The sequence below is a fragment of the Mucilaginibacter sp. P5_A6 genome, assembly GCF_056400585.1.
On sequence record NZ_JBFUKZ010000010.1, the window covers coordinates 1 to 57,671 of the forward strand.

56 protein-coding genes (1 of these 56 running past the window's edge) are annotated in these 57,671 nt (G+C 41.0%); 26 read left to right on the forward strand and 30 right to left on the reverse strand.

All coding sequences use genetic code 11. The features are described from left to right. Window positions 1-429: 429 nt before the first annotated feature. Window positions 430-759, forward strand: coding sequence for a hypothetical protein (locus AC1DO4_RS12765; protein ID WP_477416318.1), 330 nt, complete (start codon window positions 430-432; stop codon window positions 757-759). 113 nt (window positions 760-872) lie between these two features. Here the strand turns inward: AC1DO4_RS12765 and AC1DO4_RS12770 are convergent, their stop codons facing one another. The 6 genes from AC1DO4_RS12770 to AC1DO4_RS12795 all read right to left on the reverse strand — a co-directional run bounded on the left by AC1DO4_RS12770 (window position 873) and on the right by AC1DO4_RS12795 (window position 7,685). Further along, window positions 873-1,022, reverse strand: coding sequence for a hypothetical protein (locus AC1DO4_RS12770; RefSeq protein WP_477416319.1), 150 nt, complete (start codon window positions 1,020-1,022; stop codon window positions 873-875). A 75-nt stretch (window positions 1,023-1,097) separates the two neighbouring features. After that, window positions 1,098-1,502, reverse strand: coding sequence for a DUF983 domain-containing protein (locus tag AC1DO4_RS12775; protein WP_477416321.1), 405 nt, complete (start codon window positions 1,500-1,502; stop codon window positions 1,098-1,100). A 13-nt stretch (window positions 1,503-1,515) separates the two neighbouring features. After that, window positions 1,516-2,391 (reverse strand): AraC family transcriptional regulator, encoded by an 876-nt coding sequence (locus tag AC1DO4_RS12780; protein WP_477416323.1) that lies wholly within the window; start codon window positions 2,389-2,391, stop codon window positions 1,516-1,518. 88 nt (window positions 2,392-2,479) lie between these two features. Continuing rightward, the gene (locus AC1DO4_RS12785) at window positions 2,480-4,243 is read right to left on the reverse strand and encodes an ATP-binding protein (protein ID WP_477416325.1); all 1,764 of its coding nucleotides are present in this window, start codon (window positions 4,241-4,243) and stop codon (window positions 2,480-2,482) included. A gap of 252 nt (window positions 4,244-4,495) precedes the next feature. Beyond that, window positions 4,496-5,446 carry an aldo/keto reductase gene (locus AC1DO4_RS12790; protein ID WP_477416327.1) on the reverse strand — a complete coding sequence of 317 codons (951 nt, stop codon included), beginning with the start codon at window positions 5,444-5,446 and terminating at the stop codon, window positions 4,496-4,498. 94 nt (window positions 5,447-5,540) lie between these two features. After that, on the reverse strand, window positions 5,541-7,685 hold the full coding sequence (locus AC1DO4_RS12795; protein WP_477416329.1) for an FUSC family membrane protein: 2,145 nt from the start codon (window positions 7,683-7,685) through the stop codon (window positions 5,541-5,543). Between the two features lie 290 nt (window positions 7,686-7,975). Between AC1DO4_RS12795 and AC1DO4_RS12800 the strand changes: the two genes are divergently transcribed. After that, window positions 7,976-10,549, forward strand: a complete 2,574-nt coding sequence (locus tag AC1DO4_RS12800; RefSeq protein ID WP_477416331.1) for a phosphoenolpyruvate carboxylase — start codon at window positions 7,976-7,978, stop codon at window positions 10,547-10,549. A gap of 399 nt (window positions 10,550-10,948) precedes the next feature. Here the strand turns inward: AC1DO4_RS12800 and AC1DO4_RS12805 are convergent, their stop codons facing one another. The 7 genes from AC1DO4_RS12805 to AC1DO4_RS12835 all read right to left on the reverse strand — a co-directional run bounded on the left by AC1DO4_RS12805 (window position 10,949) and on the right by AC1DO4_RS12835 (window position 16,033). Further along, complete coding sequence (locus AC1DO4_RS12805) at window positions 10,949-11,386, reverse strand: carboxymuconolactone decarboxylase family protein (protein ID WP_477416333.1); 438 nt, start codon at window positions 11,384-11,386, stop codon at window positions 10,949-10,951. An 81-nt stretch (window positions 11,387-11,467) separates the two neighbouring features. Further along, window positions 11,468-12,040 carry a Crp/Fnr family transcriptional regulator gene (locus AC1DO4_RS12810; RefSeq protein WP_477416335.1) on the reverse strand — a complete coding sequence of 191 codons (573 nt, stop codon included), beginning with the start codon at window positions 12,038-12,040 and terminating at the stop codon, window positions 11,468-11,470. Window positions 12,041-12,399: 359 nt separating this feature from the next. Next, window positions 12,400-12,822, reverse strand: a complete 423-nt coding sequence (locus AC1DO4_RS12815; protein WP_477416337.1) for an SRPBCC family protein — start codon at window positions 12,820-12,822, stop codon at window positions 12,400-12,402. Further along, window positions 12,819-13,163, reverse strand: a complete 345-nt coding sequence (locus tag AC1DO4_RS12820) for an ArsR/SmtB family transcription factor (RefSeq protein ID WP_477416339.1) — start codon at window positions 13,161-13,163, stop codon at window positions 12,819-12,821. The genes AC1DO4_RS12815 and AC1DO4_RS12820 overlap by 4 nt, the downstream gene beginning before the upstream one ends. A gap of 265 nt (window positions 13,164-13,428) precedes the next feature. Continuing rightward, window positions 13,429-14,088, reverse strand: coding sequence for a YdeI/OmpD-associated family protein (locus AC1DO4_RS12825; RefSeq protein WP_477416341.1), 660 nt, complete (start codon window positions 14,086-14,088; stop codon window positions 13,429-13,431). Between the two features lie 188 nt (window positions 14,089-14,276). Beyond that, on the reverse strand, window positions 14,277-14,810 hold the full coding sequence (locus tag AC1DO4_RS12830) for an RNA methyltransferase (protein WP_477416343.1): 534 nt from the start codon (window positions 14,808-14,810) through the stop codon (window positions 14,277-14,279). 56 nt (window positions 14,811-14,866) lie between these two features. Next, window positions 14,867-16,033 carry a galactokinase gene (locus AC1DO4_RS12835; RefSeq protein ID WP_477416345.1) on the reverse strand — a complete coding sequence of 389 codons (1,167 nt, stop codon included), beginning with the start codon at window positions 16,031-16,033 and terminating at the stop codon, window positions 14,867-14,869. A gap of 205 nt (window positions 16,034-16,238) precedes the next feature. On the opposite strand from AC1DO4_RS12835, the gene AC1DO4_RS12840 reads away from it, so the two are divergent. Then, entirely contained in the window at window positions 16,239-16,529 is a 291-nt protein-coding gene (locus tag AC1DO4_RS12840) for a YciI family protein (protein WP_477416347.1), read from the forward strand. 149 nt (window positions 16,530-16,678) lie between these two features. On the opposite strand, the gene AC1DO4_RS12845 is transcribed toward AC1DO4_RS12840, so the two are convergent. Both AC1DO4_RS12845 and AC1DO4_RS12850 read right to left on the reverse strand, forming a co-directional pair. Further along, window positions 16,679-17,155, reverse strand: a complete 477-nt coding sequence (locus AC1DO4_RS12845; protein WP_477416349.1) for a hypothetical protein — start codon at window positions 17,153-17,155, stop codon at window positions 16,679-16,681. A gap of 33 nt (window positions 17,156-17,188) precedes the next feature. After that, window positions 17,189-18,052, reverse strand: a complete 864-nt coding sequence (locus AC1DO4_RS12850; RefSeq protein ID WP_477416351.1) for an aldo/keto reductase — start codon at window positions 18,050-18,052, stop codon at window positions 17,189-17,191. 182 nt (window positions 18,053-18,234) lie between these two features. Between AC1DO4_RS12850 and AC1DO4_RS12855 the strand changes: the two genes are divergently transcribed. Continuing rightward, window positions 18,235-18,666: a DUF6526 family protein gene (locus tag AC1DO4_RS12855; protein WP_477416353.1), complete on the forward strand. Its 432-nt coding sequence runs from the start codon at window positions 18,235-18,237 to the stop codon at window positions 18,664-18,666. A gap of 91 nt (window positions 18,667-18,757) precedes the next feature. Here the strand turns inward: AC1DO4_RS12855 and AC1DO4_RS12860 are convergent, their stop codons facing one another. The 5 genes from AC1DO4_RS12860 to AC1DO4_RS12880 form a co-directional block, all read right to left on the reverse strand. Further along, on the reverse strand, window positions 18,758-19,162 hold the full coding sequence (locus tag AC1DO4_RS12860; protein ID WP_477416355.1) for a DUF1761 domain-containing protein: 405 nt from the start codon (window positions 19,160-19,162) through the stop codon (window positions 18,758-18,760). Window positions 19,163-19,375: 213 nt separating this feature from the next. Next, the gene (locus tag AC1DO4_RS12865) at window positions 19,376-22,099 is read right to left on the reverse strand and encodes a carboxypeptidase regulatory-like domain-containing protein (RefSeq protein WP_477416357.1); all 2,724 of its coding nucleotides are present in this window, start codon (window positions 22,097-22,099) and stop codon (window positions 19,376-19,378) included. Window positions 22,100-22,366: 267 nt separating this feature from the next. Next, window positions 22,367-23,323, reverse strand: a complete 957-nt coding sequence (locus AC1DO4_RS12870; RefSeq protein WP_477416359.1) for a hypothetical protein — start codon at window positions 23,321-23,323, stop codon at window positions 22,367-22,369. Window positions 23,324-23,508: 185 nt separating this feature from the next. Beyond that, a complete protein-coding gene (locus AC1DO4_RS12875; RefSeq protein WP_477416361.1) occupies window positions 23,509-25,974 on the reverse strand; it encodes an ABC transporter permease in 2,466 nt (821 codons plus the stop codon). 75 nt (window positions 25,975-26,049) lie between these two features. Further along, the gene (locus tag AC1DO4_RS12880; protein ID WP_477416363.1) at window positions 26,050-26,994 is read right to left on the reverse strand and encodes a hypothetical protein; all 945 of its coding nucleotides are present in this window, start codon (window positions 26,992-26,994) and stop codon (window positions 26,050-26,052) included. 170 nt (window positions 26,995-27,164) lie between these two features. On the opposite strand from AC1DO4_RS12880, the gene AC1DO4_RS12885 reads away from it, so the two are divergent. Beyond that, window positions 27,165-27,632 (forward strand): CYTH domain-containing protein, encoded by a 468-nt coding sequence (locus tag AC1DO4_RS12885; RefSeq protein WP_477416365.1) that lies wholly within the window; start codon window positions 27,165-27,167, stop codon window positions 27,630-27,632. Between the two features lie 15 nt (window positions 27,633-27,647). Here AC1DO4_RS12885 and AC1DO4_RS12890 read toward each other — a convergent pair whose 3' ends face one another. The 4 genes from AC1DO4_RS12890 to AC1DO4_RS12905 form a co-directional block, all read right to left on the reverse strand. Further along, the gene (locus AC1DO4_RS12890; RefSeq protein WP_477416367.1) at window positions 27,648-27,941 is read right to left on the reverse strand and encodes a hypothetical protein; all 294 of its coding nucleotides are present in this window, start codon (window positions 27,939-27,941) and stop codon (window positions 27,648-27,650) included. Window positions 27,942-28,360: 419 nt separating this feature from the next. Next, window positions 28,361-28,579, reverse strand: a complete 219-nt coding sequence (locus AC1DO4_RS12895; protein ID WP_477406104.1) for a hypothetical protein — start codon at window positions 28,577-28,579, stop codon at window positions 28,361-28,363. Window positions 28,580-28,722: 143 nt separating this feature from the next. Further along, the gene (locus AC1DO4_RS12900) at window positions 28,723-29,271 is read right to left on the reverse strand and encodes a GNAT family N-acetyltransferase (protein ID WP_477416369.1); all 549 of its coding nucleotides are present in this window, start codon (window positions 29,269-29,271) and stop codon (window positions 28,723-28,725) included. Window positions 29,272-29,277: 6 nt separating this feature from the next. Further along, window positions 29,278-30,435, reverse strand: a complete 1,158-nt coding sequence (locus AC1DO4_RS12905; protein WP_477416371.1) for a M28 family metallopeptidase — start codon at window positions 30,433-30,435, stop codon at window positions 29,278-29,280. A gap of 52 nt (window positions 30,436-30,487) precedes the next feature. Between AC1DO4_RS12905 and AC1DO4_RS12910 the strand changes: the two genes are divergently transcribed. Beyond that, window positions 30,488-31,408 carry a hypothetical protein gene (locus AC1DO4_RS12910; protein ID WP_477416373.1) on the forward strand — a complete coding sequence of 307 codons (921 nt, stop codon included), beginning with the start codon at window positions 30,488-30,490 and terminating at the stop codon, window positions 31,406-31,408. On the opposite strand, the gene AC1DO4_RS12915 is transcribed toward AC1DO4_RS12910, so the two are convergent. Then, window positions 31,401-32,342 carry a hydroxypyruvate isomerase family protein gene (locus tag AC1DO4_RS12915; RefSeq protein ID WP_477416375.1) on the reverse strand — a complete coding sequence of 314 codons (942 nt, stop codon included), beginning with the start codon at window positions 32,340-32,342 and terminating at the stop codon, window positions 31,401-31,403. The genes AC1DO4_RS12910 and AC1DO4_RS12915 overlap by 8 nt on opposite strands. Before the next feature lie 356 nt (window positions 32,343-32,698). Here AC1DO4_RS12915 and AC1DO4_RS12920 point away from each other — a divergent pair, with 356 nt between their 5' ends. Both AC1DO4_RS12920 and AC1DO4_RS12925 read left to right on the forward strand, forming a co-directional pair. Continuing rightward, complete coding sequence (locus AC1DO4_RS12920; RefSeq protein WP_477416377.1) at window positions 32,699-33,289, forward strand: TetR/AcrR family transcriptional regulator; 591 nt, start codon at window positions 32,699-32,701, stop codon at window positions 33,287-33,289. Between the two features lie 126 nt (window positions 33,290-33,415). Beyond that, on the forward strand, window positions 33,416-34,153 hold the full coding sequence (locus AC1DO4_RS12925) for an SDR family oxidoreductase (RefSeq protein ID WP_477406118.1): 738 nt from the start codon (window positions 33,416-33,418) through the stop codon (window positions 34,151-34,153). A 94-nt stretch (window positions 34,154-34,247) separates the two neighbouring features. Here AC1DO4_RS12925 and AC1DO4_RS12930 read toward each other — a convergent pair whose 3' ends face one another. Further along, the gene (locus AC1DO4_RS12930; protein ID WP_477416379.1) at window positions 34,248-34,760 is read right to left on the reverse strand and encodes a hypothetical protein; all 513 of its coding nucleotides are present in this window, start codon (window positions 34,758-34,760) and stop codon (window positions 34,248-34,250) included. A 374-nt stretch (window positions 34,761-35,134) separates the two neighbouring features. Between AC1DO4_RS12930 and AC1DO4_RS12935 the strand changes: the two genes are divergently transcribed. The 11 genes from AC1DO4_RS12935 (at window position 35,135) to AC1DO4_RS12985 (ending at window position 45,795) form a co-directional block, all read left to right on the forward strand. After that, a complete protein-coding gene (locus AC1DO4_RS12935; RefSeq protein WP_477416381.1) occupies window positions 35,135-35,659 on the forward strand; it encodes a hypothetical protein in 525 nt (174 codons plus the stop codon). A 303-nt stretch (window positions 35,660-35,962) separates the two neighbouring features. Beyond that, on the forward strand, window positions 35,963-36,568 hold the full coding sequence (locus tag AC1DO4_RS12940) for a GIN domain-containing protein (protein WP_477416383.1): 606 nt from the start codon (window positions 35,963-35,965) through the stop codon (window positions 36,566-36,568). Window positions 36,569-36,692: 124 nt separating this feature from the next. Further along, complete coding sequence (locus tag AC1DO4_RS12945; RefSeq protein WP_477416385.1) at window positions 36,693-37,415, forward strand: head GIN domain-containing protein; 723 nt, start codon at window positions 36,693-36,695, stop codon at window positions 37,413-37,415. 40 nt (window positions 37,416-37,455) lie between these two features. Then, the gene (locus tag AC1DO4_RS12950; protein ID WP_477416387.1) at window positions 37,456-38,433 is read left to right on the forward strand and encodes a c-type cytochrome; all 978 of its coding nucleotides are present in this window, start codon (window positions 37,456-37,458) and stop codon (window positions 38,431-38,433) included. Window positions 38,434-38,548: 115 nt separating this feature from the next. Then, the gene (gene tig, locus AC1DO4_RS12955) at window positions 38,549-39,904 is read left to right on the forward strand and encodes a trigger factor (RefSeq protein ID WP_477416389.1); all 1,356 of its coding nucleotides are present in this window, start codon (window positions 38,549-38,551) and stop codon (window positions 39,902-39,904) included. A gap of 407 nt (window positions 39,905-40,311) precedes the next feature. Next, the gene (locus AC1DO4_RS12960; protein WP_477416391.1) at window positions 40,312-41,043 is read left to right on the forward strand and encodes an ATP-dependent Clp protease proteolytic subunit; all 732 of its coding nucleotides are present in this window, start codon (window positions 40,312-40,314) and stop codon (window positions 41,041-41,043) included. Window positions 41,044-41,186: 143 nt separating this feature from the next. Then, window positions 41,187-42,425, forward strand: coding sequence for an ATP-dependent Clp protease ATP-binding subunit ClpX (clpX, locus tag AC1DO4_RS12965; protein WP_477416393.1), 1,239 nt, complete (start codon window positions 41,187-41,189; stop codon window positions 42,423-42,425). 142 nt (window positions 42,426-42,567) lie between these two features. Beyond that, window positions 42,568-43,422 (forward strand): AMP nucleosidase, encoded by an 855-nt coding sequence (locus AC1DO4_RS12970; RefSeq protein ID WP_477407711.1) that lies wholly within the window; start codon window positions 42,568-42,570, stop codon window positions 43,420-43,422. Window positions 43,423-43,538: 116 nt separating this feature from the next. After that, window positions 43,539-44,156 carry a recombination mediator RecR gene (gene recR, locus AC1DO4_RS12975; RefSeq protein ID WP_477416395.1) on the forward strand — a complete coding sequence of 206 codons (618 nt, stop codon included), beginning with the start codon at window positions 43,539-43,541 and terminating at the stop codon, window positions 44,154-44,156. Between the two features lie 3 nt (window positions 44,157-44,159). Then, window positions 44,160-44,993, forward strand: coding sequence for a glycosyltransferase family 2 protein (locus AC1DO4_RS12980; protein ID WP_477416397.1), 834 nt, complete (start codon window positions 44,160-44,162; stop codon window positions 44,991-44,993). Next, window positions 44,980-45,795: an SDR family oxidoreductase gene (locus tag AC1DO4_RS12985; protein ID WP_477416399.1), complete on the forward strand. Its 816-nt coding sequence runs from the start codon at window positions 44,980-44,982 to the stop codon at window positions 45,793-45,795. Before AC1DO4_RS12980 ends, AC1DO4_RS12985 begins: the two co-directional genes overlap by 14 nt. Window positions 45,796-45,840: 45 nt before the next feature. On the opposite strand, the gene AC1DO4_RS12990 is transcribed toward AC1DO4_RS12985, so the two are convergent. Further along, a complete protein-coding gene (locus tag AC1DO4_RS12990; protein ID WP_477416401.1) occupies window positions 45,841-46,785 on the reverse strand; it encodes an ion channel in 945 nt (314 codons plus the stop codon). A 307-nt stretch (window positions 46,786-47,092) separates the two neighbouring features. Between AC1DO4_RS12990 and trpD the strand changes: the two genes are divergently transcribed. From trpD to trpA, 4 genes are all read left to right on the forward strand, one after another. Next, window positions 47,093-48,082 (forward strand): anthranilate phosphoribosyltransferase, encoded by a 990-nt coding sequence (trpD, locus tag AC1DO4_RS12995; RefSeq protein ID WP_477416403.1) that lies wholly within the window; start codon window positions 47,093-47,095, stop codon window positions 48,080-48,082. 2 nt (window positions 48,083-48,084) lie between these two features. Then, the gene (locus AC1DO4_RS13000; protein ID WP_477416405.1) at window positions 48,085-48,729 is read left to right on the forward strand and encodes a phosphoribosylanthranilate isomerase; all 645 of its coding nucleotides are present in this window, start codon (window positions 48,085-48,087) and stop codon (window positions 48,727-48,729) included. After that, entirely contained in the window at window positions 48,713-49,894 is a 1,182-nt protein-coding gene (gene trpB / locus AC1DO4_RS13005) for a tryptophan synthase subunit beta (RefSeq protein WP_477416407.1), read from the forward strand. Before AC1DO4_RS13000 ends, trpB begins: the two co-directional genes overlap by 17 nt. A gap of 105 nt (window positions 49,895-49,999) precedes the next feature. Further along, a complete protein-coding gene (gene trpA, locus AC1DO4_RS13010; protein WP_477416409.1) occupies window positions 50,000-50,770 on the forward strand; it encodes a tryptophan synthase subunit alpha in 771 nt (256 codons plus the stop codon). Between the two features lie 294 nt (window positions 50,771-51,064). Here the strand turns inward: trpA and AC1DO4_RS13015 are convergent, their stop codons facing one another. Further along, window positions 51,065-51,685 carry an L-threonylcarbamoyladenylate synthase gene (locus AC1DO4_RS13015; RefSeq protein ID WP_477416411.1) on the reverse strand — a complete coding sequence of 207 codons (621 nt, stop codon included), beginning with the start codon at window positions 51,683-51,685 and terminating at the stop codon, window positions 51,065-51,067. 120 nt (window positions 51,686-51,805) lie between these two features. Here AC1DO4_RS13015 and AC1DO4_RS13020 point away from each other — a divergent pair, with 120 nt between their 5' ends. Next, window positions 51,806-52,069 (forward strand): DUF1905 domain-containing protein, encoded by a 264-nt coding sequence (locus tag AC1DO4_RS13020; protein WP_477416413.1) that lies wholly within the window; start codon window positions 51,806-51,808, stop codon window positions 52,067-52,069. Between the two features lie 40 nt (window positions 52,070-52,109). Here the strand turns inward: AC1DO4_RS13020 and AC1DO4_RS13025 are convergent, their stop codons facing one another. Together AC1DO4_RS13025 and AC1DO4_RS13030 are read right to left on the reverse strand one after the other, a co-directional pair. After that, a complete protein-coding gene (locus AC1DO4_RS13025) occupies window positions 52,110-52,463 on the reverse strand; it encodes a hypothetical protein (RefSeq protein ID WP_477416415.1) in 354 nt (117 codons plus the stop codon). Window positions 52,464-52,955: 492 nt separating this feature from the next. Next, window positions 52,956-53,393: a hypothetical protein gene (locus AC1DO4_RS13030; RefSeq protein ID WP_477416417.1), complete on the reverse strand. Its 438-nt coding sequence runs from the start codon at window positions 53,391-53,393 to the stop codon at window positions 52,956-52,958. Between the two features lie 424 nt (window positions 53,394-53,817). Between AC1DO4_RS13030 and AC1DO4_RS13035 the strand changes: the two genes are divergently transcribed. After that, window positions 53,818-55,830, forward strand: coding sequence for a glycoside hydrolase family 127 protein (locus tag AC1DO4_RS13035; protein ID WP_477416419.1), 2,013 nt, complete (start codon window positions 53,818-53,820; stop codon window positions 55,828-55,830). 329 nt (window positions 55,831-56,159) lie between these two features. Further along, window positions 56,160-57,671, forward strand: partial view of a putative Ig domain-containing protein gene (locus AC1DO4_RS13040; RefSeq protein ID WP_477416421.1) — the 5' portion only. The gene runs 717 nt beyond the window's last position; 1,512 of the gene's 2,229 nt are visible here — the first part of the coding sequence; its start codon is at window positions 56,160-56,162; the stop codon falls past the right edge of the window.

Below are 57,671 nucleotides of genomic sequence, written 5' to 3' on the forward strand. Positions count from 1 at the left end.
GTGAGTGGTGAGTGGTGAGTTGTGAGTGGTGAGTGGTGAGTGGTGAGTGGTGAGTGGTGAGTGGTGAGTGGTGAGTGGTGAGTGGTGAGTGGTGAGTGGTGAGTGGTTAATAAAATTGCCATACAATTTAGTCAAAAATTGTGGCAATCCTTTTAATCTGTTTGATCCGTGATTCACACAAAACTCTAAAAATTCGTTAATCCGATAGGCAGGTTCAGAGAGACTGTATTGTAATAGGTTTGTTACAAAAAATCCAATTTCCGCTATGTTTCCTATAAATAATGCCAATAAAACGCAATTTTCCTTAAAAATTGCGTAAAACTACGTATGCATTTTCAGTGAAATCCCTGTATGTTTTTTGTAGGTCAAACCTTATCTTTGATAGAACGTTATTGATTACCTAAGTCTACATTTAATACACCTATCGCTATGAAATTATTTTACCACTTTTTATTTTTTGTGTTTACAACACTCATATTGCTTGTCTGTGCTAATATGTTTGCTTCAGATCCTCAAAGTAAATCACAAGCAGATGAATTTCCTTCACCAGAATCCAATAATTATGAATCGAAAGATGATTCAACATTTGCAGCCAATCAGAGTGGTTCGGTTGTACTTGCCAATTTAAAAGATAATACGCTGGTATATTCAGGTTTAATGCTGCAGAGTGCAGAAGATTTTGCACGCCAAAAAACCATCTATTCGAATAACTTTCAAATAGCACTCAATTATTTCGGCACACTTAAAAAAATTAAATAAGTAGTTTAGTTAATAGTTTAATATAATTTAGTTAGGGAAACAGTTGCAAGCAGCCATTACAGAAATGTAATGGCTGTCTTGTTTTTTATGACCAGGATAAAAACCTGCGGGGATTAATATTCAAAATGCCCCAAAGTAAAAATTACTGTTAAAAGAGGGATAGCTAATAAAAAGTATGCTTTGGCTAATTGTACGTTATCGGCATTACCCAATATAAATACCCTGTACATGTCGTTTTTTATGGTGCTTAATTTCGCTTTCATTGTTCAAAAGTTTGGAGTCCGGTAAATGTGAACTGTTGTAGTTTTGACAGAAAGCGGGGAGGAGGGTTTAACCATTTATAATTTATCCTTACTCATTTCGGGGTGATAATGCAGACCAGGGGTAAGCCAGTGAAGCAAAACAACCCTTGAATATCTGAAATTAAAGGGTGATAACAATACAGCTACACTTAGTATAATGGCACAATACAACCAGGGATTGCTGCTGCCGGTTAACACATGTATGGCCACGGCAATGGTAACCATTTCGGCAACGTTTAAGGCATAGCTCACAAACATGGCTACATAAAAATAACCAGGTTCGCGTTCATAGGTTAAGCCGCAATGCGGGCAGGTTTTATTCATTACCTGTCCTTTAAAACCATACATGCTGTTAGCAAACAAATCGCCCCTGCGGCAGCGCGGGCATCTGGCATGTACTATTGCAGGCCAGGCAGCTAATTTATATTGGGTATTTTCCATGATCGTATAATTATTAATTTTTCAATATTTGTTTGCGAAATTCCTCGGGGGTAATGTTTTCTGTTTTTTTAAAAAACTTGGTGAAATACGAGTTGTCGCTGAAGTTTAGTTTAAATGCAATATCGCTGATGCTAAGCTGCGGATTGGTTAACAATCGCTTGGCTTCCAATAAGGTACGGTTACGGATCAATTCGCCGGCCGAAAGGCCCAGTAAATCTTTACAAACCGCGTTAAGGTGGTTTGGGGTGATATACAGCAATTCGGCATAATCCTTCGGTAATTTGATATTGGTATAATGCAGCTCAATTAAATTCTGATAGTTTTTGAGCAGGGTTTGGTTGTAGGTTAATTTACCCGTGATATCCTGTTTTGCGTTTAGTCTGTTGATATGGATAAACATCTGCAACATCAACAGCCTCACCATATCACTGCCCGATTGGGCCGGTTTAATGATCTCTGAGAGTATACCCTCTAATAAAGCTTTAACTATATCAAAACTATCGGCTGGCAGATTAATCACCGCATCTTTTAAACTTCCGCTGAAGAACGAAAAGTTATTCAGATAACCAGGTTGCAATACAAACGACTGGATAAATGATTCGGAAAAATTAATGATATATCCATCTGTAAAGCCATCAAAATGCCAGGAGTGTACCTGCCCGGGAATCATAAAATAAATTTGACCAGGTTTTACCTCGAAGCTTTCAAAATCGATGGTATGTGATCCGGCACCATCAGTAAACAATACAAGGTGATAAAAAGAATGCCGGTGGGGGAAAAACAGGTTTTTATGTATATTCAGGTAAGCAGCAAAACGGCTCACCAGCAGGTCATCCTGCCTTACGTCAGACAGGGAGCAAATATCATATACCGGGATGCTTTGTATCATGAATCAAAATTACATACAATGCCATAATTTTAATGGTACTATACTTATTTTGAATGGTACTATTTACTGATTTTGGGTTTTCAGCCAATTAAGCCCCCGTCCATTTCTGGATTACGTTTTCTAAACGTTCAAATGTAAATGGCTTGCTGACAAAATCTTTCATACCGGCCATGGTGCATTCGTTTTCATCTTCGCTTAATACATTGGCTGTCATGGCTATAATGGGCGGCGCACTCTTGCCGTGCTTTTTAATAATGCTCCTGGTGGCCTGCAAGCCGTCCATTTCGGGCATCTGGATATCCATGAAGATAAGGTCGTATTGCTGGCTGTCATTCATCCTGATGGCATCTAAACCGTTTTCGGCAATGTCGATATTGTAACCAACTTTTTTAAAAATCTTACTTGCTATAAGCTGGTTCATTTTGTTATCCTCGGCCAATAAGATCCGTAAGGGACGGTAATGAAAAATTTCTTTATCGGCTGGTTTTAGTTCGGCAACTACCTCTTCGCCGGTTACCTGCAGCGGCAAACTAAAAATAAACATAGACCCTTCTGCTTCTTTACTGATGACCCATATTTTACCATGCATCAATTCAACCAGCTTTTTACAAATAGAAAGACCAAGCCCGGTACCGCCATATTTGCGGAGCGCGGTGGTATTTACCTGGGTAAATGGCTTAAACAGCTGCGTTAACGATTCCTGGCTGATACCAATGCCATCATCTTTTACATGGAAGCTTATGTCCTGTACGCCGTCTTTTATTTCAGATCCTTTTACCGTTACCGTAACCGCGCCTTCATCCGTAAATTTGATGGCGTTACCTATCAGGTTAACTAAAATTTGCTGCAGGCGGCCTTCATCAACTTTAACAAATTGTGCCACATTATCATCAACTATATAGCTAAGTACAATAGGTTTATGCTGATTGGTAATTCCGGGCTGGCTAATATCAATTACAGTTTTAACACAATGCCTTATGTTGGTTGTAACAGGAGCGATGATTAATTTATCGGCCTCTATTTTAGAGATATCCAGGATATCGCTGATAATGTTGATAAGCAAATTGCCGCTTGTTTGCAGCGTTTGTAAAAGTTCCTGTTGATCGGGCAATAATGCCGACCTCGACAGTAATTGTGAAGCCCCTATGATGCCGTTAAGTGGTGTGCGTATTTCGTGGCTCATGTTGGCCAAAAAATTCGATTTGGCAAATGTAGCGGCTTCTGCCTCTTCCTTCGAAGCCTGTAATGCAATTTGCGATTTTTGAAGCTCTTCGCTTTTGTGAACAAGGTCGCGCTTATCGGCTTCGTGACTTTTTTTGATAAATCCTATCAATAAGCCCACCAGTACAATGTTTGTAACTGCCGATGATATAAGGTCAAATTGGTTTGCCGATTCGTCAGAAGCTGCCGAAATCCATTGTGGGTGCGCTTTTTCGAGCAGATAACAGGCAATAAATACACCCGAGAGGATACTTATAAAAATATAGTGGTAACGCTGTTTCACCAGCAAGGTTATCAGTACAATTAAAAAAACAGCTATTTGGGTGGTTGAGCCGTGTATGCCCCCGTTATAAAACCAGCCAGGGAAAACCACAGCTATACCCATGCCTATGAAAATATATACATGGGTTTCTTTATAGCCTTTAAAACGGCTTTGGTAATAGGTAAATGCCGAAAATAGAAATACAAAACAATTTGCCAGGATTAAACCCAGCCCAAACCCTAATAAAATGTTTATTATCAGCGATATAATATTAATCAGGCAAACGAATAAAGTAATAGCATTAAAGAGTTTATTCTCAAGAGACAAACGAGAATCGCCATAACCAATAATTTGTTTTAGCTTCTCCATTTAAGTTAAAAAATTAATTATAGGGGTTTTTACGTAAAATCCATCAAAAAGGATAGGCTAATTAAGGGAGATTTTTTGAAAAAATGCTTTTATTATTAAAATAGTAAAATGCCTGCATAAAATTGTTTAACAAGTAAATTATTATATATTACTGATTATTAGTAAGTTAACTCAATTAAAAATTTAATGTTAAAAAAGGTAGGAAGAGATTAAAAAGGCAGGCGTTGCTTAAAACATGCAGTTTAAGAAACATCAATATGAACTTGCATTGGTTAGCTTGTCAATTGCTTCATTATTTAACTGTAAAGTAGCTGCCAGGGTAAGCTCGTTCAATTGAGGTATGCTTGTGGCGCTTGCAATTGGTGCTGTAATGGTTGGCCGGGCAATTAACCAGGCTAAGGCAACAGCGGCGGGTTTGGTATTATACTGTGCCGATACTTCATCAAGAGCTTTTAAAATGCGCATGCCTCTGTCGGTTAAATATTTTTTTACCAAAGAAGGGCGATTACTGCCTTCCAGATCAGCGCCGGAGCGGTATTTACCAGTTAAAAAGCCGCTTGCTAATGAAAAATAACTGATAACACCTATATTTTGTTCTTTAATGAATGGCTCAATACTGGTCTCGTATTTTTCCCTATCAAACAGGTTATACTCGGGCTGCAGGCTCTGGTAGCTGGCCAGGCCTTTTTCACGACTTGCTTTAAATGATTCATGCAGCCTTTCAACAGAAAAATTAGATGCGCCTATTGCCCTTACTTTGCCACTATTTATTAATTGGTCAAAGGCCTCAAGCGTTTCTTCAACGGGTGTATATGGATCGTCATAGTGCGCTTGGTAAAGGTCTATATAATCGGTTTGCAGCCTTGTCAACGAATCTTCAGCTGCTTTTATAATATAATCCTTTTTAAGCCCCTTTTTACCGGCAGCAAATTCGGCGCCTACCTTGGTTGCTATAACAACTTTATTGCGCTTACCGCTTTGCTTAAGCCATTTGCCAATTTCCAATTCTGATTCGCCGCCTTTATTGCCGGGTACCCAGCGGGTGTATACATCGGCTGTATCAATGGCGTTAAAACCTGCATCTAAAAATGCATCCAATAATAAAGCTATATCGTTGCCTTTAACTGTCCATCCAAAAACATTTCCTCCCAAAACCAGGGGAGCGGTTTTTATACCCGATGTACCCAATTCGCGCTGTTCCATAATAAAATTTATTAAAAAAAACGTTTGATGATAAAAACGCTGCAGGGCGCAAGTTGTTTGTTAGTGCAATATAACAAACAATACGGCAACAAACCTACTTCAAAATGCTATCGGTAACCTTGGCTATATCGTAGCTTATCTTATTTATAAATCCCAGTTGCTCTTTCAATAAACTTTCATCTGCCGTAAGCACAGGTTTTTCAACTTCGGGTACAGAATTGGCTTTACCAATATTAAACTCAATACTTTGTCCGTGAAGTTTTTTATTAGTTTCGTTTAGTACCGCAATGTTTTTTTTAATGAGCTTTAATGCTTCGGGATGTTGCCGGTGCGTGTTTTTTAGAAGGCCGGCAGCAATGGTGGTGATATATGACGACAGAATATGGTTGAGTACAACAAATTTATGTATTTCCTTTACATTGCGCTGCTTGCTTTTGGGCTCGGATGTCATCCTTTCAAACGTTGCCGATAAATTGGCCGATTTTACATATACATCTTTGCGGGCCAGCTTATACGCTGTTGTGCCAACAATCTTGTCTGAAATACTTTCGGCAATGGTAATAAGGTAATTGATATTGGCTGTTACAACCTCGCGCAGGGTTTCCTCTATCATTTCAAATTCCCAGGTTGGGAATATAAGGTAACTGGCAACAAACGCTATAGACGAGCCAATAGCGGTATCCAATATTCGTTCCTGGGCCACATTAAGCAATCCTACGCCCAAAAATTTGAACAGGATGAGCACGTATGGCGTCATGAAAATTACACTCACAACATAGTTAAGCCGCTGAAAGCTGTAAGCACCGATCATAAAAATCATCAGGAAAATGAACTGAACGATTGTATTGGGTATAAAGCTCAATATCAGGATCCCTATAGCTCCGCCGCCGATGGTGCCTATAAGTCTTTGGTAATTACGCTGTTTGGATAGGCTGAAGCCGGGTTTTAGTATCACAATGATGGTTAGCAATACCCAATAGCTATGATGCCCCTGCGCTATGGTTTTGGCGGTAATAAAGCCCGCCAAACAAACCAGGGCCACCCTAAGCGCATGCTTAAATGCACCGGAGCCTAAAGTTAAATTATCGAAAAATATGTGGGGCGCGTAATCCTGGTGGGTTACAAACTGCGAGTATTCTATTTCGCCCTTTATTTCGGTTGATTTTTGGGCGGTTTTGGAGTTATAATAGTTGTAAATGTTATTAATGCCTTCGCTGAGGTTACGCAGGTTGATCAGGATTTTTTTTAGCACCAGGTTACTGGTTTCCTGCTGGTCTTTACCAATAGAATCTATCTTTAGCTTTAGTTTCTCCAGTTCTACATTAAAATCCATCACATGACGGTGCCTGGTGTTTGATAGCACGATATAGGCAATATCCTCCAGTTCATCGGCCATATGGTGCAAAATGCGGGCAATCTCATTTAATACCCCGGTATCTTTAAACTTTTCGCGAATGGAGCTGTAATCATAATGGGTTGCCATTATCTGCTCAAACATATCCACCAGGTCAACAAATGTTAATACCAGGATCCTGCTTGCCCCGGTTGATTCCCGTACCATCAGCCTGCTTTTAAACAACAGCTCGCGTACGGCATCCTGGTGCTGACTCACCTGTATCTGCTGCGACACCAGCTTGCGGTAATTTTCGTCGATATCGCTTTCTGTATTATAAAACTCGGCTTTGATTCGTAAAAATTTAGCTATATCGGCTACGTTTTCGCCCAGGGTTTGCTGTGCGGCACGGTAAGGGCGGATACCAAAAAATACCAGGCTGAATACCATATACCATATCCCTCCCAGCAATATGGTGGCGCTATACATCAGTACCTCTGACGGGGCAAGGGCCTTATCCATCATAAATATCATAATAAGTAATGATGAGGTACCTACTGATGCTGCACGGTTACCATAAACGGTAAACATGCTGAACAGGAACGAGAACAGGGTGATCTCTAAACCAAGGGTATAAACATTTAACCTGGCGAAGCCTGTTGTAACCGCCACCAGGAATAAGCATAAATTACCCACGGCCATAGCATTACGCTTATGTGTAAGCGGACCGGGATTATCTATGACACAAATACAAAGGGCGCCTAATGACAACGTTAGTCCAAGATCGAACTGGCCAAACTCCAGCAGCACCAGGGATGGAAGCAATATTCCCGCAGAAATACGCAAGCCATCAGAAAAATACTGACTGTAGAAGAAGCTGTTGATCTCCCGGGTATTAAATTTCATCAATTTGTATTTTTAACCGAGATAAAGCTATGATGTTTATACGGTTCATTGCAAATTTTTAGCAATGGGTATCCTCATTTCATTTAACACTTTTTTTGTACCAAAAACGGTTTCCAAATTTACAAAAATTAAATATTTTAGGCTTATTTTAATAAATATGGCATTAATAGCTAATAATTGTTATAAATTATTTACTTTTTGCTGAAATTAAATTTTAGATAATTAAATTCACCCCCGGTATTGTGCCATGCTCATTGCCCGTCAATTTTAACCTTCAATTTATTTGTGCTATGTCGTTAACCTTAAAACTCAGTCAAAGAGAAACAACTTTTAATAACGAAGTTGTAACCCGGTTTGAGTTGTATAACAGTTTATTTCAAACTCTTCCTTTTTACCAGGTAAAAGATACCGGTATTTTGTTGCCTTTTTTTAGCTCACATTGCGAAAAGGGGGCTGCAATGAACGCATCGCCTACAGATATTATTGAAACTTTTTTTAAGAAATACGTTCCCGATATTGATCATCGCGAGCAGATAAACCGAATGTTTCGGTTTATACAATATATTGAGCGCCAGGTTGTTTTATTTGATGCAATTGAAGATTCTTCTTTTAATAAAATAGGCAAGTTTGACGATACCGGTACACTGCAAAGCCTGTTGCAACAAGCGGCTGTTAGTGATGAAACCCGCAAAAACATCAGCGAAAAGTTAAAAGATTTTTCACTGAGGCTGGTACTTACCGCGCATCCTACCCAGTTTTACCCGGGCACGGTGCTTGGCATCATGACCGATCTTATTGAAGCCGTAAAGGTTAATGATATTCCAACTATTGATGTATTGCTGCAGCAATTGGGTAAAACCCCATTCTTTAACAAAACTTCGCCTACGCCGGTTGATGAGGCTATTAGCCTATCGTGGTTTTTGGAGAATATATTTTACCATGCCGTATCGGGCATACAGGCCAAGCTTGAAGATGAGTTTGATATTGATGCCAGCAATCAACTGCTTGAAATGGGCTTTTGGCCAGGTGGCGACAGGGATGGTAACCCTAACGTAACAACCGAAAGCACAAAGGCTGTTGCCTCTTATTTAAGGCTGCGCCTTTTCAGATGCTATTACCGCGATTACCGCGTGCTTAAACGCCGCATCACCTTTCGCGGGGTTGAAAAACCGATGGCCAAGCTGGAAAAACTGATCTACAAAAATGCGAATGAGCAGCATAGTGAGCCAAAAGATCTGCAACCCGAGTTGTTAGACCTGCTGCAAGCCATCAAGCAAACGTTAATAACAGATCACGATGCTCTATTTGTGGATGTTGTGGATAACCTGATCCAGAAAGTTCGTTTATTTGGCTGTTATTTTGCTACGCTGGATATCAGGCAGGATAGCCGCGTATTGCGCAGCGTATTTAATTTTGTGACTTCAAAAACTGATACCGGTGTTGCCAGAGGATATGCGGAATGGGGGGAGAACGAAAAGCTTGAAAAGTTAACTTTTAACGAGGTTGATTACCATCGCCCCCAAGATGCCGATGCCATGACCTGCGATACGCTGGATACCATCAGGCTGATGAAGCAAATTCAGCATAACAATGGCGAAAAAGCCTGCCAGCGCTTTATCATTAGCAACTGCCAGCAGGCATCGGATATTTTACAACTTATAGATTTGTTTTTATGGAGCGGATGGCAAAAAGACAGCCTGACTGTTGATTTTATGCCGCTGTTTGAGACTGTTAATGATCTTACCCGCGCCGGTGAGATCATGGAACAATTATATACACATCCATACTATGCCCAACATTTAAAAATGCGCGGCAACAGGCAAACCATTATGCTTGGTTTTTCTGACAGTACCAAGGATGGAGGCTACCTGATGGCCAACTGGAGCATTTATAAAGCTAAGGTTGAACTAACAGCCATGGCCCGTAAATATGGAGTAAGCCTGGCGTTTTTTGATGGCAGGGGAGGTCCACCGGCACGTGGCGGTGGTAAAACACATCGCTTTTATGCATCAATGGGCAACGAGATAGCCAACGAGCATATTCAGCTAACTATACAGGGGCAAACAGTAAGCTCGCAATACGGATCAATTGAAACTGCGAGGTTTAACATGGAGCAACTGGTTAACGCGGGTGTTATATCGGCATTGCACCCTAATCGTAATGATCTTTTGGATAGCAGGCATAAATCCCTGATATCGCAAATGGCCGACGAGAGCTATGGACTGTTTATGGCGCTGCGCGCACATCCTTTATTTGTAGAGTATTTGGAAAAATTTAGCCCGCTTAAATTATTGTCCCGCATTAATATCAGCAGCCGCCCCACCAAACGTGGCGTGGGTGGTCCGTTAAAACTGGAAGATTTGCGTGCTATCAGCTTTGTGACTTCATGGAGTCAGCTTAAACAAAGCATCCCCGGTTTTTATGGCGTAGGTACAGCATTGAAAAAAATGAAGGACGATGGCAACTGGCGCGAGATCCAGGAATTGTATCAAACATCGGGTTTCTTTAAAACGATGCTGGATAATTGTATGATGTCTATGTCGAAATCAGATTTCAGGGTTACGGCTTACCTCGAAAAAGATGAGACATTCGGCGATTTCTGGAAAATGCTGAAGGATGAATTTGATCTTACGCGTGTTATGCTGCTTGAGTTAACCGGCAGTACGGTATTGATGGAAGAATACCCGGTTGAGCGTCGTTCTATCGCTATCCGCGAAAAAATAGTACTGCCCCTGGTGATCATTCAGCATTATGCCCTGCAATGCCTGAACAATTGCAAGGATAACGAACTTGTTGATATTTATGATAAGCTGGTGATTCGTACGGTTTATGGTATTGTGAATGCCGGGAGGAATTTGGCGTAGGCCCCCTCTAAATCTCCCCCTGAAGGGGGAGACTTTTTAATATATAGCAGAAGAGCCATACAAAATCCCGTTGCGGAAATAAAATGCGTAGGCTCTGAAGTGGAAATTGCAAATCGGCAAAAGACTTACGAAGTTTCTAAAACTTCGTAAGTCTGGGATTCTCACGATTGCCGCGCTGCGCTTATAATGACGTAATTGTAAAGGGTTGATTGTCAATATATATGTCATTGCGAGGCACGAAGCAATCGCAGGCTGTACAGAGCGGATCTGCATAGTTCGGGATTGCTTCGTGCCTCGCAATGACGTGATTGTTGTTGGGTTTTAAAACCCCTGAGTCATTACTGTTTTTTCAGGATTTTTCTGGTGGGGCACCTCGCAATTACATAATGTATAATCCCCTTACAAAGCTGGCTGCATCCCTGTTGAAATAGCAAACCTGTTCCATGCATTAATTGTTATAATGGCCAGTATTACCTGTGCAATATAAGTTTCGGGCAACACTTTGGCCACGGCTTCATAGGTAGCGTCAGAAACGTGGTTTTGTATCAACGTAACCTCTTCTGTAAGGGTTAGTATTGCTCTTTCCTCTTCGGTAAAAAATGGTGTTTCTCTCCAGGCGTTAAGGGCATAAATGCGTTGCTCGGTTTCGCCGGCTTTGCGGGCGTCTTTGGTATGCATATCTATACAAAAAGCACAGCCATTTATCTGCGAAGCGCGAATCTTGATCAATTCGCGGTGGGTTTTACTTACGCTGCTTTTTACGATATACTGATCAAGGTTTAATAATATCTTGTAGGCTTCCGGATCTGTTTTACCGATGTTTACTCTTGTTTTCATTTTCTTGTTTGTTTTAATACCCAAAGATGGTAACAAAACATGTTTCAAAAAATGAATCAGGATTAAGAAAACACAAGTTGATTAGCTTTTTTTAGCCCGTATTTTGCTCATAAATTGCGGGGTAAACCCAAGATATGATGCCAGCATATATTGAGGTACCCGCTGCATAAAAGCCGGGAATAAACTGCTGAAATGCCTGTATCGTTCCTCGTCGCTCATGCCGTAAATATATTTAATACGGTTTTGGAACGCAGCAAAGGCCCGTTGCTGTATTATCCTGAAATAGCGCTCCAGTTTAGGTATCGTCACAAAAAGCTCTTCGAGTTTGCTTTTTGTTATGCTGGTAACTTCTGTATTTTCAATCGCCTGGATATAGTAAAAAGAGGGGCGGCCGCTTTCCAGGCCATCATAATCTGTTATCCACCAGTTTTCTATTGCAAACTGGGTTATCTGCTCATTTAGTTTTTTGTTGATGAAATACAGGCGCAAACACCCCGTGTTTATAAAGTAAAGCTCCTTGCAAACATGATCCGGCTGCAGCAGAAAAGCTTTTTTTTTAATGGTTTTTATTACTACAGCTGCATTGATCARTTGTTCATCAGCTTCTGTAAGCTCAATGAACTTCTTAATATGATCTGTAAGATTGGAGTGCATAATTGTAGATAGAATTAAGAAGCTGTTTAAATTTTATTCAATAATGTTTTATACGTTTTTGAAGCATATAACCCACCGTCATTGCTTCGTACTTACCCCTGACGTTTTTGCAATTAAAGCTTTTTGTCATGCTGAACGCAGTGAAGCATCTATTATTCGCTATGCTTCTTCGCCCTGTACAGTCTGCGAATAGATCCTTCACTGCGTTACCCATGACGTATTCGATTTTCAAGGCGTGAAGGCCTGTCAGTCTGAGTCTGTCGAAGACTCGTGCGTATAGGCCTTTGCCCACTATGCTTCGACAGGCTCAGCATGACAGCCCGTTTAGCAACTTCTTAGTTCTCGCAATAGCAATCTATTTATTTTTCAAGGTATTCTTTTAATGATCTGCCAGTAATATCGGTCCAGCCGGCAACAAAATTCTCCTTTTTGAAGGCATCTACGCGAGGGAAGGTTTCCAGGCCAGAATGGGTAAGTTTAAGGCGGGTTTGCTCCCCCTCAGAGAACAACTCCCATGTAACTTCCGAATCGCCTTCATGGCCGTCGTAACGCCAGGTATAGGCAATTTTACTGCCCTCAACAACCTGGGTTACCCTGCACAGGTGGCGATACTTTACGTTATCATCACCAGCGGTGAATTCAAACTCAAAGCCTACCTCCGGTTTAAATTCTGCCAGGTCAAAGTACCATTCCTTCATTTTGTTCTTGTCGGTAATAGCTTCCCAAACTTTGCTGATGGGGGCGTTGTAAGTACGTTCAATTTCAAAAGGTTGTGCGCTCATAATTTTTCATTTTTAGAATTTATAGTTTCTGTATTTTGTTCATTGGTAAGGAATTCATCCAATGCATCCAGTTTTTGTGTCCAGAATTTGCTGTACTGTTCGGCCCAATCAGTAACTTCTTTAAGTTGTTTTAAATCGGCCCTGCAAAAACGCTCCCGCCCTTGTTGTTTAATAACCAGCAGGCCACATTCGGTTAATATTTTGATGTGTTTAGATACAGCCGGTCTGCTGATATCAAAATTATCGGCCACGGCATTAAGGTTCATGCTTTGGTGCGCAATCAGGTTAATGATTTCGCGGCGGGTAGGGTCGGCAATGGCTTTAAAAACGTCTCGGTGCATAACATAATGGCAATATGAAACCATATGGTTACAAATATATATGAACCCTTTTGGTTACGCAATAAGGAAGTAAAAAAAGTTAAACACGTGATTATAAGAGCTAAAATCATGACGTTGCTAAAAGGGCGGGTAGCCTGTCGAAGCATAGCGGGCAAAGGCCTCTACGCACGAGTCTTCGAAGGCTCAGACTGACAGCCCTTACCTTACCTTGAAAATCTAATACGTCACGGTAGTAATCACAGCGTGTCGAGTGGAGCTCAAACACTTACTTATCCGAAGGATTCTTTTTTTTATCTAACAGCATGTTCACCATTTTAATTAAACGGTCTTCACGCGTTTTTTCCTGTTTGGCGGTTAATATCCATAATACATATTCTTTTTTATTGCTGTAGGAGAGTTGCTGAAACCAGGCGAGGGCAGCAGGTTGCTGTTCAAGAGCATATTTGATATAATCCGGGAGGGTTATGATCTTATTATCAACATCAACATAAGCACTATACTCGTTATTACGGATACCTTCATTGCGGCCTTCGGAGGTTTTAACCTGTTCTATTGGTCGAAAGCGTAACGCTGTCCAGGTTTCATTCACAGCAGCAGAAGCAACGGGGCGTAGGCCGTATACCGTTGGTTCATCCCAACTGCTCATCATCTCCAGGTCGGATTTTATGCCTGAACTTTTTTTAGGGTAGATGATCCAAAAAGTAGTGTTATCTTTTAATAAAGAAACAATTACTTTAAGCTCGGTTGTTAGCTCTGCTCTATTAGTAACAAATAACAGGATACCGTTGAAATCGCCAACAGTATTAAATGCCACCTGGGCGCCATCGGGCAGGGGCGTTAAGCTGTCCAAAAAATTAACAGGGGCGTTATGGAGCAGCCAGCGTGATTCGGGTTTTATTTGTAGTTTTTTAGCTAAGGCGTTCATCGGTTTATTTTAATGGCGATAGCTAATTTAGGAAATATGTTTTGCATATGTAATTACAAGTGATAACATTCGAAGACGCCGGGGTAAATTGAACTAATAAGTTTAACCCGATAATGTTATTGGGGGCTTCAGTGAGGGCTTCGCGGTTTTAAAACTTTGTAAGTAGTTGATCACATGCAAACTACCAACTACTTCACCACCAACTTTGCAAAAAAATCCCAAAGTACAATGCCTGCAGAAACTACAATGTTGAATGAATGTTTAGTACCAAACTGGGGGATCTCTATACAGGCATCTATGTTTTGCATCACTTCGTCGCTTACACCGTTTACTTCGTTGCCAAATATAAGTGCGTATTTTTTTGCAGTATCAGGGATGAATTCATTGAGCATCGTACTGTTTTCGGCCTGCTCCACGGCGATGATCTGGTAACCATCGCGGCGCAGTTGTTCAACGGCCTGCAATGGGGTTTCATAATAGATCCAGTTTACAGATTGGGTGGCGCCAAGCGCGGTTTTCTCAATTTCACGATGGGGAGGTTGAGCGGTGATACCGCAAAGGCAGATTTGCGTTACGGCAAATCCATCCGAAGTGCGAAAGATAGAGCCAATATTGTGCATACTGCGTACATTATCCAGCACTACGGTAACCGGCAGCTTATCCTGCTGTTTAAACTCATCAACCGAAGCACGGTTCAGCTCATCTAACTTTAATTTGCGCATATAATTTGTCCATGGTCTGTAATCCACAAACCACGGACAAAAGTATTAAAAAGTGCTTAACTAACCACTGCGTTTAACAAGCCTACGCCGTTACCAATCAGCGAGCTGTAAACAGATGGCGCGTAACCTATTTTATTGGTATAATATTCGGTAACGCCTTTGCTGTAATCTTCAAATGCATCACCTTTTACCAAAGCTATGGCACAGCCGCCAAAACCGGCACCTGTCATACGGGCGCCAGCAACGTTGGGATTGGTTTTACTGTATTCGGCCACAGTATCAAGTTCGATTCCACTTACTTCGTACAAATCACGCAGCGAATCATGAGATGCATACATGAGTTTGCCAAACGCAGCTAAATCATTATTGGCCAAAGCCCTGGCAGCAAGTTTTACCCGATCGTTCTCTTCAATAACGTGTTTGGCTCGCTTAAGCACAACAGCGTCAGTAATCAGATGTTGGTATTTTTTTAGCGTTTCTGCATCAATATCGCACAAGTGGTTGATATTCAGTTCCTGCTGAAGGGCGGTTAAGGCCGTCTTACATTCTTCTACGCGTTCATTATATTTTGATTCTGCCAGTTTACGGGGTTTGTTGGTGTTGATAATAGCCAACACGTAATCGCCCAGGTTGCTGTCAACAGCCTCATAATCCAGTGTGTCGCAGTTAAGCATCAGCGCTTTGTTCTTTTCGCCAAAGGCAACAGCAAACTGGTCCATAATGCCGCAGTTTACGCCAATGAAGTTGTTTTCTACTGATTTGGAAAGTTTCACCAGGTCAAGCTTGCTGTAGCCGCTGCTGAAAATATCATTCAGCGCAAAAGAGGTGACTACTTCTATAGATGCAGAAGATGACAGGCCCGAGCCGATAGGGATATCGCCATAAAACAGCATATCCAAACCTTTAAGCTCATGGCCTTCTTTTACAAAACTATTGATAACGCCAATAGGGAAGTTATACCAGTGTTCGCCTTTTTTTACATAGGATTTCTGCAAAGGGACATCCTGTTTGTCTGAAAAATTTAAACTCCTGAAACGGAAAATGCCATCGTCATTAGGTGACGTTAGCAGGTATGTGCCAAAAGTAATTGCGCACGGCATAACCAGGCCGCCGTTGTAGTCAATATGTTCGCCAATAAGGTTTACGCGCCCTGGCGAAAAGTATGCGTTGTCGGCTTCTTTGTTAAAAATCTTATTAAATTCCTGGTGCAAAGTGTTCTTCATTATTCAGGTTAGTTTATTGGAAAACAAATATTGTAAAAATTGTCAACTTTACAGTTATAAATATAAATTAATTTGAAAAAAATGTCCAATTAGAGGATATGTCGTAAAATTTTGTCTGCATTTTTAATTTTATAGCTTTACAGCGACCAAAACAGGCAGAAACCTGCCCGACAGGTTAGCTAATTAATTACCAAATTTTAACCCCATGAAACAATACCTGGTTACCGGATATGACTATACCGACGAAGGCGCGCTGCAACGCCGCATGAATGTACGCCCGCATCACCTTGATGGTGCCAAAGCTCTTAAAGCAAGTGGAAATTATGTTTTGGGCGGCGCTATATTAAATGATGAAGGCAATATGATAGGCTCGGTGATGATACTGCAATTTGAAACCGAAGAGGAGCTTGATGCCTGGAAACAAAACGAGCCTTACATCACTCAAAAGATATGGGAATCTGTTGATGTAAAGCCATATAAAGTAGCGGCCGTTTAGTTTGCAGTAGAGCGGCGTGCATCAGACATGGCGTTATAAGTTCCCCTCTAAATCTCCTCCGGTAGGGGAGACTTTTTGATCTTCCGGAGTTTTTTTAAAGCCCTCCCTTTCGGGGAGGCTGGTTGGGCTCGTGTGACATTTCGAAGTTGCTACCTCCCCAGTTTCCATCTTTTCATTTGCCAGTAGCCATCACTGTCTTTTGCGTAAAAAGCGGTGTAGCCGATTCCCATCATATTAAAATCAAACGAGAATTCATTTACAGAAGGATCATCGGGTAAAAAGTTTGGTAATACGCTGTCGGCAACTAAGGCTATATGTTCGCCCAGCTCATCTTTTTCTGCCTTTGATACTTTAATCCCGATATTTTTAATGTATTCATTAAAGTTAGCAAACCTGTAATCGGGTTGGATAGATGATTCATCTTTAAGCTTACGGGCGGCGTTAAAAGTTTCTTCCAGGCTTTGTTGTTTGTAGGCTTCCATAGCCTTGAGAAGGTCGGCTGCAGATATTTCGGGCATGCCATCTGAACCGGCGGTGTAAAAGCTGTTTAGTATTTCTTCTTTGGTTTTCATGTTCATTACGTCGCTTTCAACTAAAACAAAAGGATGCCATAAACATAATGACATCCTTTTGTTTTTTTCTGCTTAAAAAGAAGTTTTTTATACTTCGCCCAGCGTGTTCAATATATCTATATCATCCTCTGATAATTGGATATCGGCAGTTTTCATATTTTCTTCCAGGTGTTCAACGCTTGATGTGCCCGGAATTAACAAAATATTTGGCGAATGGTGCAACAACCAGCTTAATGCAACCTGGTGAATGGTGGCGTTATGCTTATCGGCTATACGTTTCAATACTTCTTCGCCCTGTACGTTACCGCCGCCAAGTGGAAACCATGGGATAAAGGCTATATTATGGTCGCGGGTATATTCCAGTTCGGCCTCCCATTTACGGTTATCAACGCTGTACATATTTTGTACCGATACTACCTCGAAAAACTCCTGTGCTTTTTTTATTTCATCTATACTAACTTCGGATAGGCCGATGTGTTTGATCTTGCCTTCCTGTTGTGCTTTTTGTAAAAACGCAAACGATTTTTCGGCCGGTACTTTTGGGTCGATACGATGTAACTGGTAAAGATCGATTCTTGGTAATTTTAAACGTTTCAGGCTGCCTTCCAGTGCCTGCATTAAATGCTGGGGTGATGAATCAATAGGCCATTCGTCGGGGCCGGTACGTAGCAAGCCGCCTTTAGTGCCAATAACCAATTTATCGGGGTAGGGTGCAAGGGCCTGGGCAATTAACTCTTCAGATATGTTAGGGCCGTAGCTATCGGCCGTATCAATAAAATTTACGCCCAGTTCAACCGCACGTTTTAATACGCGGATACATTCAAATTTATCGGCCGGAGGGCCCCAAATGCCTTTACCGGTAATGCGCATGGCGCCATAGCCCAGGCGGTTTATAGTGAAATCGCCGCCTAAACTAAAAGTTTTTTCAAATGAACTTGTTGTAGTAGCCATAATGTTGGTGTTGGTTATAAATTCAACTCCAATATGACCGTATTGTTTAAGCAAAATACAACATAATTCATTATAAGTATCAGGTAGTTAGTATCAAGTATCAAAATCTTGAGGCCATACCGGTACCTGATACTAACTACTTGCTGCTAAAAAGCTATCTTTCCGCTAAAAAACAAATCCAAATGACCGATCAAAATTTTGCCAATCACAGGCGTCATGTAACAGGCTATCATTATGTGCTAAATGTTTTCATTTTAGCGGGATTTATATTAGCAATAATAAATGTAGTAAAGCAATGGCAAACCAACGGGCAGATTACTGCAGTGTTGCTATTGCTTGTTTTTGTTTGCTTCTTTTTTATATTCTGGTTTATGCGTGCATTCCCCTTGAAAGCGCAGGACAGAGCCATACGCGCCGAAGAAAGCCTGAGATATTTTATACTTACCCGCCAACCCTTAAGCCGCCAGCTTACAATTGGCCAGATAGCTGCCTTACGTTTTGCACCTGATGAAGAAATGGTACAGCTTGTTGAAAAAACATTAACCGAAAACCTTAAACCTAACGATATTAAAAAAGCTATCCAAAAGTGGAAGGCCGACCATCACCGGGTATAGTGAATTGTTAAGGTTGTGATTTAATTAATTCTGTATTAGTTAATTACGCCAATTATGGAAGTAAATTAAGACTTGGTTGATTTTTTACCACCTACCTCCATGCTCCCAAAATAGCTCCCATCAGCGTTAACGATACCAGGCTGTAACCGCCATTAATAAATATCAACCGCCAGCTTTTTAGCTCGAACAGGCTCATGATGGCAATGGCGCTAAATGTCCAGATGCCGGCCAGGAAACCTGCAGCTGTACCCCAGGCTAAGTCGGTTTTGGCATCAGCTAAAAACGCGGCAAGGTTTGCAGCCATAATTAAGGAGAACAAGGCCGTCATCCCGAATGATCGTAATTTGCTGGCTGCTTTTAATTCATCAACGTTGAGTTTATTATCGGCTACCCAGGCGTTGGCAAACAGCGCAGGCGAATACCAGATACCGCCAACTAAAAACGAAGACAGGGCAGCTACTATAACCGCCAGCCAATTAATTAATGAAGGATCCATGATGATAAGTTTATGTATTTAATAAAATTAAACTTTTTTTACGATAAAAGAGGAAAGGATGTTCCGAGAAGACTTTCGGACAAAGGACTTTCAGACAAAGGATTTTCGGACAAAAGAATAAAAGATATTTGGATAAAGGATGAAAAGAAAAAGGACAAAGGATCTGTTCCTTTGTCCTTCCGTCCTTAATCCCTTGTCCGAACGTCCAAAAACTTACTTCACATTAAAGCGTACTACCTGCCTGCCTAAGTTGCCATCGCCGTCAATGCCTTCAATTATGGCACGGTATGAGCCGCGTGCATCGCTGTTGTAAAAGCTAAAGGTTGTCACACCGTTTTTATCGGTAATGATCTTAGGGTTCCAGTAAATGGTGTTACGCAGATCGAGACCTATAACACTGCTTTTGCCTACCTCATATTTAGGTACATAAAAATCTTTTGCTTTGCTATAACCTTGTACGGCAAAAGTAATTACGTTTTGCTTTGGTATAAGCGCCATCAGCTGCGAAAGGGAGATCTTTTGTTTTTTAACTATTTTTTTATTAATAACCAGTACACCATTTGTATTGGTCAGGCGGTTAATTCCACTTAAACCATCTTTCATAAATATCTCTACCGATTCAACCTCGTCGCCGGTAATGGTAGATAAAAAGCTAACCTCAACAGGCATACTGCCTACATAAATTTGTACCGGCAGCTTTTTACCCTGGTTATAATCGCGGGTTACATAAAAGTTATTATCAACATATGTTAAACCCAGGGCCATTGTGCTTAAGCAGTTGATCAAAATAGGGCATCCTTTAAGCTGATCGGAATTTATTTCGTGATCAGCCTGCGGACTTAAACCCGAAAAGGTGCCATAATCACTATGGCTTGCTTTTTTAACAACGGTTTTGGCCTTTATTACTACCTCTTTAAGCACCCTTGAACTTTGGTATTGTTTACGGCTGTTTTCAAGATAAGGGCGTATAACACTGTCGATATTTACTATTTCATCGGCTACGTTGTTGTTTTTGCTGATCTTCTGATAAATTTCACCGTTTACATTGATCACCATGTTTTTACTGTTTACGTTATTACGGGCGCTCAGGGTAATCTTTGAAGTATCTCTCACAGCCACATCCGCGAATTTAAAATTACCCGACATGTCTGTTAGCGTTTCGGCCGAGAAATTATTATCAGGAACAAGCAGCCTGATACTGCCTTTACTTACAGGCAAACCTGTATTGGTACGCAATATGCCCGATACTTCAATGCCCTGCTCGGGAGCCACATAAATTGGCGGGTTTTTATCGGCCAGGATATCCTCAAAGCTAAAACGACTGTAGCCCTGGGTAAGCATCAGGATATCAAGGTTATCCAGCTTTTCCTGGTCGGGTTTGTTAAAGTAGTAGTTGGGTTTTTCTATGTAGCCTTTCAGGTCTGATGTTAAGAGTATGTTGCTTAAAATGGTTTGCTCATTGTTTTCATCTGATGGTATGGTAGCATCATCCAAAACTGCAACCGAAAAACTGCCTATAACAGGAGCGGTTTTGTTAAGTGCCGTTACCGACATTTTTACATTTTGCCTTACGGTATAGGATGGTTTATCGGTTTTTAAAGTAAGACTTAACTGATCATTATGCTGAATGAAAACTACGCGCTGACACAAAGCATAGCCGCCTGATGAAAAAAGCGTTACCTGCAAAATACCCGTAGGGAACTTTTTTTTGGGAATATTGGCCGAGTAGCTGAGGTTTTGCAGCACGGTTGAAGCAGCATAATAAATAATGCCGCCGCTTTGCGCTACCAGGTAAAAGCTTTTGTTTTGCTTACGCTGTAAAAATACATCATTGGCCGATATTTTAACAGACAGGTTTTCAGGGTCGTTATTATAAACAGCCAGGCTTATACCCATATTTTGCACCCGGGGCAGTTTATAAGTAGCCGTTGAGCCGTTTGGGAAGGTAACGTTTGCCGTATAGATCTTACCACTTTCGGGTGTTATGCCAAATACGCCCATACCCAAATGACTTGATGTAAATGTGGCAACTTCGGCACCTTTATCATCAGTAATATTTCCCTTAACATCTGCACCCAAACCTTTTGCGTTTATGGCCTTAAATGCAATTTTTGTACGTATGCCGTTGGTTAACTGCCCGCTTTCGGGAAAAAACTGTACATCAAAATTAGTAATGGAGCCATTTAGCGGGAAAGTGTTGGTAACAAACTGGCGGTCGCCCATATCAATAGCTGTTACTAATGATCCGGATGTAATAGTTTCTGCATTATTTTCTGGTATCTCTACCAAAAGGTTGCCATTGGCATCTGTTGTGCCCCGGCCTTTGCTTACGGCATCGCCGTTGCGTACCAATTGCCAGTTTACTTTTTTATCGGTATAGGGTACGCTCGATGGATTTTTATAGAGGATGTTTGCATTAAGCTTTATAAGCCCCCCTCTTTTGCCCGAACTTTTGAAGGATATATAGGTGTTTACCTTGTTATCAATAGCATTACCTACATTTATGGTACGGTCATAAAAATAATCCGGATCAAAATTGCGCATCCAGTTTGTATAGGCCCTTATCCTATAGGCGCCCGGCTTAAATGTTTCGCCGTCGAGCGTTATATTTCCGTTGGCAAAGCCGCTTTTGAGCCGCAGCCTAAGACCCGCCAATACCGAATCCTGGCTATTAAGCAGGTCGACATACACAATACCGCTAAGTGCCGATGGCTGATGCTTTTCAACAGTAACATAAGCCTTAAGCCAAATAGTATCGCCGGCTGCATAGTAAGGTTTATCTAAATGAAGGTAAACCTTTTCGATAGGGAATGCTGCCGAATATTTGGAGGTTTTTTCGATAATGGTGTTAATGGGGATGCTATCCTGCTGAGCCAGTGCGGCTAAACTAAAAGATAATAACAGGGATACTACGAGTAAAAATTTTCTTGATATCATTAATATAATATAAAGCGGCTAACAGGGGCTAATATAAACATTTAGGGTTGTTGCATATCGGGCACACCTATGATTTAACATTTTTTTACAACCCGGCAGAATTTTGAACGAAGTTTTATAGTTTAAATTACATTCAATTGGTAGGTAAAATTGCCTAATAACATACTTGCAGCGCGAAAGTTAAGGGCAATTATATGCACAGGTTTTATAATAACATAATTGTTACTTTTTATGCCACCAAAACAAACCCTGTAATACAGTTGGCTGCTATTTGGCTGCCGCGGTTTTTCCCTCCACATGAACAGATATCATGCTGGAATGTACTATTCCAAGCGTTGATCCTGGTTTAACAGTTAAGTAAAATTTAAAATAGCTGTCCATAATCCCGCTGGCAACCCGGCTGTAGGCCTGCTCAAATTCGGGGCCGCTTAAGCCAAGGTCAATAAGGGGTATACCATAATACATCCCGCCTTTATCATCAACATACATGGTGAAAGAGTAATAAAAATCCTTATAAGCCTTGTTAATAACAATATCATAAGTAGGATCGAGATAATCATCGGATGGGTCGAAATTGTTTTCAATTTCGGGTTTGGTAGTACGGCGGGTAACTTTTACCTGGGGGCTTTTGCTGATAAGTTCGACCGGTTGCCTGGCCGAAAAAGCTTTTTTATAATCCCTGTTTGCCTTTACAGCTAAAGACTGGATATACAAAGTATCCTGGCGGCTGGGGTGCCTTAATATGGATGTATCGCTGTGCAATACGTTTTTTACATAGTTGTCGGCAAAAAAACGCATGTACACTTTGGTGCCTTTAATATCCAGCGAATCGCCTTTTTGTTTAATGATCTCGAGAACAAGGCTGTCTTTACTAATTTTTTGAACCTTTAGCCATGAACGTGCCGCGTTAAAAATAGAGTCGTAACCGCGGGTGAGCGGGAAGTTGATAAAAGCTTTTTTTGTGGGACTGTATATGCTTACAGAATCATCTGACACAAACTTCATTTTCCATTGAGGTTCCAGCTGGTAGCCATATTCATTAAACGAAAGTCCGTTTTTTTGCCTGCGAGATACTTCTGAATAATTGATACCATTATAGGGCTTAAAATCTATGAGTTGCTTTTTACCTTTATTGGAGCCGCCGCAACCTGTTTGGATAATTGAAATAGCAGTAAGCAGCGTAAAACCAACCAGCTTTAATGTTTTTTTATTGATAGATAGCATACGGCTTAAAGATATATATAATTCAATAAACCGGTAAAATGATGAAGGATTTTTGGATAAAAGACAAAAGACTATAGTGTCGTATCAACCTAAATTGACATAGCCTTTAGTCGAAAGTTTTAAGTTCGAAGTCAAAAAAGAGCAAACCCCGCTTATAACTTACTACTTATACTGTTGACTTAACACTACTCACTTTTTAAGCTTTTTACAGGATTAGCAATGGCTGCTTTTATAGTTTGAAAGCTTGATGTAATCATGGCCACAATTAGCATTCCGCCGCCACTTAACGCAAATATCCACCAGCTTACAGGGGTGCGGTCGGTAAAGCTTTGTATCCATTTATTTATGGCCAGCCAGGCAATTGGGGTTGCTACCATAAACGCAAGCATAATAAGTAAAACCAACTCTTTTGATAACAGCCTCACTATCTGGCCAACGGAGGCGCCTACTACTTTACGGATGCCAATCTCTTTGGTGCGTTGGTTTGTAGTGTATATGGTAAGGCCTAAAAGGCCCAGGCAACTGATTAATATAGATAAGCCGGTTGTCCAGCTAAGCAGGGTAGAGGTGCGTTGTTCGCTTTCATAAAACCTGGCTATATTTTCGTCAAAAAAGTGAAAATCAAAATCTTGCTCCGGGTAGGTTTGTTTCCATGCGCTTTGCATAGCTTCGATGGCTTTTTTCCAATCGCCGGGGGTAGTTTGTGGGTTTAAGGCAATATGGAACGTTCTGTTAAAATATTGTCCACCCTGGACTATCAGTATTACAGGTTTAATTACGTTATGTAGCGATGACTGATAAAAATCTCCAAGTACACCGGTAACTTGTCTTTTGCCATGAAAGGTTATGGTTTTTCCAATCGCATCGGCAGGATTTTTAAATCCAATTGCGTTGGCATAGGTTTCATTAATGAGCATTCCGCTTAGGGTATCACGTTGTTCCAACGTTCTGCCTTTTATCAATTTTAAATGATAAATCCTGGTGTAATTTTCATCACCGTACTTTGGCAATACATCTGTTTTAATCTCTTTTGTGCCATCGTTGTAAGTGGATTGCTGCATATCTGTATAATTAGATGCCGGCGCATCAATGCCCATACTCAACTGCTTAACCTGCGGAATAGCCATTAATTTGTTTCTGAAAAAGTACTGAACCTGCATCGACCGGTTTTGCCACGGAGTTTCTATAATCAGAATAGCATCTTTTTTATAGCCCAAATCTTTGTGTAATGCATAATATACCTGTTTGCTAACCAACAATGTTGCCATCACAAAAAATTGTGCTATAACAAATTGCGTAACTGTTAAACTTTTGCGCAAAAAGGCGTTCCTGGTTTGTGTACTATCAAAACGCGACTGGTTTTTAAGCACCTGCAGCGTTTTATAGCCCGATAGTACCATAGCCGGGTAAATACCGGCGATAAGACTTACCGTTATTGTTAAGGCAGATAAAAACAAAATAAGGCTAAACCTGGTAAAATCAACCTTGATACCAGCGGGTATAAAGCCCGAGAATATGTTGAGCAACACGGGGGTAAGGGCTACTGCAGTTAAAACAGCAAAAAGTGTTACAAAAAAAGTTTCAAACAAAAACTGTAATACCAGCTGCTTGCGGCTGCTACCCAAAGTTTTTCGGATACCTATTTCCCGGGCCCTTTGGGTTGCCTGAGCAGTTGTTAAGTTGATAAAATTGATGCAGCCCAACAGTAACAACATAATTGCAATTGCAATTAAGCCATACAAAGTTGGCTTGCTGGCTGTAGGCCGGTTGTAAAATATGCCGTACCTGTTATCGAAATGGACATCGGCCAACGGCTGTAAATGAAGCTGGTAAGACTGGCTTTTGAATAACTGATCTGTAACAGTATGGGCCTTTAATATAGTATTTAACTGTTTTTCAACCGAGGAAGCAGAGGTGCCTGCTGATAATTTTATAAAATATTGGTCCCAGGCCAAATTTGTATTGGGGTGCCAATCGGCAAACTTATATTTTAAGTCTTTATTAGCCTTTAATGTATTTAAGGAGATAAAATCATGAAAAGCAAGATCAGTATTGCCGGCGGGTAGTTCCACAATGCCGGTAACAACAGATGTTTGTTGATCATAATGCCTATCGTAAATGATTGTTTTGCCTATTACTTCGGCAGGAGATAGATTGGGGAAATATAACTTAGCCCTGGCAGCGGTTAAAACCACCTGGTTAATGCCGGTTAATGCCGTTTTTGCCGAGCCAGCAAGCCAATGGTAATTGAACAGCTTAAAATAACGTTCATCAGCATACAGCAAATCGTCCTGTTCTTTATAACGTGTTGCAGCCGCCTGGCCATTAGATATCACAACATCAAGGTGCGCAATGGTTTCAAAAGGGGCAGCTTTTTCAATCCCGGTGGCTTCCTTTTCTGCCTCATCTGGCAGAGGCCATGATGAGGCGCTACTATATGATAAATTGCCATTAACCGTATAGCTGGTTACTACACGATAAATGCGGTCGCCATCTTTATGGAATTTATCAAACGTAAAATCAAAATGTACAATGAGGTAAATGACCAACGCGGCGCTAACGCCTATCGATAAGCCAATGATGTTAATAAGCGTGAAAAGTTTGTGGCGCCAGAAATTTCTAATGGCAAATTTAAAATAGTTTTTAATCATAGGTATTACTATGGTCTACAGATCATGCGTTTAATGTTAATTCAATAAATTTAATTGGCTCAGTTTATAATTTAACTAAACCCCCGTTTTTCCTTCCACGTGTACATTAATCACACTTGCATGGGGCATTCCAAGGGTTTTACCCGGAGTCACCTGCAGATAATATTTAAGATAGCCATCCATAACTGACTGTGAAAGACGGATGTAATTATCTTTAAAGGATTGGTCGAAGAAAGGTATTAATGGTTTGCCGTAGTGCAGCTGTCCGGCTACATCAACAAAAACGGTGAATGAATAATAAAAGTTGGTATTTGCTTTGCTGATGGCAATGTCATATGTGGGGCTCATATAATTGTCAGTTGTATCAAAATGATTAAAAAGGTCGCCCTCCACAATCCATTTCTTTACCCTCACCGAGGGGCTTTTGCTAATAAGTTCAACCGGTTGCCTGGCCGAAAAAGCCTTCTTGTAATTTTTGTTTGATGCATCTGATAACGATCGGATAAATAAAGAATCTTTACTACTGGGCTTTTTTAGTTTTGCGGTATCGCTATGAAGTTCGTTTTTTATGTAATCATCGGCATAAAATGTCATGTAAACTTTGGCGCCCCTTGTATCAACGGTATCACCATAGGCTTCAAGTATTTCAAGTTTGAGGCTATCTTTGGTCATTTTTTTAACCTTGAGCCATGTTCTGGCGGTGTTAAAAATAGAATCGTACCCACGGGTGAGCGGGAAGTTAATAAACCGGCCTTTTGTGGGGCTGTAAATGCTTACAGAATCATTAGAAACAAAGTTTATTTGCCATTGCGGCTCCAGTTGGTAGCCGTTTTTATCAAAGGAAAGCCCGTGTGCGGTGCGTCGTGAAATTTCTGTATAATTAATCCCCAACACCGGTTTAAACGATATCCGGTCTTTTTCGCCACCATGTTTAACAACGTTGGGTTGCTTACAACCCTGGTTAATAAGATTAATTGATAATATCAGAATTAACCCTAAAAGTTTTGTGCTCGGTTTCATATGGCTATTATTAATTGGTTAAAAGGAATATAACGGTTATAGGAATATAACATTAAATATAGCTTATTGATTTAATATTTTGTTGATATTTTATAAAATAAGAGTACCATTGCCCGGTAAAATTTAAAACCATCTGCCCGGCCGCAGGTTAATTAAAAAACAAGAAACTGATGGGAGTTGAAATTGAACGCAAGTTTTTGGTTGATAAGGAACAATGGCAGCAAATGCCCAAGCCGATAGGGACATACTTTAGACAAGGATACATTTTAAGTGATGATACTAAAACCATCCGCATCCGCGTAACGCCTGATAAGGGTTTTATTACTATAAAGGGTAGCACAAAGGGTATCAGCCGATCGGAATATGAGTATACCATTCCGGCTGTTGAGGGGGAAGAGCTGCTTAATAATTTTGCCGTATCTGAACTGACGAAGCGTCGCTATCGTATTGAAGTTGCGGGTAAGGTATGGGAGGTTGACGAGTTTTTAGGAGATAATAAGGGTCTGTTGCTTGCCGAGATTGAGCTTGACAGCGAAGATGAAAAATTTATACTTCCCCCATGGGTTACCATTGAAGTTACCGGCGACGAAAGGTATTACAATTCATACCTTTCTGTAAAACCGTTTGGTAAGTGGTAAATTCAAGGTCGATTTTTAGGCGCTCTCAGGTAGTCCAAGCAATACGTCGGGTTCAGATTCATCCTTAACCGTTTTTACATAYTTATTTCCTTCGGGACAGAGGGCCGGGATCAGGCTGGTTTTATTACCCTGCTCGTCAATAATGTAAGCTTCACCGGCCTCGTTCTTTATCCAGTCGTAAAGTTTGGTGCGTTCGGTTATTCCTTTAACATTAATACGCTCATTAACCCACTCTAATGAATCAATAGCTACGTATGGGTTATGATGTAGTGTGGTATCGGTTTTAATACAAAGTATGCGTACAGCCATATTAAATTGCTTTAATGAATGAGATGCTGTAAAATTAAAGGAAATGTTAAAGCCGATGAATAGGTGTTTTCACCCATTTTTGCGTACGTAATATTACTTATTTATAGCTGTTATTAGTAAAGATTGGTGTTGAGGGTACAGGGAAAGTGCTACTGTTGCGTTCGCAACAGGTGAAATAGCAAGAAATTACATCTGTCTAACAATCAATAAATTGCGAATTATCATAAAATTAAAACCGCAACAGCAGGCGAAAAAGAGTGGCTATCAAGAGGCAAAACTTTTGGTTTTAACTTTACCATAGCAATTTCCGATGTTAAAGTATTCGATATTAAGGATAGGGGAGTTGAGGAAAAAAGCTTGATACATACAAAAGCCCTGGTTAAGCTTACTTAACCAGGGCTTTTGCGGCCAATAAAATACTAAGCCCAGCCAGTACCTTTTTTTGCATTACCATTGGCGATATGTTCTTCGGCAGTAGCTTTGCCCATAATGGCAGCCATTTTATTTCCGGCACCATCTGTACCTGTTGCAATGTACCTTCCGGATTTAATATCAATCACTGGATCAATCATCGGTACATTCTTAGTTTTTGTTTTTACTGAATACGCGGTAATACCGCTTCCTTTTTCTGTTGCCATGATAAGTTCTTTTTTGTTTTTTAGTTTAACCCCATTTATACTGAATTGTTTTCAGCCCATCTATAATTGGTTTCGAGCTGTAAACATGCATTAAAATTTTTTAAATCAAAATACTTCGTATGAATATTTTGTTAACACATTTACTATTTTGTTAATAAAGAATAAATAATGGTATCTGCAAACCTTCCGTTATGCAAATGATCCTCTTTAAAATGGCCCTCACGCTTAAAATTATTGGTTTCGAGCAGTTTGATGGAGCCTATATTTCCGGGGCTTACATTGGCCTGTATGGAGTGCAGGTTCATCGCCCCAAATCCAAAATTAATAACCGCTTCTACAGCTTCCTGCATAATACCAATGCCCTGGAAAGCCGGATTTAGCAGGTAACCTATTTCGGCCCGGTGATTATCCTTTTCTATTCGCCAAAAACCAATACTACCTATAAATTTAGGGTTGTTTTTGAATGATATGCACCAGGTAATACCGTTATTGCCTTCCAGCAGATCGTCAATAACTTTTATAAGCCCCAGGGCATCATCCAGCGTTTTAGTTAGGGGGCGGTTGATATACTGCATAATATCGGCATTGCCGCGTAATTCCAGAAGATCGGGCGCATCGGCATCAATAAACCGGCGTAGTATTAACCTTTGGGTTGTTAAAACAGGAAAGGGCTGAAAATTTGGACTGAGCATAAAAAATCAGGGCTTTGCTTTTTGCATCAAAAAATTATTAAACTTTACAATGAACCTGAACAGATCGTTATACTTATTGAGCGGCAGGGTGGCGCTGATATCAAAAACATCATGATAAGCTTTGATACCGCCCAAAGTGTATATAAAAAATGCAGGCACACCTTTTTCTGTAAATAAATAATGGTCGCTATTGGCAGCTTTTCCACGGGGTACTACCTTTGCAAAGTAATGGCCCTCATTGTTAATCTGCTGCATGGCGGTAAATTCTTTTTGATAAACAGTTGCGTTTACCACAGTAATTCCGTCGATGCCTGTACCATTAAGATCAAGATTGATTAAAAACCGGATGTTTTTTAAGGGGATCAGCGGGTTTTCTGTAAAGTGCCTGGAGCCAAGCAAGCCTGCCTCTTCGCCCGAAAAACCAATGAACGCCATGGTATATGGCTGCGGATTTGCGGCATAATATTTGGCCAGGCTTAACAATTGGGTAAGCCCGCTGGCATTATCATTAGCCCCCGGGAAATAGGTATCGCTGCCCATACCACCTAAATGATCATAATGCGCTGTAATTACAATAATCGAATCGGGTTTTATTGTGCCTTTTACCACACCGCAAACGTTGGCCGTTTTAAAATCGGGGATCACCTCATTTTCTATGGCAACTTTAAGGGTGGCAGGCATTTGTGAAAATGCTTTTTTATCAACCTGTATCAGCGTAAAATCAAGCGCTTTGCCTTCAACAGACCAGGTAAGCTTATCTTCTAACGAAACGATGACCCTGTTTTTACGGTCGACAAAATGTGTGCTGTCAGTTTGTTCAAGCTTGCCTTCACCGGTAACCCCCTTACTGTCCGGACTTACAATAAATTCTTTACCGGGGATAAGTTTAACGCCATTTATAGCCACATTCATTTTGCCGGGGAAAATATTTACCGGGTAACGAAACTCCTGCAGATAGCTTTTGCCATCCATTGGCTTTACACCGTAACTTTTAAATTGTGAAGCTATAAATGCCGCCGCCTTGTGTACCCCATCGTGCGTGTAACCGCGCCCCCAAAAGTAGGGTGAGGTAAGCGTATCAACCAGTTTACGGGCAAAAAGGCTGTCCTGGGCGTTGCTAAGGCCGGATATGAAAAGGAATAAGAGGGTAAGTTTAAATTTCATTTATATTGAGCAGATTAAGGTAAATTGCCAAAATTAAGGAACAAGCTAATTCATGAGTGCTGATATAAACCGCATTAACTATTACAACATACTTGCTATGTTAGGCTCATCATGCCTTGCTTTGTTTATTCCTTTCGAACTGGTGTTATTGTCCTATGCTATACTTGGGCCGGCGCATTACTTAACCGAGATCTCCTGGTTAAATAGCAGGCGGTATTTTACGCTTAAGAAATATGATCTTTTATTAATCGCCTGTGTTGTTATCATTTCAATCCTGCTTAAATTGCCTTATGCCAATCTTATTTACTACACGTTTGGCCTGTCGTTTATATTGTTGATTATTAGCAACTCGTTAATGCGGCTGCTGGCTTTTATCCTGCTTGTAGTGCTGGGCTACTTTTTGCTAACCAACAATATACTTCGTACCATTTTCGGATTGTATATACCTACGCTCATTCACGTTTATTTTTTTACCGGGGCTTTTTTGCTGTTAGGGGCATTAAAGAGCCGATATTTTTCGGGCTACTTAGCGTTTTTTGTTTTCTTAATTTGTCCGGTGCTGTTGTGCCTGTTGTTTACCAGCGTGCACAGCACGCCTACGCAATGGGCTATCAGCAACTACAAGCATTTTGCACACCTTAATACCACCACATTACGCAATCAAACGCTAAATATTTATACCAACCGCGCCAGCATCATTTTAACCAGGCTTATTGCATTTGCCTACACTTATCATTACCTAAACTGGTTTACAAAAACCAGGGTTATTAACTGGCACCGCATTACTATTACAAGATCGGTTATTATCGGTCTTTTCTGGGCGGCATCCGTAGCCTTGTATTTTTACAATTACCGGTTAGGGATAAAGTGGTTGTTTATACTCAGCCTGGCGCATGTAATATTGGAGTTTCCGCTTAATCACAGCAGTTTTATCGGCATTGGTAAACAAGTAAAACGGCGGCTAATTACATAAAGCTATCTGCTTCCCTATAAGCTTTGATTAAAGCCAGCTCGCCCTCTTTGCCCTGCCCGGCTGTGCCATGCTCCATACCCAAAACGCCTTTATAACCCTTGCTATAAATGTGCTTAAATATGTTCTTGTAATTTACTTCGCCGGTACCCGGTTCTTTACGGCCGGGGTTATCACCAATCTGGTAGTAGCCAATTTCGTCATACACCAAATCGAGGGTAGGGATAATGTTGCCCTGGTTACGCTGCACGTGATACATATCGTAAAGGATTTTGCACGATGGACTGCCCACAGCCTTGCAAATGGCGTAGGCTTGGTCTGGTGTGCGCAGGAACAGGTCGGGGTTATCGCTCAGCGGCTCCAACACCATGATAATGCCATGCGGTTCCAATATGGCGGTGCCTTTTTTTATCGCTTCTATTACGTTGCCGGTTTGCACGCCAATGGGCAGGCTGCGCACAAAATCGCCTGGCACAACTGTTACCAGTTTGCTGTTGAGGCGTTTGGCTATTTCAACAGCTTGCTTGCACGAGTTTATAAAATTTTCAACCTGGTCGGCCTTGCCCGATGCCAGCATGTTGCTATCATTACCCAGGCCCGGCTGCACAAAAACGCCCATAGCCATACCCAGTTTGGCAAGTGTATCGCCTATTTTTTTCTGTTGATCTTCGGGGCGGCGGCTCATACCATTATCTTCTATCGAGCGGAAACCTTTATCGTACGCAAATTTTATCTGTTCAATAAAATCATCGCCTGCATGATTTTTAAACATGCCATCATGGATGCCATAATTAAGGTTGAATGGTTTATCTGAAGCTGTAGTAGCTACACCGGCCGGATCGGTACAGCCTGTAAGCGTGGCTGCGTTTAAAACGCCTGTTGTAAGTAATGATGCGCCTGCAAGTACCGAGCTTTGGACAAAGTTTCTGCGTTTCATAGGTTTGGATTGGTTTGAGCAGGCAAGATAGGTTTTTAAGAGATAAAGGACAAAGGATTTTCAGACAAAGGACAAAGGATTTTCGGACAAAAGACAAAGGATTTTCAGACAAAGGACAAAGGATTTTCGGACAAAGGACAAAGGATCTTCGGACGAAGGAACTTATAGACGAAGGATTTATGGATAAAGACAAAGTGTTGAAGTACACTTACATTGCGTCTCTGTATCCGTTGCGCGAAACAAAAACGAATATTTTTCCGCTTTCTTCATCCCAATGTCACAACAAAAAAAACTTTGAAAAATGATTTCATTTTTAGACCTTTTGGTCTATTTTTGTTCTGTCAATCAAGAACACAATGAGCAAAGCAGAAAGAACCAGGCAATTTATCATAGAGCAGGCTGCACCTATCTTTAACCAAAAGGGTATTGCCGGTACTACTATTGATGACATCCTGGCTGCTACTAAAATGGCAAAGGGTGGCCTGTATGGCCACTTTAAAAGCAAGGACGAAATTGCCGCCGTAATGGTTGATTACCTGCTGACTAAGTTGACCGACAACGTAGGTTTGGTAATGGCAAAAGAAAAAACCGCCATAAAAAAGCTTTTGGCCGTTATTGATATTTACAAGGATCCAATTAACTCCTATATAACAGGTGGTTGTCCGGTATTAAACTTTGGTGTAGAGTGCGATGATACCAACCAGGACATTAAACAAAAAATTAAAGCGATTATTGAGGGCGGCCAGCAAGGTTTTATCAGCGTAATTAAACAAGGGGTTGCGGATAAAGAATTGTCGCTTGAAATTAATGCCGAAGAATTTGCATTAAAGATCTTCGCTATGCTGGAAGGCGGCATGGTTATGTCAAGGGTTACCGGCAATACAAAATACATGCATACGCTCATAAAAATGTTGAAGGCTGATTTGAAAAGCTACCAATTAAAGTAACCGTAGCAGTGATACGCTCCGGGTCGGGAACGGCCTTTTTTTAACTATTAAAAACGACCAAAAAGTCTAAAAAAAATAAAACACAATAAAGTAATCATTTAACACAACATCATTTAATAAAATATCATGTCAACTAAAAAAGTAGCCTTAATAACAGGCGCAAACCGCGGTTTAGGATTAGAAACTGCCAAACAATTAGGAGAAAAAGGGATAACCGTAATTGTAGCCGCGCGCCAGATCAGCGCTGCCGAAGCAGCAGCAGCCCAGCTTACAGCCCAGGGAATTGAGGCATATGGCATTCAACTGGATGTTACCAATGCCGATGACAGAACAGCCGCAGCTGCCTATATCGAAAATAAATTTGGTAAGCTGGATATTCTGGTGAACAACGCAGGTGTTGGCCCCAAAGAGTCGGCGTTTGTAAAGAAGAACGTAGAAACCACCGCCGATGAATTTCAATATGTTTTCGAAACCAACTTTTTCAGCGTTGTTTACCTCACTAATACCTTGTTACCGTTATTGAAGAAAAGTGAGGGCGGCCGTATTGTTAACTTATCAAGTATATTGGGCTCGCTCACCGTTCATTCTATTCCTAACGGCCCTATAGATGCAGCCAAGAGGTTATCGTACAATGCCTCAAAAACAGCTTTAAACGTATTTACAGTGCACTTAGCACAGGAACTTACAGGTACAAATATTAAAGTAAACTCGGTGCACCCGGGTTGGGTTAAAACCGAAATAGGTACAGAACATGCCCCAATGGAAATTCCGGATGGTGCTAAAACCAGCGTAGAAATGGCATTGGTTGGCGAAGATGGCCCCAGCGGTAAGTTTTACCACCTGGGCGAAGAGTTGCCCTGGTAAATAAAAGAACTATAGTAAATAAAAGAGGGCGTTGCTTTAAAAACAACGCCCTCTTTTATGTTATACATTAGGAAATCCAATTTAAAACAGGAAACTATTTTCCGGTTAATGTAACGTTGAATTTTCCATCGGTGATAGATTTAACTTTGCCGGATCCGTTGCCTATAGAAATAGTATTGGTAACATTACCTTTAAACGTTCCCTGGATGTTGGTTGCGCTTATTGATGTTACTGTAACTGTTACCAGTTTAGCAGTATTACTATCGTCGTTCATATAGTCATCGTTATCATCAGGTGCATATAGGAGAACCGGTCTGTCGCTCACCTTGGTTGCTGCCGAAGAATATGTTTTACCGGCTGTTATGGTGCCGTTTATTGTTATCGAGATGACAGCTTTATTTGACGCTGTACCTTGTACATTAGTGAATTTTTCGCCGCCTATGGTGCCTGTAATGGCAAGTGCGTTGTTAAATGTTGTAGCAGTTCCGTCAATACTTGCTGAAATTGAGCTTGATACTGTTACTTCCTTATCGTTTTTTTTACACGAATTTAAGGTGATTACGCCCGTCATTAGCGTTAATAAAATCAGGGTTTTAATAGTTTTCATTGTTTGCAGGGTTTTTAAATTTATAATTGTTAATATTTTTTATTATTCAATAATTAATTAATAATCCGGGCAAAGGTATTCAATAATAACTTTAATATTATTTATTATACATTAAATAAATGTTTTTTTAATTATTTATACAGTATTCGAAAGTATAAATGTTTTGGGCCTGGCTTTTATCTATTATATCAAAAATTGAGTTTTTTGTTATGTATTAGCGAATGCATTTTAGCTCAATTAAATGAGGCAGATTAAGCGCGATAAAACAAACAAGGGAAAGTCCTTCCGGTATAAAAAATCATCCGAAAAGTAAAAAGGATACTAATAGTTAAATTTATACAATTTTAACAGGGGATGCTTTTATAGTATTGCGCATGCATTTACTTATAAAGCTATACAAACCATATATAATCATTATAATTTTCATTTTAGGAGCCGCTAAAATCAGCCATGCACAGCAACCGGCAAATTATCCTAAAGTTACGGGTTACTTTAGTGTTTTAAATCCTGTTGCAACCTGGAATAAAAATGGGGCCACCAGCAATTTTTCTGACGTCTACACCATTGCCTTTCCCTTTGGAGTTAATATTTTAAAAAGCGACCACTTTGGTGTGAGCTTTGAGGTTGCACCTGCAATCCGCACAGAAAAAAATATATCAAAAGTAAATTCTGTTTTATTTCATCCGGGCGCCATGTTTCGGTTTAAACATGGCTTTACCTTTATTGGCCGTATGGCTTTTGAAACCAATGGCCGTTTCGGGTTTACACCGGTTTTTAACCAGGTGGTTTTTAAGGGTAAGGATGCCGGGTTTTTTGTATCGGTGCCCTTGCCGGTAAGGTTTGGCAATAACCAGCCGGCTTCTGTAACTACCGGCCTGCAATTGGGTGTAACTTTTTAAGCAGATCTTTAATAAACAATTCCCGGTTCAGGGGTCAGTTCAGCGCTATTCTTCTAAATTGTAACTAAAACTTTTGTTTTCGGGTAGCTGTACTCTCATAAAACAGCTATAGTGATATTATTGCGTCTTCTCCTCCAAAAATAATCCCGCCATTCACCGATGATTTCACCCCGTTCGCCGAGGAAAACAGGGGGTACGTCTAATTCGCCCAAAATGCCTGTAACGTTTTAAAAATGGGGGCGTCTTATTGGTGTATTTAAAAATATAACAATACAATTACTTGACAATCAAAATATTAATATCATGAAAACAAAATTATTTACCATCGCTGCTTCATTAATTTTAGTAGCCGGTTTATCAAACTCAACTTTCGCATCTACAAAAAATACTAAAATTGTTGCTACCGTTTTAACCGATGTAAGCAATATCAACAAGATTGAGATCCGCGGTAATGTGGAGCTTTATGTATCTGCCGGCACAACCGACCAGGTTAAGGTTTACAATAAATACTATGCCGAAGGCGCATTGGTACAAAGCTCAAAAGGTGTATTACGCATTGCATCATATACCAAAGAAAAACTGGTAGTTTGGGTAACAGCAAATGACCTGCACGCCATCAGCGCTTATGACAATGCCGAAGTTAAATCATTTGGTAACTTATCTGCCATTGACCTGGAAGTTAACCTGCATAACAATGCAACCGCTAAATTGAAACTTGAAACTTACAATGCCAATGTTAACGTAAGCGACAATGCTAAAATTGAGCTTAGCGGTACAGCTACTATGTATACCTTAAACCACAACTTACAATCAAGTGTAAACAACAATAACTTTGTTGCCGATACTTACAACGATAGAGTAACCAATGGCACTATAGCTAAAAATGAGAATGATTTAGCGGTCCTTTAATTATAAAACCAGCTTTTGCAAAAGTCCATCATATATTTTGAAAAGCTATCGCTCAAATGCGGTAGCTTTTTTTATTTTTGATGTAACTTCCTGTTTATAAACAGCGTCTAAAAAAAGAAATACTATGAAAAAGCTTGGTTTAAATATTGCAGCGGTTGTTGCTATCGTATCTGTAAGTATACTTTCATCATGCCGTTTCAGGTGTGTGCATGGCTCGGGTAACGTTACTACCGAAAACCGTAAGGCCAATGAGTTTACCAAACTGGATATTTCTGGTGAATTTAAGGTTAATTTAAAACAGGATAGTTCATTAACCATCAGCATTACGGGCGATGATAACCTGCTTAAATATGTATCAACATCTGTTGAAGGGAACCAGTTAACCATTAAATCTAAAAAGAATTTCTGCAAGGAAGATAGTATCGTGGTTAACGTAGGGATTCGTTATCTGAAAGAAATTGGTGCATCGGGCGCGGTAACAGTTTCTTCAATCGGTAAAATAAATACCGGCGATATTAAGTTTGACCTGTCGGGTGCTACCAGGATAAACCTTGATCTGAACGCAGCCAATGTAGTAACCGAAGGCAGTGGCATGAGCGAACTGAATTTAACAGGGCAGGCAGCATCGCACAAGGTAGAATCAAGCGGGGTATCTAAAATCAATGCCTTTGATTTTGTGGTTGGCGATTATGTGATCAACACCTCGGGAGTAAGCCATTGCCGGATCAACGTATTAAAAACATTAAATATACACTCAAGCGGTGCTGCCGATATTGATTATAAGGGTTCACCATCAACAGTAAATAACGATAAATCAGGAGCATCAACTGTAAAAAAGGTTGATTGATGTAGCCTGAAAGCAAAAACCTCAACCTTATAACCTTATCATGAAAAAGTTTTTAAAGTATACAGCTTACGTTGTGGTAGCTGTAATTTTAATTGTAATTGGCGGCGTATCGTATATTACGCTGGCACTGCCAAATGTTGGCGACCCCGCTAATATTAAAATAGATGCCACCCCGCAGCGTATTGAACGGGGCAGGTACCTGGCCAACCATGTAACCTTGTGTATGGATTGCCACTCCACCCGCGACTGGACCAAATTTGCCGGCCCTATGATAACGGGTACCGAAGGCAAAGGCGGCGAAAAGTTTGATGCCAGTGTAGGTTTTCCGGGTAATGTAGAAGTGCCCAACATTACACCATACCATTTAGGTAACTGGACCGATGGTGAGCTCTTTCGCGCTATTACAACCGGTGTTAAAAAGGATGGTTCGGCTATATTCCCGCTAATGCCATGGCCAGGTTATTCAAAAATGAGCAGGGAGGATGTGTATAGTGTTATTGCCTACCTGCGCAGTCTAAAACCTATAGAAACTAATTATCCTGAAGGTAAACTTGATTTTCCGTTAAATGTACTGGTACATACCATGCCGCAAAAGGCAACATTAGGTATTGTACCCAGCGAAAAAGATACCCTTAAGTACGGCGAATACCTGGTAACCATTGCAGCGTGTAAAGATTGCCATAGCCAGGTAAACCAGGGTAAAATAATAGCCGGGCTTGAATTTGCCGGTGGGAGGGAGTTTACTATACCCGGAGCAGGGATTGTACGGTCGGACAATATAACGGCGGATAAAGCTACCGGTATTGGTTCATGGACTAAGGAACAATTTGTAAGCCGTTTTAAGCTATATGCTGATAGTGCCAAAAAAATGGTTAGCGTAAAACCGGGTGAATTTCAATCAATTATGCCCTGGTATAAGTACGCGGGGATGAAAGCCGGCGATCTGGAAGCAATATATGCGTATGTTAAAACTATTAAGCCGGTTAAAAATCAGGTTGTGAAATTTATGGCGAAGTAAATGGACGTTTAAATTAAAAATAAATTCATACTTTTGCGCCTCGAAATTTGTATAGTCCGCAATTGATTTTCGGTCTACGGTTTCAATAGATCAAATTAAAATACCCGGTAGAAAGATGAATATTACACAGGAAAAAGTAGATGCCCTGAATGCTGTTGTTAAGATCAACATCAACCCCGAAGATTATCAGCCACGCGTTGATAAAGCGATAAAGGAAAACGCAAAAAAAGCAAAATTGCCGGGTTTTCGCCCGGGTATGGTGCCAGCATCACATATAAAAAGAATGTACGGTAAAAGCATATTGGTTGATGAGATCAATAACTTATTACAGGATACTTTAACCAATTACATAGACGAGCAGAAGCTGCAGGTATTAGGCCAGCCGCTACCTAAGCTTGATAACGAAAAGGAATATAACTGGGATTTTAATGATGATTTTGAATTTAACTATGAGCTGGGCTTAGCTCCTGAGTTTAATATCGACTTTTCATCAAAAGATAAAGTTACCCAATACGTAATCAAAGTTGATGAGGAAACATTGGCCTCAAGGATCAAAAATATTCGCCGCAGTTATGGCAAAATGACAAATCCTGACGTATCGGCAGATGATGACGTGCTTTACAGCGAATTGGTTCAGCTTTCTCCGGATGGTAGTGTTTTTGAGGGTGGGATAAGCAATACCGCATCTGTACGTTTAGACCAGATCAAGGATGAAGCCATTAAAGCCTCGTTGATTGGCATAAAAAAAGGTGATGTATTAACGTTTGATATTCAGAAAGCCTATGATAACGATGYAGCTAAGGTTGCAGGTTTATTAAAGATAGAAGAAGATGAAGCGACTGATTTAAAATCAAGCTTTCAGTTAATTGTTAAAAACGTTAACCGTTTAGAGGAAGGTGATTTGAACCAGGAGTTCTTTGACAAATTATTTGGTGAAGGTGTAGTAACAACCGAAGCGGAATTTACAGCTAAAATTACCGAAGAGCTTGAAACAATGATGGTGCAGGATTCTGAACGCAAATTGCAGGACGATATCTACAAAGTAAGCATTGCTAAAGTTGACTTTAATTTACCTGACGAATTTTTAAAACGCTGGTTAAAAGCTACCAATGAAAAACTGACTGCAGAAGAGCTGGAAGGTGGTTATAATGATTTTGCTCAAAATCTTAAATGGACTTTGATTGAAAATAAAATAATTACTGATAACAAAATCGAACTTAAGTACGATGAAGTTTTCGCTTTGGCTAAACAACGTTTAGATCAGCAATTCAGAATGTACAGCCCGCAACCGATCCCCGAAGATCAGTTAGCGCAGTACACTGTTCAATACCTGCAAAACAAAGAGAATGCTAATAAAATATTTGAAGAAGTAAAAGCATTAAGAGTATTTGACTTTATTAAAGGTGTGATCACTTTGGATAAACAAGATATCCTGTTTACCGATTTCAATAAACTAGTTTCTGAAAAATAGGCCCGCTCTAAATCTACCCTGCCGGTCGGCGGAGAGATGTTAAGAAGCGACATATAATTTACCAAAAGCAACTCACAAGGTTGCTTTTGGTGTATAATAGCATATTGCATAAAAAGCACTCATAAAAAACGCGTCATTGCGAAGTACGAAGCAATCCCAAACTATGCAGATCGGATTTGCAAAGCTACTCTGTAAGGCGGGGATTGCTTCGTGCCTCGCAATGACGGTAGAGTAAGGTCACTTCACTTATAAAATAGCCTTTCAAAGCCCTCTCCTTTAGAGGAGGTAGCATGAGGCTAAATAATTTTTACTTTATACAAACTATCTTTTTAAAATTGTATTCAACTAAAAACTATATTTATCGCGGGTAAAAAAGCCTGCACCTAAAATTAACATACACAAAAACCATGAGTAGTAACATCGATAAAAACGAATTCAGAAATTACGCTGTTAAACACCACCGGATTAACAGCATCTACGTAGATAAATTTATTTCGAACGTTGAGCGCAGCAATATGCCAAGCGGTATTGCAACCCTACCAACCGGCATGACCCCTTATATTATAGAGGAACGCCAGCTTAACGTAGCCCAGATGGACGTGTTCTCGCGCCTGATGATGGACCGCATTATTTTCCTGGGTGATGCTATTTATGAAAATATTGCAAACATTATCCAGGCTCAATTGCTGTTCCTTCAATCGGCTGATAGTAAACGCGATATCCAGATTTATATCAATTCACCGGGAGGTTCGGTTTATGCTGGTTTAGGTATTTATGATACTATGCAGTTCATATCAAATGATGTAGCAACAATTTGTACTGGTATGGCCGCTTCAATGGCTGCTGTATTATTATGCGCAGGTACCGAAGGTAAAAGGGCGGCATTACCGCATGCAAGGGTAATGATTCACCAGCCATCAGGCGGTGCACAAGGTCAGCAATCAGATATTGAGATCACTTATCATGAGATCACAAAACTGAAAAAAGAATTGTACCAGATAATTGCCGATCATAGCGGCGCATCATACGAAAAAGTTTGGGAAGCATCAGACCGTGATTACTGGATGATAGCCGAAGAAGCCAAAGAATTTGGTATGGTAGATGAAATTTTAAAGGGAAGCAAAGGAAAGAAAGTATAAGTGATAAGTGAGTGGCGAATAGTGAGCGGTAAGAGTGGAAGTTAATATTTTCAATCTTTTCACCTCTCACCATTCGCTATTCACCATTCATTACTTTGATTTCTCAGTCCTATTAACTAATTTTGATCAAGTAAAGGAATCAGATGAATAAAAACAGTAAGGAAATCAGGTGCTCATTTTGTGGCGCCGGTAAACAGGATTCCCTGATGTTGATTGCAGGGCTCGACGCTCATATCTGTGATAAGTGCGTTAACCAGGCTAATGAAATATTAGCTGAGGAGTTAAAGGTGCGTAAAGTAAAAGCCTCGCCTTTGGCACCGGCTTTGCTTAAACCATACGAGATCAAAACTCACCTCGATCAATATGTTATTGGTCAGGACGATGCCAAAAAGATATTATCAGTAGCCGTATATAATCACTACAAGCGTCTTAATCAACGTATTGACAAGGATGAGGTTGAGATTGAAAAATCAAACATCATAATGGTTGGCGAAACAGGTACGGGTAAAACCCTGCTTGCAAAAACGCTGGCCAAAGTACTTAATGTGCCGTTTTGTATTTGTGATGCTACAGTATTAACCGAAGCCGGTTATGTAGGCGAGGATGTTGAAAGTATCCTTACCCGTTTATTGCAGGCCGCCGACTATGATGTAACCCTTGCCGAGAAAGGCATTGTTTATATTGATGAGGTTGATAAAATTGCCCGCAAAAGCGATAACGCCAGCATCACCCGTGATGTATCCGGCGAAGGGGTACAACAGGCATTGTTAAAAATACTGGAAGGTACTATGGTTAACGTACCACCACAGGGTGGCCGTAAGCACCCCGATCAGAAAATGATCACTGTTAATACCAGTAATATACTATTTATTTGCGGTGGAGCCTTTGACGGTATCGACCGTAAAATAGCGAACCGCCTGCGTACCCAAACAGTTGGTTACAAATTAAAGCGCGATGATGGCGAGGTAGATATGAAAAACCTGTACAAATACATCACCCCGCAGGATTTGAAATCATTTGGCTTAATACCAGAACTGATTGGCAGGTTACCAATATTAACTTATTTAAATCCGCTTGACAGGACTGCCCTGCGTAACATATTAACCGAGCCTAAAAATTCATTGTTGAAACAATACAAAAAACTGTTTGAATATGAAGGCGTAAAGCTTGATTTTGAAGATGAGGTGCTGGAGTTTATTGTTGATAAGGCAATGGAATTTAAGCTGGGAGCAAGGGGTTTACGTTCGATATGTGAAGCCATCATGATTGATGCGATGTTTGAGTTCCCATCAAAAAAAGATGTAAAACGCCTGCACATTACATTGGATTATGCTCACGAGAAATTTGATAAATCAGATCTGAAAAAATTAAAAGTAGCTTAACCTACCGGTAAAAATCGATAGCTATCTTTATTAAAATAAATGCAGACCCTGGTGCAACGCCGGGGTTTGTTGTATAAGCAGAAATTTTCAACAGGCAGCTTCAGGGCTGCCATTGGAGATTAAAAGCAAAAATATTACGCATATGAACGAAGAATTAAATGTTAAAAAAAATCCTACCGATGCAGCGGTAGTAAAAGAAGTGGGTTCGCCGGTAAAATCGGGGTTAAAAACCAAGGATGCCATTGTTGCCAACTGGTTGCCGCGTTACACCGGCAGGCCGCTGGAAGCCTTTGGTGATTATATTATATTAACCAATTTTTCTAAATACATACAGCTGTTTTCGCAATGGAACGACAACGCGCCTATCATGGGCCTGGAGAAACCAATGCAAAGCGTTACTGCCAATGGTATTACCATTATTAACTTTGGAATGGGAAGCTCGGTAGCAGCAACCGTGATGGACCTGCTTACGGCCATTCATCCCAAAGCGGTTATATTTTTAGGCAAATGCGGCGGCCTTAAAAAGAAGAACAACGTAGGTGACCTTATCCTGCCGATAGCGGCCATCAGGGGCGAAGGAACATCAAACGATTACCTACCGCCGGAAGTACCTGCATTGCCATCATTTGCCCTGCAGAAAGCCATCTCAACCACCATTCGTGATTTCTCGCGCGATTATTGGACCGGTACCTGCTACACCACCAACCGCCGCGTTTGGGAACATGATAAAGTGTTTAAAAAATATTTGAAGGATCTGCGCGCCATGGCTGTTGATATGGAAACTGCCACCATTTTCACTACCGGTTTCGCCAACAAGATTCCAACCGGTGCATTGCTGCTGGTATCAGATCAGCCGATGATTCCGGAAGGTGTAAAAACCGCCGAAAGTGACTCAACCGTAACCGAGCAATATGTAGAAACACATTTGAAAATAGGTATCGAATCGTTAAAGCAACTGATCAATAATGGCTTAACTGTTAAGCATCTGAAGTTTTAAGGTTTTTGAATGGTTGATTAGTGGAGAGGTTGAAAAGAATGGTTGTTATTAAGCTAATCTATTCTTTCAGACTTCCCCGACTTTCGGACTTCCTTACTTATTATTAACTTCGCAAAATGAACTTTTCGTCCAAGTTGCTGGAGAATGCTGTAGCCGAGTTTGCTAAACTACCGGGGGTGGGCCAAAAAACCGCTCTTCGGCTGGTGTTGCATCTGCTAAACCAGGATAAACCGGATGTTGAGCGGTTTAGCACTGCTATAAGCAAGCTCCGTAATGAAATTCAGTTTTGCTCTGTTTGTCATAATATATCCGATAATGCTGTTTGCGAGATCTGCTCATCACACAAACGCGATCACAGCCTCATTTGCGTGGTTGAAGACACCCGGGATGTAATGGCCATTGAAAATACCAATCAATATAATGGGATTTATCATGTGCTTGGGGGCTTAATATCCCCAATGGATGGGGTAGGACCTTCGGATCTGCAGGTTGATACTTTGGTAGAACGCTTAAAAAATAACGAAACCAAAGAAATCATTTTTGCCCTTAGCGCTACCATGGAGGGCGATACTACATTGTTCTATCTTCATAAAAGAGTAAAATCTTTCAATATTACCATATCAACTATAGCCCGTGGCATAGCCTTTGGGGGTGAATTGGAGTACGTAGATGAGATCACCTTAGGGCGATCCATTGCTACACGTGTTCCGTATGAAAATTCCTTGTCAAAGTAAGATATGAAACTATCCGTAATAGTTGTAAACCACAATGCCTGTGCAATGCTCAGGATTGCCCTTAATTCGTTAATGGAGGCTGTTACGGGCGTTGAAAACGAGGTTTTTGTGATCGACAATGCATCTGCGGATAAATCTGTAGATATGATTAAAAAGGAGTTTCCTGAAGTTAAGGTAATAGCTAACACCCACAACGAGGGTATTGCAAAAGCCTATAATCAGGGTATTAAACAAACTACAGGTGAGTATATTTTAGTAGTCAGTGCGGATACAATTACAGGCAAAAAGACCATTGAGAAGTCATTGGAATTTATGGATATGCATTTAGATGCCGGCGGTTTGGGCGTGCGTATGATAACGCCCGATGGCAGGTTCCTGAAAGAATCTAAACACGGTTTCACCAGGCCATGGGAAGTGTTTTTTAAGCTTACAGGTTTGGCCAGGCATTTTTCAAAATCGCGTTTAACAGATGTACAACATAAGGATTGGGTAGAGGAATTTCAAACATCAGAAACTGATGTGGTAAATGGCGCTTTTATGCTGATGCGTAAAGAAGCTATTAATCAAACCGGCTTGTTTGATGAACGCTTTCGTACTTATGGTTATGATATCGACCTGAGCTATCGTATAAGGCTTGCCGGATTTAAAAACTACTATTTCCCCAAAACATATATCATTAACTTCAACAGTAAAGGCAGTGTGAAATTTAGCTGGAGCTACCTTAAGGAATTTTATGGTGCGATGATTATCTTCGCGACCAAATATTTATTTAAGGTGCCCGAAATTAAAGTGGAGGGCTTACCGCAGCTATTCCCTTCTGCTTATGAAGTTAAATGATAAAGTTATAGTTATTACCGGGGCATCATCCGGCATCGGAAAATCATTGGCTATTGAATGTGCTAAACGGGGAGCCATCGTTGTATTGGCGGCCCGCCAGTACGTTACCCTTTGCGTTATTACACAGGATATAGAAAGGCGATATCAAACAAAGGCGTTAGCCATACAATGTGATGTTACCATTGAGGACGATTGCGCTCAGCTCATCAAACAAACCCTTACTACTTTTGGTAAAATAGACGTGCTGATAAATAATGCAGGTATAACCATGCGGGCGCTGTTTAAGGATGTGGATTTGAAAGTGCTCAAATCTATCATGGATGTTAATTTTTGGGGAACAGTGTACTGTACAAAATACGCCCTGCCCGAAATTACCAAAACCAAAGGAAGTATTGTAGGCGTATCATCCATCGCAGGCTATAAAGGTTTGCCCGGCCGGATAGGTTATTCTGCGTCAAAATTTGCTGTGAATGGTTTTTTGGATGCTTTAAGGGTCGAAAACCTTAAAACCGGCGTACATATATTAACTGCCTGCCCGGGTTTTACGGCATCAAACATCCGCAATACTGCGCTTAATAAAGAAGGGGTAGAGCAAAGAGAAAGTACCCTGGAAGAAGATAAAATGATGACATCTGACCAGGTTGCTAAAATTATTGTTGCTGGTGTCGAAAATCGCTCCCGCACCCTTGTTATGACTTTGCAGGGCAAACTTACAGTGCTGTTAAGTAAACTGTTACCCGCTTTTTTAGATAAAATGGTGTACAATGTTTTTACAAAGGAAAAGAATCCGCTTTTGAGATAGCTTATACGTCTTCAGAAAAATATAAAAGCAATAAGCACCAATTAACTATTGAACCACCTCATATTCACTTATCTTACTCAAATCCAAAATCGCCTGGCCATCTTCATTCCTGTGGAACACTGGCTTAAATTTAGCACCCCAAACTATATCCGAGTATATGTATGACGTACGTGAGTGCACGGTTTGAGAGAATGTATCATCAAAGGTTTTAAGAATAACCGATAGGCTGGCCTGGTTGGTTTCAAGTTCTTCCGGGGTCATGTCTTTTAAGGGGCTGTTTTCGTCAAGCGGGTGTACTACCGTCCAGTTCAGGGTTAAAATACTTACATACTTCCTTTCCAGTTCCAGCTGGAAAAACTTGCGGATCACCTTGCCGTTTACTTCCTCGTTGTAGCCAAAAACAACTTCCATTTCCAGGTCAATCAATATATTGCGCCGTAAATTGGCCAGCCTGAACATCAGTCCCCTGCCATTATCACGATAAGGGGCTATCAGCACATTATTGCTATACAATATTTTGGCCGATGGGCGGGAGAAACGCCCGTAAAGCAAACCGGTTGCCAACGCAAAAGCCAGTAAGCCCATCATCGATTCAAATGCTGCTACACTGTTTGCAGCCATTCCCAGGGGGCTGATGTGCCCGTAACCAACCGTTGAAATGGTTTGTGCCGAAAAAAAGAAGGCATCCATAAAATGGTCAAAATAAGTTGTACCGCTTTTACCGTCAAGACTATCAGTGCCCAGCGAAACATATATGAATGCAAAAAACAGGTTAGCTGTTAAATATCCGCTTAAAACTATCGCCCAAAACTTACTCCAGCTCATGGTAATTAGCGAGTGATAGTTATTTGAGGTACTGAAAAATGGCAGCCCGGTGCGTTTTACGTTAATAGAACCATCCTTATTAATAACCGGCTGGCTTTTTACAACAGGCTGCGTGCCAAAGCCAAGATCATCCTCGGGGTTTATTTTTTCTTTATGTATAGCCATATTCACATTTTAGCCTTCAGCCATGGTAAATTTATCATTCTGTTTGTTTTTATAAAAACTATTTCCATATTTGTGGCATAAATGAAAATAAACGCAATAAACAATAACTGGTGGTGGCTTAACGAGTAATCGTAAGGCAATTCCGTTTTTTGTTTTTTAACATAATATTCAGAAGGGTTGCCATACGGTAACCCTTTTTTTTTAGTCCACCGGCCTCCGTTAACCGCCGGGGGTGATAAACCAGGATGGAAAATAATAGTAACGACGCAAATCAAAATTCCCCTGTAGGGGCTTAGGGAGCGAGCATATGAAACAGATACTTAATCATCTTTTTGAACACAAAACCTTCAGCAGGGAGCAGTCGAAAGAAATTTTGATGAACATTGCGCAGGGTAAATATAATAACTCGCAAATGGCTGCCTTTATGACGGCCTATTGCATGCGCAGCATTACCGTTAACGAGCTGGAAGGCTTTCGCGATGCCATGCTGGAGCTTTGCCTGCCCATTAACCTGGAAACCGATGAGCTGATAGACCTTTGCGGTACAGGCGGCGATGGGAAGGATACATTTAATATATCAACCCTTGCATCGTTTGTTGTAGCGGGTGCAGGCTATAAAGTGGCCAAACACGGTAACTATGGGGTATCTTCGGGTTGTGGTTCATCAAATGTGATGGAATATCTTGGTTATCAGTTCACTAATGATGCCGATAAGCTGAAAAGAGGAATTGATAAGGCAAATATTTGCTTTTTGCATGCCCCCTTGTTTCACCCGGCTATGAAAACGGTTGCACCTATCCGCAAAGAGCTTGCTGTAAAAACGTTTTTTAATATGCTGGGGCCGCTGGTTAATCCGGCAAAGCCTGGTAATCAGCTTGTTGGTGTGTTTAATCTTGAGCTGGCCCGTGTGTATGCATATCTTTACCAAAAATCAACCACCAAATACACTATAGTAAATGCTTTGGAAGGTTACGATGAGGTATCGCTCACCTGCGATTTTAAAACATTCTCGGCCGATGGCGAAAAGATACATAGTGTTGAAAGTTTAGGTTTTGAAAAACTAAACCCTACTGACATAGCCGGTGGTGATACTGTAAGTGCCTCAGCAGCAATATTTAGCAATGTACTTAACGGGAAAGGCACCACAGCGCAGAATAACGTGGTGTTATCAAACGCGGCGCTGGCTATCAAAACCATCGGCCCCGAAAAAACTTTTGCCGATTGTTTTTATGAGGCCGAAGAAGCTTTGCTTACCAGGAAGGCACTCAACAGTTTCAATATCTTATTGCAGAACTAAGCATGAAAATAAAAGTTTGTGGTTTAAAAGATCCCGAAAATATTGAAGCCGTAGCCGCCTTAAAACCGGACTACCTGGGCTTTATTTGTTACGGACCTTCGCCGCGATATATTGCTCAATTACCTGCAGAAAAATTAAGAAAAATCGAGAAAAATATAAAGAAAACAGGGGTTTTTGTAAACGAAATTGAGGAAAATATAAATAAGTTGATTGATGCCTATAATTTTGACGTAATACAACTGCATGGCGACGAAACGCCGGATTTTTGCGAAAATTTTAAGAACAGGGTTACCGTGTTTAAAGCTTTTGGCCTGGATGAAAATTTTGATTTCGGCAAGCTTAATAATTATGTAAACAAAGTAGATTATTTTCTGTTCGATACCAAAACCGCTGCTTATGGTGGTTCGGGAAAAACCTTCAACTGGGGTATGCTGAATAATTATAAACTGGATGTACCCTTCTTCTTATCGGGTGGGATAAGCCTTGATAACCTGGATGAAATAAAAAAGATAAGTCACCCGCAGTTTTATGGGGTTGATCTGAACAGCCGTTTTGAAACGGCGCCTGGTGTGAAAAACATCAGTAAACTTGAACAAGCATTTGAGATCATCAAAAAACAAAATATTAACGATGAAGTACGGAGTTAACGAACATGGTTATTACGGCGATTTTGGCGGCGCCTACATCCCCGAAATGCTGTACCCAAACGTGGAGGAACTAAGACAGCAATACCTCAGCATCATTAGCGATGCGGATTTTAAAGCTGAATTTGACGACCTGCTGAAAAATTACGTGGGCAGGCCTTCGCCATTATATCATGCTAAAAGATATTCGGAAAAGTATGGCGCCAACATATTTTTTAAACGGGAAGATCTTAACCATACCGGTTCGCATAAGATCAATAACGCCATCGGGCAAATCCTGCTGGCCAAGCGCCTTGGCAAAAAACGCATCATAGCCGAAACCGGCGCCGGGCAGCATGGTGTGGCCACTGCTACGGTTTGCGCCCTGATGGGTATAGAATGTGTAGTTTATATGGGCGAGATCGACATGGCCCGCCAGGCTCCTAATGTATCGCGTATGAAAATGCTGGGCGCTACGGTAAGGCCGGCTTCATCGGGAAGTAAAACGCTTAAGGACGCAACCAACGAGGCCTTGCGCGATTGGATTGGTAACCCGGTTGATACACATTACATTATTGGTTCGGTTGTTGGGCCGTACCCGTACCCGGATATGGTGGCCCGTTTTCAATCGATTATATCCGAAGAAACAAAAAAACAGTTGCTGGAGCAAACCGGTAATGATCTGCCGCAATATGTAATGGCCTGCGTGGGCGGTGGTAGTAATGCAATGGGGATGTTTTATCATTTTTTAGATGACGAGCAGGTAAAACTCATTGCGGTTGAAGCAGCCGGCAAAGGTGTGGATAGCGGGCACTCAGCAGCTACTACTTTTTTAGGTCATGAAGGGGTGCTGCATGGTAGCCGTACCATATTGATGCAAACACCAGATGGGCAGGTTATTGAACCGTATTCCATTTCGGCGGGATTGGATTATCCTGGTATTGGTCCGCAGCACGCGCATTTGTATAAAATAAACCGTGCACAATATACCAGCATTACCGATGATGAAGCTTTGCAGGCGGGTTTACTTTGTTCGCAAATGGAGGGCATTATCCCGGCCATCGAAACGGCACATGCATTGGCACAGTTAGAGAAAATGACATTTAAGGCCGATGATACCGTAGTGATCTGCATATCGGGCAGGGGAGATAAGGATTTGGATACGTATATAAAATACTTTAATTTCTAAAATGGTCTGAACCGGAATTCTCAGAATTAATGAATTTACAGAATTTTAAAATTCGAGTAATTCTACAAATTCGATAAATTCCGGTTCAGACAAATAAACCGCATAATGAACCGCTTAAACCAGCTTTTTACATCAAAAAAGGATAACCTGTTATCCATATACTACACAGCCGGGTATCCTGCTTTAAATACTACGGTAGCTATTGCCGAAGCTTTGGAAAAAGCCGGGGCCGATTTCCTGGAAATAGGTTTCCCATACTCGGATCCCGTTGCAGACGGACCTACCATTCAGCACAGTTCTGAACAGGCCCTGGAAAATGGGATGACCCTGAACAAGTTATTTGAGGAGTTAACTGAGCTGAGAAAAAGTGTAACAATCCCTATACTATTGATGGGTTATTTTAACCCTATAGTTCAATATGGTATCGAACGTTTCTGTAAAAAGGCTGCGGAGCTGGGTGTTGATGGTGTTATAGTGCCCGATTTGCCCATGTACGAGTACGAAGAGATGTATTCGTCCTGCTTTATTGATAATAACCTGAGCAATATATTCCTGGTAACTCCTCAAACATCAGAAGACCGCATCCGCAAGATTGATAACCTGAGCAACAGCTTTATTTACCTGCTGTCGTCATCATCCATAACCGGTGGCGACCTGAAACTGACCAACAGTATTGAAGATTACTATAAACGCATAAAAGCCATGGACCTTAAAAATCCAACCATCATAGGCTTTGGCATTTCGGACAATAATACCTTTAAACAAGCCTGTGCATACGCAAACGGCGCAATTGTAGGCAGCAAGTTTGTAAAGCTTTTAGCCGAAGAAGGGTATATGGAAAAAATTCCTGGGTTTATTAAAGCAATAAGGGGGTAAACAGAAGTATCCGTCATTGCGGGTACCGAGCAGCCCAGCTGGAAAAACAGTAATGACATGTATGGATATCGCAACCGCCTCGTGATCGTCATTGCGAGGAGGTACGACGAAGCAATCCCCAAAATACAGATCGGATTTGCATAGTTACTCTGTAATTCGGGGATTGCTTCGTGCCTCGCAATGACGTGGTTGTTTTTGGGTTCTAAAATCAACGCGTCATTGTTGTTTTTACAGGATTTTTATGCTTAGTACCTCGTAATAACGTATGTTATAGTATATTTTAATTATTGTAGCTCACAAATACAATTCCAGATCTCCTTTACCTTCACGGATAACTTCAAAGTCGCCGGATGTACAGTCAACCACGGTTGAGGCTACGTTATCGCCATACCCGCCATCAATAACAATATCAACCAGGTCCTGGTATTTTTCATAGATCAGTTCGGGGTCGGTAGAATATTCTATGATATCATCATCGTCCCTGATGGAGGTAGAAAGAATGGGGTTAGCCAATACGTGCACAATTTCGCGGGCAATATTATTATCGGGCACCCTTATACCAACCGTTTTTTTATTGGAGCTTAATAGCTTTGGCACTTTGTGGCTGGCGTTAAATATAAAAGTGAACGGCCCGGGTAATGCCTTCTTCAACACCCGGAAGGTGGTGTTATCAATCGGCTTTATATAGTCGGATATATGGCTCAGGTCGTAACAGATGAAGGAAAAATTTGCTTTTTCGGGTTTGATATTCCTGATCCTGCAAATAGCTTCGATAGCTTTGTGGTTGGTAATATCGCAACCGAGGCCATAAATAGTATCAGTTGGGTAGATGATCAATCCGCCTTTGCGCAATACTTCAACAACCTGTTCTATAGCTTTCGGGTTCGGGTTTTCGGGATATATTTTAATAAGCATAATAGATAAACAAATATACCGCTAAGTGGTTTAAAAAACGTTGTGATACAGGTATAATTGTCATAAATAACCGGTTTTAAAACATCATTTAGCCATGTTAAACATCCAATTACCGCGGTTTTGCAAAAAAGCCCGGGTAAAGGCGGGTGGACTTATATCGTATGGACCGAATCTGTTGAGTTTTTCAAAACACGTGGACTTGTAAAAGTTAATGTTGACGGGCAGCCATTCCGTAGTTGTTTTATGGCCATGGGTAATGGAACGCATAGCGCAGCAATCGTGAACTGTGCAGGTCAGTTCTGTATAGCATGCGATTGCTTCGTGCCTCGCAATGACGGTCCATTTATCCCATTTGAGCAGCTTGCAATAACCGTCCCATTTTAAGTAGCTTCCTGATCAACCCAATAAACAGCTAATAATACTTCTACTTCCTCTTCAGCGTTGTATGCGCCTTTGCTCCGTTAGCTGCTATATCAACCCCGATAGAATCACCGTAAAACTTACCGCTGTGAGGGATCTCCAGGTCGCCTAATGTTACGGTGAAAGTGAATTTATCGCCGTTTACTTTGCCGTCATCAATAGGGAGTTCGCCTTTAGGGGTTTGCGCGGATCCGGTTAATTTATCACCGTCAATTTTAAAATCGTAAACCAGGGGATATTTATCTCCATTCTCGGTTGTAAGGATACCCGCCCACTTGCCCGAGAAATCGGCAATGGCAGCAAAACAGGCTAAAAAGCAGCATGATAACAATGCAGTTGTTAAAAATTTTCTTTTCATGAGTGTTGTTTCTTCTGCCGGTAAAAGTAGGTTCCGCATTAAAATTTATCATAAACAACAGGTTAAGTTTTGCTTCAATTTTATTGGTGAAGAAATGGAAGGGGGGAACAAATTATGATAGGTTGAGATAAACCTATTGCGAATCCAACAACCTGAAACGAGTATCAGTCAGGGTAATCCTGGAAAAACTGTAATGACGTGTCGGTTTAAACAAAGCAATCGGCTCTGTATGCTTGCAACGACTCACCCCGGCTACGCTTCGCTGGCCGACCCTCTCTTCAACTTCGTTGGAAAGAGGGTTTAAAACATTTTTATTGATTTTTCAAATCCCCTCTATGCGCAAGCGGAGAGAGGGGTGACAAGCGCAGTGATGTCGGGGTGAGTCGGCTCGCCGCCATGCTGAAACATCATTTCACCAAGGCGATCGCAGATATAGAAAAAAAATATGCGTGAGACGAATACCATCCACCTCACGCAAAGAAATTATTAAGCCTACTCAAATTTATCGGCTATTACCTGGATCTTTTTTCCCGGCTTTTCCTCGGCTTCAAACGTAAGCGTAATTTTGCCTGCCACACCCGTAATAGTTATTGTGGCGTTTTTTTCGTGATTGCCATTTTCATCACTAAGTTTTGCTTTAATAATAGTTTTACCTTCTTTAAACGGCGTTTGCCAGTCGCAGGTTTTTGAGCTGATTGGTCCCGACATCTTATGATCCTCACCTCCCGGAACAATGGTTATTTCTGTTTTAGAAATGGTAATAACCGTGTGTTCGTCCCTGCTGTCAATGTGGCCCTGGTCATCAAACTGATCTGTTTTTGATGATGTTAAGGTTACGGTTTGGTCGCACTGCGCAAAAGCTGCTGTGGTACCGGCTACCATCAAAAAGATGATGAAAAGCGTTTTTTTTAAGTTGAATGCTGTTTTCATTTGTTGATTATTAAGTTTTAAATAAAGATAGGTGTTTTATATAGTATTATGCAATGCAAAGTACTATATAAATTGTATATTATTGATTATCAATATTATAAATTTATTATGAGTTGTAAGCTACTGCGTGTACGCGTCTTTTTTAATAAAAGAAGATGTCATTTCGATTGAGCGAAGGGGAGGGTGAGTGGGGCGCGAGTGAGAAATGACACGTTTTGGGTTCGATTTTAGATTTTTCCCGACAAAAAAAATGTGTACACCCGATAGCCCGTTTGGAAGGAATTGAAAATCTCCCGAACCTTCAATCCAAATCCGGCTAATTTTCAGTTATTATTTGCTAAAATTAATTAGTGTGAAAAGAACAATTAATGTACATTTGAAATGTATTACCTTTAACTACCGTTACCAATTATTAAAACCTGTTATGAACAAGAAGATCAGTTTATTAATAGCTGTATGCTGCAGCTTTTCGGCTTTTGCGCAAAAACAGCAGGATTACCCCATACAACCGGTTCCGTTTACCAGCGTAAAGCTTAGTGACCATTTCTGGACCTCGCGTATCGAAACCAATCGTACGGCAACTATCCCGGCATCCTTTGCACGTTGCGAAAGTACCGGCAGGGTAAAAAATTTCCAGATGGCTGCTGCGCATTCGGGTAAGTTTTGTACTACCTATCCTTTTGATGATACCGATATTTATAAAACAGTTGAGGGCGCCTCATACTCGCTGGCTGTTCATCCCGATAAACAGTTAGATCATTATCTCGATTCGCTTATTACCATAGTAGGCAAGGCCCAGGAGCCCGATGGCTACCTGTACACCGCCCGTACCATCGACCCCATACATCCACAGGCCTGGGCAGGGCCCGAGCGCTGGGTTAATGAGCAGAACATGAGCCATGAGCTGTATAACTGCGGCCACATGTTTGAAGCCGCTGCCGCGCATTATATGGCTACCGGCAAACGCAACTTTTTGAACATCGCGCTAAAAAATGCCGATTTGCTGGTGCGCACGTTTGGTCCGGGTAAAAGGACGGTAGCGCCGGGGCACGAAATTGTAGAAATGGGGCTGGTACGCCTGTACCGCATCAGTGGTAAAAAGGAATATCTTGACCTGGCTAAATTTTTTATAGATGCCCGCGGTCATAAGGAATACAACAAGAAAAGCAAAAATCCATTCGACAACGGCGTTTACTGGCAGGATGATACGCCAGTTACCAACCAGGAAGAAGCCGAAGGCCATGCCGTACGGGCCATGTACCTTTACTCGGGCATGACGGATGTTGCAGCGTTAACAGGTGATAAAGCATATATAGCTGCCATTGATAAGATCTGGGATAACATGGTGAGCAAAAAAATATACGTACAAGGCAGTATTGGCGCGGTTGGCGATGGCGAACGCTTTGGCGGTAATTACGAATTGCCAAACACCACCGCTTATAACGAAACCTGCGCAGCCATAGGCAACGTATTCTGGAACCAGAGGATGTTTTTATTGCACGGCGATTCAAAATATATCGACCTGTTGGAGAAAACCTTGTATAATGGATTGATATCAGGCGTTGGGCTTGATGGTAAATCATTCTTTTATACCAATGCCATGCAGATTCGTGATAGTTTTACGCATCCCGATATTGAGCGCTCGCGCTCAGGCTGGTTTACCTGCTCATGCTGCCCAACCAATATTGTACGTCTTATTCCATCTATCCCCGGCTATATGTATGCGCAAAATGGTAAAGATGTTTATGTAAACCTGTTCATCAGCGGCTCGGCAAATTTAAAGGTAAGTGACAAGGCGCTTAAAATAACCCAGCAGAATAATTACCCATGGGATGGCGGCCTGGTATTTAATATCGATCCGGCCTCGGCCATGGATATGAACCTTAAAATCAGGATCCCGGGTTGGGCGCAGGACAAAGCTATCCCATCCGACCTGTACAGCTTCGAAAAGTCGTCGGCACAAAAAATAGAGATCAAAGTAAATGGCAAAGCTGTTGATTACCAAATGGAGCATGGTTATGCCGTGATTAGCAAAAAATGGAAAAAGAATGATAAGGTTGAGCTTACCCTGCCTATGGATGTGCAGCGTGTAGTTGCCAACGAGAAATTAGCTGATGATAACGGCAAGATTGCCATTCAGCGCGGCCCTATCATGTATTGTGCCGAATGGAAAGATAATACCGGCAAACCCAGCAGTTTCATTGTAGCTAAGGATGTTGTTTTTACGCCATCATATAATGCTGATTTGCTAAATGGCGTTATGACTTTAAAGGCCGAAGTAAAAAGTGTTAATGTAGATGAAGCCAATCAAAATGTAAGTACCAGCAACAGCACGTTAACAGCTATCCCATATTATTCATGGGCAAACCGTGGTAAAGGCGAGATGACAGTATGGTTCCCCGAGCAGGTGAAGTTTGTTGATTTACTGAGTAAGTAGAGCCTGATCATCTAAACATCTTTTTGTCATCCTGAATGCAGTGAAGGATATGCCCGCCGCCATGCTTCATCGCCCTGTATAGGCTGCGAATAGATTCTTCACTGCGTTCAGAATGACATTTTATTTAATCAATTATCTATCCCAATCAAAACTTCAACATGAAGCCCGGTTGGGATTTTTAGTTTAATAAATGTTACGTATACATTTCTATTCTATTGAAATCTTTATACCTTTAAAAAGTATAAACAATCCGGTAAACCGTTCTGAGTCAATTATAAGCCATCGTTTGTTTTAAGGTAGCTTTTGATTGTATCATTAATCAAATAATTATGATTAGAAATATCTTTACAATGTTATTCCTTGTAGCCATTTGCTCAAGTGCATCAACCCAGGAGGTTTCACTGAGCAAAGGCTGGAAACTTGCCGTTGGCGATTCGGTGCAATGGTCATCTCCAACTTATAACGACCAACATTGGCAGAATGCTAACCTTAACGACAACTGGGAACGCCAGGGACATCCTAATTATGATGGTTTTGGCTGGTACCGCACCAAAGTGGTGATCCCATCATCATTAAAAGAAAAATCATTCCTAAAAGACAGTATTCGGTTAAACCTGGGTACTATTGACGATAACGATGAAGTATACCTTAATGGTAAGCTGATAGCCAAATACGGCGGCTACAGCGGCACTATAAAAGATGGACATTACGGAGGCCGTTCATATACGATAGCTGCAAATAATCCGGCTATTTTATGGGATAAAGAAAATGTGCTGGCTGTACGCATATTTGATACTGGCGGCGACGGCGGTATGTACGGCAGCGGACAAGGCAGTGTTTTTAATATTACTATGGCCGATGTGATGGATCATGTATCGGTTAATACAGATGCCGATTTTGAGTACGGCGATAAAAATAGCCTTAGTAAAAGTATTAAGCTGCTTACTACAAATCTGTATCAATATAGTGGTAAGCTGGCATTTAAGGTAGCCGACCCGGAAACCAATACCGTATTGTACGAAAAAACCAACGATGCAGCATTTACTAAGGGTAAACCATTTACCTATTCGTTTTCTATTGCCCGCTTAGCAAAAAAATCATACATCATAACGTATTCCTTTACAGATACAAAATCGGGTAAAACAATTGTACAAACCGAGACCACTCCTTATATCCTTACCCCTTATCCATCAGCCAAAGTAAAAATTAATGGAGCTGATGTATTTGGCGCACGACCCGGGCATCCGTTCCTGTACCTGATACCGGCTACAGGTAAAAGGCCTTTAACTTATAAGGCAGGCGGCTTGCCTGCAGGCTTAAAGCTTGATGCCGCAACCGGGGTTATAACCGGTTCTGTAGCCCAAAAAGGAGATTACCAGGTAACTTTTACTGTAAGTAATACTTTGGGTGCTAAAACCAAAAATTTTACCATTAGCATTGGCGATAATATAGGTTTAACACCAGCCCTTGGCTGGAACAGCTGGAACGCCTGGGGTTTAAGCGTAAACGATGAAAAAGTACGGATCTCGGCCAAAGCAATGGTAGATAAGTTAAGCGCGCATGGCTGGGCTTATATTAACATAGATGATGGCTGGGAAGCGGAGCAAAGGGCGGCAGACGGTAAAATTGTAACCAACAGCAAGTTCCCGGATATGAAGGGGCTTACCGGGTATGTACATAGCCTGGGTTTACGTATGGGCATCTATTCATCGCCCGGCCCGCGCACCTGCGGCGGCTATTTAGGTAGCTGGCAACATGAAGACCAGGACGCACAAACTTATGCAGACTGGGGAATTGATTATTTGAAATACGACTGGTGCTCTTATTCTGACATTGTTCCA

Bases quoted from the DNA above. Each gene is read 5' to 3' on its own strand.
- AC1DO4_RS12765 (WP_477416318.1), top strand. From the start codon at position 430: ATGAAATTATTTTACCACTTTTTATTTTTTGTGTTTACAACACTCATA.
- AC1DO4_RS12770 (WP_477416319.1), bottom strand. From the start codon at position 1,022: ATGAAAGCGAAATTAAGCACCATAAAAAACGACATGTACAGGGTATTT.
- AC1DO4_RS12775 (WP_477416321.1), bottom strand. From the start codon at position 1,502: ATGGAAAATACCCAATATAAATTAGCTGCCTGGCCTGCAATAGTACAT.
- AC1DO4_RS12780 (WP_477416323.1), bottom strand. From the start codon at position 2,391: ATGATACAAAGCATCCCGGTATATGATATTTGCTCCCTGTCTGACGTA.
- AC1DO4_RS12785 (WP_477416325.1), bottom strand. From the start codon at position 4,243: ATGGAGAAGCTAAAACAAATTATTGGTTATGGCGATTCTCGTTTGTCT.
- AC1DO4_RS12790 (WP_477416327.1), bottom strand. From the start codon at position 5,446: ATGGAACAGCGCGAATTGGGTACATCGGGTATAAAAACCGCTCCCCTG.
- AC1DO4_RS12795 (WP_477416329.1), bottom strand. From the start codon at position 7,685: ATGAAATTTAATACCCGGGAGATCAACAGCTTCTTCTACAGTCAGTAT.
- AC1DO4_RS12800 (WP_477416331.1), top strand. From the start codon at position 7,976: ATGTCGTTAACCTTAAAACTCAGTCAAAGAGAAACAACTTTTAATAAC.
- AC1DO4_RS12805 (WP_477416333.1), bottom strand. From the start codon at position 11,386: ATGAAAACAAGAGTAAACATCGGTAAAACAGATCCGGAAGCCTACAAG.
- AC1DO4_RS12815 (WP_477416337.1), bottom strand. From the start codon at position 12,822: ATGAGCGCACAACCTTTTGAAATTGAACGTACTTACAACGCCCCCATC.
- AC1DO4_RS12820 (WP_477416339.1), bottom strand. From the start codon at position 13,163: ATGCACCGAGACGTTTTTAAAGCCATTGCCGACCCTACCCGCCGCGAA.
- AC1DO4_RS12825 (WP_477416341.1), bottom strand. From the start codon at position 14,088: ATGAACGCCTTAGCTAAAAAACTACAAATAAAACCCGAATCACGCTGG.
- AC1DO4_RS12830 (WP_477416343.1), bottom strand. From the start codon at position 14,810: ATGCGCAAATTAAAGTTAGATGAGCTGAACCGTGCTTCGGTTGATGAG.
- AC1DO4_RS12835 (WP_477416345.1), bottom strand. From the start codon at position 16,033: ATGAAGAACACTTTGCACCAGGAATTTAATAAGATTTTTAACAAAGAA.
- AC1DO4_RS12840 (WP_477416347.1), top strand. From the start codon at position 16,239: ATGAAACAATACCTGGTTACCGGATATGACTATACCGACGAAGGCGCG.
- AC1DO4_RS12845 (WP_477416349.1), bottom strand. From the start codon at position 17,155: ATGTCATTATGTTTATGGCATCCTTTTGTTTTAGTTGAAAGCGACGTA.
- AC1DO4_RS12850 (WP_477416351.1), bottom strand. From the start codon at position 18,052: ATGGCTACTACAACAAGTTCATTTGAAAAAACTTTTAGTTTAGGCGGC.
- AC1DO4_RS12855 (WP_477416353.1), top strand. From the start codon at position 18,235: ATGACCGATCAAAATTTTGCCAATCACAGGCGTCATGTAACAGGCTAT.
- AC1DO4_RS12860 (WP_477416355.1), bottom strand. From the start codon at position 19,162: ATGGATCCTTCATTAATTAATTGGCTGGCGGTTATAGTAGCTGCCCTG.
- AC1DO4_RS12865 (WP_477416357.1), bottom strand. From the start codon at position 22,099: ATGATATCAAGAAAATTTTTACTCGTAGTATCCCTGTTATTATCTTTT.
- AC1DO4_RS12870 (WP_477416359.1), bottom strand. From the start codon at position 23,323: ATGCTATCTATCAATAAAAAAACATTAAAGCTGGTTGGTTTTACGCTG.
- AC1DO4_RS12875 (WP_477416361.1), bottom strand. From the start codon at position 25,974: ATGATTAAAAACTATTTTAAATTTGCCATTAGAAATTTCTGGCGCCAC.
- AC1DO4_RS12880 (WP_477416363.1), bottom strand. From the start codon at position 26,994: ATGAAACCGAGCACAAAACTTTTAGGGTTAATTCTGATATTATCAATT.
- AC1DO4_RS12885 (WP_477416365.1), top strand. From the start codon at position 27,165: ATGGGAGTTGAAATTGAACGCAAGTTTTTGGTTGATAAGGAACAATGG.
- AC1DO4_RS12895 (WP_477406104.1), bottom strand. From the start codon at position 28,579: ATGGCAACAGAAAAAGGAAGCGGTATTACCGCGTATTCAGTAAAAACA.
- AC1DO4_RS12900 (WP_477416369.1), bottom strand. From the start codon at position 29,271: ATGCTCAGTCCAAATTTTCAGCCCTTTCCTGTTTTAACAACCCAAAGG.
- AC1DO4_RS12905 (WP_477416371.1), bottom strand. From the start codon at position 30,435: ATGAAATTTAAACTTACCCTCTTATTCCTTTTCATATCCGGCCTTAGC.
- AC1DO4_RS12910 (WP_477416373.1), top strand. From the start codon at position 30,488: ATGAGTGCTGATATAAACCGCATTAACTATTACAACATACTTGCTATG.
- AC1DO4_RS12915 (WP_477416375.1), bottom strand. From the start codon at position 32,342: ATGAAACGCAGAAACTTTGTCCAAAGCTCGGTACTTGCAGGCGCATCA.
- AC1DO4_RS12920 (WP_477416377.1), top strand. From the start codon at position 32,699: ATGAGCAAAGCAGAAAGAACCAGGCAATTTATCATAGAGCAGGCTGCA.
- AC1DO4_RS12925 (WP_477406118.1), top strand. From the start codon at position 33,416: ATGTCAACTAAAAAAGTAGCCTTAATAACAGGCGCAAACCGCGGTTTA.
- AC1DO4_RS12930 (WP_477416379.1), bottom strand. From the start codon at position 34,760: ATGAAAACTATTAAAACCCTGATTTTATTAACGCTAATGACGGGCGTA.
- AC1DO4_RS12935 (WP_477416381.1), top strand. From the start codon at position 35,135: ATGCATTTACTTATAAAGCTATACAAACCATATATAATCATTATAATT.
- AC1DO4_RS12940 (WP_477416383.1), top strand. From the start codon at position 35,963: ATGAAAACAAAATTATTTACCATCGCTGCTTCATTAATTTTAGTAGCC.
- AC1DO4_RS12945 (WP_477416385.1), top strand. From the start codon at position 36,693: ATGAAAAAGCTTGGTTTAAATATTGCAGCGGTTGTTGCTATCGTATCT.
- AC1DO4_RS12950 (WP_477416387.1), top strand. From the start codon at position 37,456: ATGAAAAAGTTTTTAAAGTATACAGCTTACGTTGTGGTAGCTGTAATT.
- AC1DO4_RS12960 (WP_477416391.1), top strand. From the start codon at position 40,312: ATGAGTAGTAACATCGATAAAAACGAATTCAGAAATTACGCTGTTAAA.
- clpX (WP_477416393.1), top strand. From the start codon at position 41,187: ATGAATAAAAACAGTAAGGAAATCAGGTGCTCATTTTGTGGCGCCGGT.
- AC1DO4_RS12970 (WP_477407711.1), top strand. From the start codon at position 42,568: ATGAACGAAGAATTAAATGTTAAAAAAAATCCTACCGATGCAGCGGTA.
- recR (WP_477416395.1), top strand. From the start codon at position 43,539: ATGAACTTTTCGTCCAAGTTGCTGGAGAATGCTGTAGCCGAGTTTGCT.
- AC1DO4_RS12980 (WP_477416397.1), top strand. From the start codon at position 44,160: ATGAAACTATCCGTAATAGTTGTAAACCACAATGCCTGTGCAATGCTC.
- AC1DO4_RS12985 (WP_477416399.1), top strand. From the start codon at position 44,980: ATGAAGTTAAATGATAAAGTTATAGTTATTACCGGGGCATCATCCGGC.
- AC1DO4_RS12990 (WP_477416401.1), bottom strand. From the start codon at position 46,785: ATGGCTATACATAAAGAAAAAATAAACCCCGAGGATGATCTTGGCTTT.
- trpD (WP_477416403.1), top strand. From the start codon at position 47,093: ATGAAACAGATACTTAATCATCTTTTTGAACACAAAACCTTCAGCAGG.
- AC1DO4_RS13000 (WP_477416405.1), top strand. From the start codon at position 48,085: ATGAAAATAAAAGTTTGTGGTTTAAAAGATCCCGAAAATATTGAAGCC.
- trpB (WP_477416407.1), top strand. From the start codon at position 48,713: ATGAAGTACGGAGTTAACGAACATGGTTATTACGGCGATTTTGGCGGC.
- trpA (WP_477416409.1), top strand. From the start codon at position 50,000: ATGAACCGCTTAAACCAGCTTTTTACATCAAAAAAGGATAACCTGTTA.
- AC1DO4_RS13015 (WP_477416411.1), bottom strand. From the start codon at position 51,685: ATGCTTATTAAAATATATCCCGAAAACCCGAACCCGAAAGCTATAGAA.
- AC1DO4_RS13025 (WP_477416415.1), bottom strand. From the start codon at position 52,463: ATGAAAAGAAAATTTTTAACAACTGCATTGTTATCATGCTGCTTTTTA.
- AC1DO4_RS13030 (WP_477416417.1), bottom strand. From the start codon at position 53,393: ATGAAAACAGCATTCAACTTAAAAAAAACGCTTTTCATCATCTTTTTG.
- AC1DO4_RS13035 (WP_477416419.1), top strand. From the start codon at position 53,818: ATGAACAAGAAGATCAGTTTATTAATAGCTGTATGCTGCAGCTTTTCG.